49 protein-coding genes, 3 tRNA genes and 2 riboswitches (2 of these 54 only partly in view) are annotated in these 56,995 nt (G+C 66.1%); of the genes, 37 read left to right on the plus strand and 15 right to left on the minus strand.

Annotated elements, in window-relative coordinates; all coding sequences use genetic code 11:
* Positions 1–679: the start of an ATP-binding protein gene (locus KTR40_RS06285; RefSeq protein ID WP_228405632.1), read on the minus strand. 1,067 nt of this gene lie to the left of the window's left edge; only the first 679 of its 1,746 coding nucleotides appear in the window; it begins with the start codon at positions 677–679; its stop codon lies off the left edge, out of view.
* 189 nt (positions 680–868) lie between these two features.
* On the opposite strand from KTR40_RS06285, the gene KTR40_RS06290 reads away from it, so the two are divergent.
* The 5 genes from KTR40_RS06290 (at position 869) to KTR40_RS19005 (ending at position 6,692) form a co-directional block, all read left to right on the plus strand.
* Positions 869–2,344, plus strand: coding sequence for a CitMHS family transporter (locus tag KTR40_RS06290; RefSeq protein ID WP_228405633.1), 1,476 nt, complete (start codon positions 869–871; stop codon positions 2,342–2,344).
* Positions 2,345–2,490: 146 nt separating this feature from the next.
* Positions 2,491–2,787, plus strand: a complete 297-nt coding sequence (gene gatC, locus KTR40_RS06295) for an Asp-tRNA(Asn)/Glu-tRNA(Gln) amidotransferase subunit GatC (RefSeq protein WP_139028615.1) — start codon at positions 2,491–2,493, stop codon at positions 2,785–2,787.
* A gap of 3 nt (positions 2,788–2,790) precedes the next feature.
* Complete coding sequence (gene gatA / locus KTR40_RS06300; protein ID WP_228405634.1) at positions 2,791–4,371, plus strand: Asp-tRNA(Asn)/Glu-tRNA(Gln) amidotransferase subunit GatA; 1,581 nt, start codon at positions 2,791–2,793, stop codon at positions 4,369–4,371.
* Positions 4,371–5,879, plus strand: coding sequence for an Asp-tRNA(Asn)/Glu-tRNA(Gln) amidotransferase subunit GatB (gene gatB, locus KTR40_RS06305; protein WP_139028617.1), 1,509 nt, complete (start codon positions 4,371–4,373; stop codon positions 5,877–5,879). The genes gatA and gatB overlap by 1 nt, the downstream gene beginning before the upstream one ends.
* Positions 5,880–6,353: 474 nt before the next feature.
* Positions 6,354–6,692 carry a hypothetical protein gene (locus KTR40_RS19005; RefSeq protein WP_255708672.1) on the plus strand — a complete coding sequence of 113 codons (339 nt, stop codon included), beginning with the start codon at positions 6,354–6,356 and terminating at the stop codon, positions 6,690–6,692.
* 57 nt (positions 6,693–6,749) lie between these two features.
* Here KTR40_RS19005 and KTR40_RS06315 read toward each other — a convergent pair whose 3' ends face one another.
* Positions 6,750–7,661 (minus strand): LysR family transcriptional regulator, encoded by a 912-nt coding sequence (locus KTR40_RS06315; RefSeq protein WP_228405636.1) that lies wholly within the window; start codon positions 7,659–7,661, stop codon positions 6,750–6,752.
* A gap of 130 nt (positions 7,662–7,791) precedes the next feature.
* On the opposite strand from KTR40_RS06315, the gene tdh reads away from it, so the two are divergent.
* The 6 genes from tdh (at position 7,792) to KTR40_RS06345 (ending at position 14,196) form a co-directional block, all read left to right on the plus strand.
* Positions 7,792–8,838 carry an L-threonine 3-dehydrogenase gene (gene tdh, locus KTR40_RS06320; protein ID WP_139028620.1) on the plus strand — a complete coding sequence of 349 codons (1,047 nt, stop codon included), beginning with the start codon at positions 7,792–7,794 and terminating at the stop codon, positions 8,836–8,838.
* A gap of 8 nt (positions 8,839–8,846) precedes the next feature.
* Entirely contained in the window at positions 8,847–10,043 is a 1,197-nt protein-coding gene (locus KTR40_RS06325; protein ID WP_139028621.1) for a glycine C-acetyltransferase, read from the plus strand.
* Between the two features lie 41 nt (positions 10,044–10,084).
* Positions 10,085–11,215, plus strand: a complete 1,131-nt coding sequence (locus KTR40_RS06330) for an FAD-binding oxidoreductase (protein WP_228405637.1) — start codon at positions 10,085–10,087, stop codon at positions 11,213–11,215.
* An 11-nt stretch (positions 11,216–11,226) separates the two neighbouring features.
* Positions 11,227–12,438, plus strand: coding sequence for an imidazolonepropionase (gene hutI / locus KTR40_RS06335; protein ID WP_228405638.1), 1,212 nt, complete (start codon positions 11,227–11,229; stop codon positions 12,436–12,438).
* 95 nt (positions 12,439–12,533) lie between these two features.
* Positions 12,534–13,322, plus strand: coding sequence for a DeoR/GlpR family DNA-binding transcription regulator (locus KTR40_RS06340; RefSeq protein ID WP_139028627.1), 789 nt, complete (start codon positions 12,534–12,536; stop codon positions 13,320–13,322).
* 97 nt (positions 13,323–13,419) lie between these two features.
* On the plus strand, positions 13,420–14,196 hold the full coding sequence (locus KTR40_RS06345) for a CPBP family intramembrane glutamic endopeptidase (RefSeq protein WP_139028629.1): 777 nt from the start codon (positions 13,420–13,422) through the stop codon (positions 14,194–14,196).
* A gap of 87 nt (positions 14,197–14,283) precedes the next feature.
* Here the strand turns inward: KTR40_RS06345 and KTR40_RS06350 are convergent, their stop codons facing one another.
* Positions 14,284–15,798 carry an HNH endonuclease signature motif containing protein gene (locus KTR40_RS06350; protein ID WP_228405639.1) on the minus strand — a complete coding sequence of 505 codons (1,515 nt, stop codon included), beginning with the start codon at positions 15,796–15,798 and terminating at the stop codon, positions 14,284–14,286.
* 183 nt (positions 15,799–15,981) lie between these two features.
* The gene (locus tag KTR40_RS06355; protein WP_104997321.1) at positions 15,982–16,620 is read right to left on the minus strand and encodes a VOC family protein; all 639 of its coding nucleotides are present in this window, start codon (positions 16,618–16,620) and stop codon (positions 15,982–15,984) included.
* Between the two features lie 164 nt (positions 16,621–16,784).
* Positions 16,785–16,900: riboswitch (SAM riboswitch) on the plus strand.
* A gap of 43 nt (positions 16,901–16,943) precedes the next feature.
* On the opposite strand from KTR40_RS06355, the gene KTR40_RS06360 reads away from it, so the two are divergent.
* From KTR40_RS06360 to KTR40_RS06375, 4 genes are all read left to right on the plus strand, one after another.
* The gene (locus tag KTR40_RS06360; protein ID WP_139028631.1) at positions 16,944–18,269 is read left to right on the plus strand and encodes a bifunctional o-acetylhomoserine/o-acetylserine sulfhydrylase; all 1,326 of its coding nucleotides are present in this window, start codon (positions 16,944–16,946) and stop codon (positions 18,267–18,269) included.
* A 99-nt stretch (positions 18,270–18,368) separates the two neighbouring features.
* Positions 18,369–18,484, plus strand: a riboswitch (SAM riboswitch).
* 12 nt (positions 18,485–18,496) lie between these two features.
* The gene (locus KTR40_RS06365) at positions 18,497–19,612 is read left to right on the plus strand and encodes a homoserine O-acetyltransferase (protein ID WP_139028632.1); all 1,116 of its coding nucleotides are present in this window, start codon (positions 18,497–18,499) and stop codon (positions 19,610–19,612) included.
* Positions 19,613–19,792: 180 nt separating this feature from the next.
* A complete protein-coding gene (locus KTR40_RS06370; RefSeq protein ID WP_139028634.1) occupies positions 19,793–21,175 on the plus strand; it encodes an MFS transporter in 1,383 nt (460 codons plus the stop codon).
* A gap of 101 nt (positions 21,176–21,276) precedes the next feature.
* Positions 21,277–22,395, plus strand: a complete 1,119-nt coding sequence (locus tag KTR40_RS06375; RefSeq protein WP_228405640.1) for an alcohol dehydrogenase catalytic domain-containing protein — start codon at positions 21,277–21,279, stop codon at positions 22,393–22,395.
* Positions 22,396–22,431: 36 nt separating this feature from the next.
* Here KTR40_RS06375 and KTR40_RS06380 read toward each other — a convergent pair whose 3' ends face one another.
* Positions 22,432–23,355, minus strand: coding sequence for a LysR family transcriptional regulator (locus KTR40_RS06380; RefSeq protein ID WP_228405641.1), 924 nt, complete (start codon positions 23,353–23,355; stop codon positions 22,432–22,434).
* Positions 23,356–23,469: 114 nt separating this feature from the next.
* Here KTR40_RS06380 and mmsB point away from each other — a divergent pair, with 114 nt between their 5' ends.
* The gene (gene mmsB, locus KTR40_RS06385; RefSeq protein WP_139028637.1) at positions 23,470–24,372 is read left to right on the plus strand and encodes a 3-hydroxyisobutyrate dehydrogenase; all 903 of its coding nucleotides are present in this window, start codon (positions 23,470–23,472) and stop codon (positions 24,370–24,372) included.
* Between the two features lie 28 nt (positions 24,373–24,400).
* Complete coding sequence (locus tag KTR40_RS06390; RefSeq protein WP_228405642.1) at positions 24,401–25,885, plus strand: CoA-acylating methylmalonate-semialdehyde dehydrogenase; 1,485 nt, start codon at positions 24,401–24,403, stop codon at positions 25,883–25,885.
* Between the two features lie 6 nt (positions 25,886–25,891).
* Here KTR40_RS06390 and KTR40_RS06395 read toward each other — a convergent pair whose 3' ends face one another.
* The 3 genes from KTR40_RS06395 to KTR40_RS06405 form a co-directional block, all read right to left on the minus strand.
* On the minus strand, positions 25,892–26,410 hold the full coding sequence (locus tag KTR40_RS06395) for a hypothetical protein (RefSeq protein WP_228405643.1): 519 nt from the start codon (positions 26,408–26,410) through the stop codon (positions 25,892–25,894).
* A 13-nt stretch (positions 26,411–26,423) separates the two neighbouring features.
* Positions 26,424–27,641 carry a winged helix DNA-binding domain-containing protein gene (locus KTR40_RS06400; protein WP_228405644.1) on the minus strand — a complete coding sequence of 406 codons (1,218 nt, stop codon included), beginning with the start codon at positions 27,639–27,641 and terminating at the stop codon, positions 26,424–26,426.
* 83 nt (positions 27,642–27,724) lie between these two features.
* Positions 27,725–28,594: an SGNH/GDSL hydrolase family protein gene (locus KTR40_RS06405; RefSeq protein WP_139028640.1), complete on the minus strand. Its 870-nt coding sequence runs from the start codon at positions 28,592–28,594 to the stop codon at positions 27,725–27,727.
* Positions 28,595–28,673: 79 nt separating this feature from the next.
* On the opposite strand from KTR40_RS06405, the gene KTR40_RS06410 reads away from it, so the two are divergent.
* Positions 28,674–29,324, plus strand: coding sequence for an alpha/beta hydrolase (locus KTR40_RS06410; RefSeq protein WP_139028642.1), 651 nt, complete (start codon positions 28,674–28,676; stop codon positions 29,322–29,324).
* Between the two features lie 47 nt (positions 29,325–29,371).
* Here KTR40_RS06410 and KTR40_RS06415 read toward each other — a convergent pair whose 3' ends face one another.
* Positions 29,372–29,599: an RNA-binding S4 domain-containing protein gene (locus KTR40_RS06415; RefSeq protein ID WP_139028643.1), complete on the minus strand. Its 228-nt coding sequence runs from the start codon at positions 29,597–29,599 to the stop codon at positions 29,372–29,374.
* Positions 29,600–29,632: 33 nt separating this feature from the next.
* On the opposite strand from KTR40_RS06415, the gene KTR40_RS06420 reads away from it, so the two are divergent.
* The 3 genes from KTR40_RS06420 to KTR40_RS06430 all read left to right on the plus strand — a co-directional run bounded on the left by KTR40_RS06420 (position 29,633) and on the right by KTR40_RS06430 (position 33,302).
* Entirely contained in the window at positions 29,633–30,634 is a 1,002-nt protein-coding gene (locus KTR40_RS06420) for a DMT family transporter (protein WP_228405645.1), read from the plus strand.
* A gap of 251 nt (positions 30,635–30,885) precedes the next feature.
* The gene (locus tag KTR40_RS06425; protein ID WP_139028646.1) at positions 30,886–32,271 is read left to right on the plus strand and encodes a glycine--tRNA ligase; all 1,386 of its coding nucleotides are present in this window, start codon (positions 30,886–30,888) and stop codon (positions 32,269–32,271) included.
* 2 nt (positions 32,272–32,273) lie between these two features.
* Complete coding sequence (locus KTR40_RS06430; protein WP_228405646.1) at positions 32,274–33,302, plus strand: GNAT family N-acetyltransferase; 1,029 nt, start codon at positions 32,274–32,276, stop codon at positions 33,300–33,302.
* Between the two features lie 107 nt (positions 33,303–33,409).
* Here KTR40_RS06430 and KTR40_RS06435 read toward each other — a convergent pair whose 3' ends face one another.
* Positions 33,410–34,165 carry an alpha/beta hydrolase gene (locus tag KTR40_RS06435; RefSeq protein WP_228405647.1) on the minus strand — a complete coding sequence of 252 codons (756 nt, stop codon included), beginning with the start codon at positions 34,163–34,165 and terminating at the stop codon, positions 33,410–33,412.
* Positions 34,166–34,307: 142 nt separating this feature from the next.
* Between KTR40_RS06435 and KTR40_RS06440 the strand changes: the two genes are divergently transcribed.
* The 6 genes from KTR40_RS06440 (at position 34,308) to KTR40_RS06465 (ending at position 40,623) form a co-directional block, all read left to right on the plus strand.
* Entirely contained in the window at positions 34,308–35,771 is a 1,464-nt protein-coding gene (locus KTR40_RS06440; RefSeq protein ID WP_370633189.1) for a YibE/F family protein, read from the plus strand.
* Positions 35,772–35,836: 65 nt separating this feature from the next.
* Positions 35,837–37,015 carry a tRNA dihydrouridine synthase DusB gene (dusB, locus tag KTR40_RS06445; RefSeq protein WP_228405648.1) on the plus strand — a complete coding sequence of 393 codons (1,179 nt, stop codon included), beginning with the start codon at positions 35,837–35,839 and terminating at the stop codon, positions 37,013–37,015.
* Entirely contained in the window at positions 37,008–38,297 is a 1,290-nt protein-coding gene (locus KTR40_RS06450) for a deoxyguanosinetriphosphate triphosphohydrolase (RefSeq protein ID WP_228405649.1), read from the plus strand. The genes dusB and KTR40_RS06450 overlap by 8 nt, the downstream gene beginning before the upstream one ends.
* A 52-nt stretch (positions 38,298–38,349) precedes the next feature.
* On the plus strand, positions 38,350–40,278 hold the full coding sequence (gene dnaG / locus KTR40_RS06455) for a DNA primase (protein ID WP_228405650.1): 1,929 nt from the start codon (positions 38,350–38,352) through the stop codon (positions 40,276–40,278).
* 71 nt (positions 40,279–40,349) lie between these two features.
* A tRNA-Asn gene (locus KTR40_RS06460) sits at positions 40,350–40,422 on the plus strand.
* A 125-nt stretch (positions 40,423–40,547) separates the two neighbouring features.
* Positions 40,548–40,623: transfer RNA gene (locus KTR40_RS06465), tRNA-Asn, on the plus strand.
* A gap of 49 nt (positions 40,624–40,672) precedes the next feature.
* Here KTR40_RS06465 and KTR40_RS06470 read toward each other — a convergent pair.
* The 3 genes from KTR40_RS06470 to KTR40_RS06480 all read right to left on the minus strand — a co-directional run bounded on the left by KTR40_RS06470 (position 40,673) and on the right by KTR40_RS06480 (position 42,598).
* Positions 40,673–41,080, minus strand: coding sequence for a hypothetical protein (locus KTR40_RS06470; protein WP_139028652.1), 408 nt, complete (start codon positions 41,078–41,080; stop codon positions 40,673–40,675).
* A gap of 101 nt (positions 41,081–41,181) precedes the next feature.
* The gene (locus KTR40_RS06475) at positions 41,182–41,370 is read right to left on the minus strand and encodes a hypothetical protein (protein ID WP_139028653.1); all 189 of its coding nucleotides are present in this window, start codon (positions 41,368–41,370) and stop codon (positions 41,182–41,184) included.
* Between the two features lie 4 nt (positions 41,371–41,374).
* Positions 41,375–42,598, minus strand: coding sequence for a multidrug effflux MFS transporter (locus tag KTR40_RS06480; RefSeq protein ID WP_228405652.1), 1,224 nt, complete (start codon positions 42,596–42,598; stop codon positions 41,375–41,377).
* Positions 42,599–42,774: 176 nt separating this feature from the next.
* On the opposite strand from KTR40_RS06480, the gene KTR40_RS06485 reads away from it, so the two are divergent.
* The 7 genes from KTR40_RS06485 (at position 42,775) to KTR40_RS06515 (ending at position 51,246) form a co-directional block, all read left to right on the plus strand.
* Positions 42,775–43,626 (plus strand): phage holin family protein, encoded by an 852-nt coding sequence (locus KTR40_RS06485; RefSeq protein ID WP_139028654.1) that lies wholly within the window; start codon positions 42,775–42,777, stop codon positions 43,624–43,626.
* 95 nt (positions 43,627–43,721) lie between these two features.
* On the plus strand, positions 43,722–44,345 hold the full coding sequence (locus KTR40_RS06490) for a CDP-alcohol phosphatidyltransferase family protein (RefSeq protein ID WP_139028655.1): 624 nt from the start codon (positions 43,722–43,724) through the stop codon (positions 44,343–44,345).
* Positions 44,345–45,253, plus strand: a complete 909-nt coding sequence (locus KTR40_RS06495; protein ID WP_228405653.1) for a DMT family transporter — start codon at positions 44,345–44,347, stop codon at positions 45,251–45,253. Before KTR40_RS06490 ends, KTR40_RS06495 begins: the two co-directional genes overlap by 1 nt.
* Before the next feature lie 148 nt (positions 45,254–45,401).
* On the plus strand, positions 45,402–46,598 hold the full coding sequence (locus KTR40_RS06500) for a glycosyltransferase (RefSeq protein WP_228405654.1): 1,197 nt from the start codon (positions 45,402–45,404) through the stop codon (positions 46,596–46,598).
* A gap of 72 nt (positions 46,599–46,670) precedes the next feature.
* Positions 46,671–46,744 (plus strand) — tRNA-Ile (locus KTR40_RS06505).
* A gap of 315 nt (positions 46,745–47,059) precedes the next feature.
* Positions 47,060–48,901, plus strand: coding sequence for a DUF262 domain-containing protein (locus tag KTR40_RS06510; protein ID WP_228405655.1), 1,842 nt, complete (start codon positions 47,060–47,062; stop codon positions 48,899–48,901).
* Entirely contained in the window at positions 48,898–51,246 is a 2,349-nt protein-coding gene (locus KTR40_RS06515) for a DUF262 domain-containing protein (RefSeq protein ID WP_228405656.1), read from the plus strand. The genes KTR40_RS06510 and KTR40_RS06515 overlap by 4 nt, the downstream gene beginning before the upstream one ends.
* A 145-nt stretch (positions 51,247–51,391) precedes the next feature.
* Here KTR40_RS06515 and KTR40_RS06520 read toward each other — a convergent pair whose 3' ends face one another.
* Positions 51,392–52,234 (minus strand): class I SAM-dependent methyltransferase, encoded by an 843-nt coding sequence (locus KTR40_RS06520; RefSeq protein ID WP_228405657.1) that lies wholly within the window; start codon positions 52,232–52,234, stop codon positions 51,392–51,394.
* Positions 52,235–52,942: 708 nt separating this feature from the next.
* Between KTR40_RS06520 and KTR40_RS06525 the strand changes: the two genes are divergently transcribed.
* A complete protein-coding gene (locus tag KTR40_RS06525) occupies positions 52,943–54,133 on the plus strand; it encodes an acyl-CoA dehydrogenase family protein (protein ID WP_228405658.1) in 1,191 nt (396 codons plus the stop codon).
* A gap of 37 nt (positions 54,134–54,170) precedes the next feature.
* Here the strand turns inward: KTR40_RS06525 and KTR40_RS06530 are convergent, their stop codons facing one another.
* Positions 54,171–54,740: a M23 family metallopeptidase gene (locus KTR40_RS06530; protein ID WP_228405659.1), complete on the minus strand. Its 570-nt coding sequence runs from the start codon at positions 54,738–54,740 to the stop codon at positions 54,171–54,173.
* A gap of 466 nt (positions 54,741–55,206) precedes the next feature.
* On the opposite strand from KTR40_RS06530, the gene rpsB reads away from it, so the two are divergent.
* Together rpsB and tsf are read left to right on the plus strand one after the other, a co-directional pair.
* Positions 55,207–56,076 carry a 30S ribosomal protein S2 gene (gene rpsB, locus KTR40_RS06535; RefSeq protein ID WP_139028661.1) on the plus strand — a complete coding sequence of 290 codons (870 nt, stop codon included), beginning with the start codon at positions 55,207–55,209 and terminating at the stop codon, positions 56,074–56,076.
* 129 nt (positions 56,077–56,205) lie between these two features.
* A protein-coding gene (gene tsf, locus KTR40_RS06540) for a translation elongation factor Ts (RefSeq protein WP_066274704.1) crosses the window boundary here: on the plus strand, positions 56,206–56,995 show its 5' portion. Its footprint extends 47 nt past the window's final position; the window shows 790 of its 837 coding nt (coding positions 1–790); the start codon lies at positions 56,206–56,208; its stop codon lies off the right edge, out of view.

Here is a 56,995-nt window from a genome sequence, read left to right on the forward strand (position 1 = left end):
CCAGCGTGCTGATCTCTTCGGGTTCCAGCCCCAGGGTGAGCCGCTGCAGCCGGCGGCGCAGCAGGAAAGACCCCAGGACGCCGGCGAGCAGTGCGCCGGCCGCCGTGACGGCCACCGGACCGATATCGCGGGCCAGGCTCTGTCCCACGGTTTCCATGGAGTAGCCCACGCTGACCTCGCCCACCACGGTGGTGCCGTCCGGAGCGTAGACGGGAACCTTCGCCCCCGCGGAGGGTCCCAGCGTCCCTGTGTTCCGGGTGGTGACCTCCCGGCCGGCCAAGGCCTCGGACGGATCGGTGCTGACCTTCTCACCGAGCCGCTGCCGGTCCGGGTGGGCCAGCCGGAGGCCGGTCTCGTCGGTAATCACCACGAACAGGGCACCGGTCCGCGCCCGCGCGGCTTCGGCTGCCTCCATGAGGGGGCCGGCGGCCAGCTGGGACGGCGGGGGAGTGCCCGGCTGCTGGCTGATGGCCAGCACGTCCGCCCGCACCGAAGCGTCGGAGGCCACCGTGCGGGCCAGGGTCAGCGCCTGGTTCTCCGCCTCGCTGCCCACGCGGTCGTAGGTCAGCCACGCATGCACCGCAGTGCTGAACAGGACAACCAGCAGCACCACGGACAGTTGCAGCAGGAGGGTCTGGGTGGAGAACCGCAGCGGCGCGCGCCGGCTGGAACGCTGCATGATCCTCCTCGACGGGTGGCGGCGGGCCAGGGTTTCGGCGCCTAAGCGCCGTGAGCACAATGAGCAAAATGCTCCCAATAAGCAGTATGCCAATCAATTGAGCCAAAGGCACCGCCGTGACGGCGGCCACCCTACAGTCTGTAGCACGCGTCACACCGCTGTGCCGCTGTTCACAAGAAGGAGCCGGCCGTGCTGGTATTACTTGGATTCGCCATGATCGCGGTATTCATGGTGCTGATCATGACGAAGAAGTTGACGCCAGTGCTGGCGTTGATCATCGTCCCCACTGTTTTTGGTCTTTTTGCGGGCGCCGGCCTGGGCATCGGAGACATGGTGATGGACTCCATGAAGTCCATGACCTCCACCGCAGCCCTGCTCATGTTCGCCATCATCTACTTCGGCCTGATGATCGACGTCGGGCTCTTTGATCCGCTGGTCCGGTTCATCCTCCGGAAGCTGGGGAACGACCCCGCCAAGGTTGTCCTGGGAACCGCCATCCTCGCCGCCGCCGTATCCCTGGACGGCGACGGCTCCACCACCTTCATCCTCACCACCGCCGCGATGCTGCCGATCTACCTCCGGCTGAAGATGAGCCCCGTGGTCCTCACCTGCGTGGCGGGCCTGGCCAACGGCACCATGAACATCGTGCCGTGGGGCGGCCCCACCGCCCGTGCAGCCACCGCCCTGAAGATCGACGTCAACGACGTCTTCGTCCCCATGATCCCGTCCCTCCTCGCGGGCATCGCCGTCGTCATGGCCTTCGCGTGGGTCCTCGGACTGCAGGAGCGCAACCGCCTCCGCGCCACCCACCCTGAAATCTGGGCCGTACCGGAAACTGCTGAAGGGTTCGACGGCGGCGCGCCGGCGGGCGGCAGCGGCAGCTTGGGCAACGCTTCAGGCCGCGGACGCAAGGCGGGAAACCCCGGCGGAGCAGCCCCCGCCGTCGGCAGCTCTTCCGTTGCAGTCCTGGAACGCGCCGAAGCTCCCGCGGACGCGCAGGACGCCGGGCTGGCGGACACGGCCCTGGACCCCAACCGCGCCACGCTCCGGCCCAGGCTGTTCTGGTTCAACCTGGTCCTCACGGTGGCCGTGATGGGGATGCTCATCGCCGACCTCGTGCCCCTGCCGTACGTCTTTATGGTGGGCTCGGCCATCGCCCTGCTGGTGAACTTCCCCCGTGTCAAGGACCAGGCCACGCAAATCGTGGCCCATGCGCCGTCGATCGTTGCCGTGGTCAGCATGGTCATGGCTGCGGCAGTGCTTACCGGCGTCCTGACCGGTACCGGCATGGTGGAAGCGATGTCCGCGTGGCTGGTGCAGATCATCCCGTCCAGCATGGGCCCGCTGATGGCCGTCATCACCGGCGTCCTCAGCATCCCCATGACGTTCTTCATGAGCAACGACGCCTTCTACTTCGGCGTCCTGCCGGTCCTGAGCGAGACCGCCGGCCACTACGGCATCAGCGCTGCGGAAATGGCCCGGGCATCCATCACGGGCCAGCCCTTCCACATGCAGAGCCCGCTGGTTCCCGCCATCCTGCTCCTGGTCTCGCTGGCGAAGGTGGACCTAGGCGACCACCACAAGAAAGTCCTGTGGCGCAGCGCGGTGGTGTCCCTGGTCATGCTGGGAATTGGCATGCTGACTGGAGCCATCGGAATCGGTTAGTCTGTAGTTGCCGTGTGCTGCCCCTTGTGGCTGGCACCACGGTATGAAGGTGCCCGTCTGACGCCCGCTGGGGGTCGTCAGACGGGCATCTCCGTTTCCCCACTAGAATGGATCGGAAATCAATTCAAACTTTGCAGGGGAGATCCATGGCTGCGATCAACCGTGACGATGTTGCGCACCTCGCGCGCCTCGCTCACATTGAGATGAGTGCTCAAGAGCTGGACAGGATGGCCGGAGAACTCGCCGTCATCGTTGATTCGGTCAAGTCGGTCAGCGAAGCCGCGGGGGACGATGTCCCGGCAACCTCGCACCCGATTCCGCTGGCCAACGTGTTCCGCGAGGACGTGGTGGGCCACACCTTCACGGCGGAACAGGCACTCTCCGGCGCGCCGGACTCCGATGACAACCGTTTCAAGGTCCCGGCAATCCTGGATGAGGCATAACCCATGACTGACACCAACACACTCATCCGCCTCTCCGCCGCCGAGCTGGCCGAAAAGCTCGCAGCCGGCGAGGTCACCTCCGTCGAGGTCACCCAGGCGTACCTGGACCGGATCGCCGAGGTGGACGGCGGCGCACGGGGCGTCAACGCGTTCCTGCACATCAACGCGGAGGAGGCGCTCGCCGTCGCCGCCGAGGTGGACGCCATCCGCGCCGCCGGCGGGGCCGAGGCCGAAGCCCTGCATGTCCTCGCGGGCGTGCCCATCGCCGTGAAGGACCTCATCGTCACGGTGGGCCAGCCCACCACCGCGGGATCGAAGATCCTCGAAGGCTGGCACAGCCCGTACGACGCCACCGTCGTCGAGCGCCTGCGCGCCGCGAAGATGCCCATCCTGGGCAAGACCAACCTCGATGAGTTCGCCATGGGCTCCTCCACGGAGCACTCCGCTTTCGGTCCCACCCGCAACCCGTGGGACCTGGAACGGATTCCCGGCGGTTCCGGTGGCGGCTCCGCTGCCGCGGTCGCTGCCTTCGAGGCCCCGCTGGCCCTTGGCACCGATACCGGCGGGTCCATCCGCCAGCCCGGCGCCGTCACCGGCACCGTGGGCGTGAAGCCCACGTACGGCAGCGTGTCCCGCTACGGGGCCATCGCCATGGCGTCCTCGCTGGACCAGATCGGGCCGGTTTCCCGGACCGTCCTGGACTCCGCGCTCCTGCACCAGGTCATCGGCGGGCACGATCCCCGCGATTCCACCTCGCTGCCGGACCCGCTCGCCGACCTCGTTGCCGCTGCGAAAACGGGCAATGTTGAGGGCCTCCGGATCGGCATCATCAAGGAACTCCACGGCGAGGGCTACCAGGCCGGCGTCGAAAACCGCTTCAACGATGCCCTGGAACTGCTCAAGGAGGCCGGCGCGGAAATCGTTGAGGTGTCCTGCCCCAACTTCCAGTACGCCCTGGGCGCCTACTACCTGATCATGCCTTCCGAGGCGTCCTCCAACCTCGCCAAGTTCGACGGCGTCCGGTACGGCCTGCGCGTCCTCCCCGAGGAGGGCCCCATGACCATTGAACGCGTCATGGCTGCCACCCGCGCCGCCGGTTTCGGTGATGAAGTGAAGCGCCGCATCATCCTGGGCACCTATGCGCTGTCCGCCGGCTACTACGACGCCTACTACGGTTCGGCCCAGAAGGTCCGCACCCTGGTACAGCGCGATTTCGACGCCGCCTTCACCGTGGCAGACGTCCTGATTTCGCCCACGGCCCCCACCACGGCCTTCCGCCTTGGCGAGAAGCTGGACGATCCGCTGGCCATGTACCTGAACGACGTCGCCACCATCCCGGCCAACCTTGCCGGCGTTCCCGGGCTGTCCCTGCCGGGCGGCCTGGCGGACGAGGATGGGTTGCCCGTGGGCATCCAGCTGCTGGCCCCTGCCCGCGAGGACGCCCGCCTGTACCGGGTGGGCGCCGTCCTGGAATCGCTGCTCGAGGCGAAGTGGGGCGGCCCGCTGCTGGCGCAGGCCCCGGCCTTGGCCGCCGCCGTGGCCCGGCCTGTCGAAACCCTTGTTGGAAGCCAGGAGGCAAAATAATGAACACTGACGCAGTCCTGAGCTTCGAAGAGGCCATGGAGAAATACGATCCCGTCCTGGGGTTCGAGGTCCACGTGGAGCTCAACACCAAGACCAAGATGTTCTCCTCCGCCCCGAACGTGTTCGGCGACGAGCCCAACACCAACGTGAACGAAGTGGACCTCGGGATGCCCGGCGTCCTGCCGGTGGTGAACAAGGCCGCGGTGGAGTCCTCCATCAAGATCGGCCTTGCCCTCAACTGCAAGATCGCCGAGTCCTGCCGCTTCGCCCGGAAGAACTACTTCTACCCGGACACCCCCAAGAACTTCCAGACGTCCCAGTACGACGAACCCATCGCGTATGACGGCTACCTGGATGTCGAGCTGTCCGATGGAACCGTGTTCCGGGTGGAGATCGAGCGCGCCCACATGGAGGAGGACGCCGGCAAGCTGACCCACATGGGCGGGGCCACTGGCCGCATCCACGGCGCGGACTTCTCCCTGGTGGACTACAACCGCGCCGGCGTGCCGCTGGTGGAGATCGTCACCAAGCCCATCGAGGGCGCCGGTTCCCGCGCGCCCGAGCTGGCTAAGGCCTACGTGGCGGCAGTCCGCGAGATCGTCAAGAACCTGGGCGTGTCCGACGCGAAGATGGAACGCGGCAACGTGCGCTGCGACGCCAACGTGTCGCTCCGCCCGCACGGCCGTGAAAGGTTCGGCACCCGGTCCGAGACCAAGAACGTGAACTCGCTGCGCGCCGTCGAACACGCCGTCCGCTACGAGATCCAGCGCCATGCCGCCGTCCTGGACGCCGGCGACCCTGTCATTCAGGAGACGCGCCACTGGCACGAGGACACCCGCACCACCACGTCCGGCCGTGCCAAGTCCGACGCCGACGACTACCGCTACTTCCCGGAGCCGGACCTGGTCCCCGTTGTTCCGTCCCGCGAATGGGTCGAGGAGCTCCGGGCCACCCTGCCCGAGCCGCCGGCCGCCCGCCGCAAGCGCCTCCAGGCCGACTGGGGCTACTCGGACCTGGAATTCCGCGACGTCGTGAACGCCGGTGTGATGGACGAGATCGAGGAAACCATCGCCGCCGGCGCTTCGGCATCGGTTGCCCGTAAATGGTGGATGGGCGAGATCGTGGGCCGCGCCAAGAACGCCGACGTCGACCCCGGCCAGCTGGGTGTCCAGCCCGCCACCATAGTGGAGCTCGCCCGCATGGTGGAAGCCGGCAAGATCAACAACAAGATGGCCTCCGAGGTGCTGGACGGCGTCCTCGCCGGCGAGGGCACCCCTGCGGAGATCGTGGAGAAGCGCGGCCTGGCCGTGGTCTCCGACGACGGGCCCCTGCTTGAGGCCATCGACGCCGCACTGGCTGCGCAGCCCGGCGTCGCGGACAAGATCCGCGGCGGCAAGGTCCAGGCGGTCGGCGCGATCGTGGGCGGGGTCATGAAGGCCACCCGTGGCCAGGCTGACGCCGCCCGGGTCCGCGAGCTGATCCTGGAGAAGCTGGGCGTCACCGTCTAGCCCTCCCACCCCAACTGGGTAGCGCTAAGTGTCGTTTTGACCGCCCATAACGACACTTAGCGCTACCCAGTTTTGTTTTAAGTACTCAGGTGCGTGTGCCGCGAAAGTACTTATGTTCTCTGGCCGGCCGTGGTCCTACACTGAAGCGCAGGGCACCGCTCCGGGGACAACCAGGCCCTGCCGGTGCCGTGAAGGATGCTGTGGGAGGAGCAACATGTCCGTCCGGGACCCGTTAAAGATTCGCAAGGCCGTGCTGGCGGGGGCTGTGGCCCTGACCCTGACGGGGGCTGGGGTGGCCATCGCCTGGGCCGCCGACTCGCCCCCACCTTCCCCGTCGCCGTCGCAGTCCGCGCCCGGGCGGTCGGACCGGCCGGCCAAACCGGACAAGTCCCAGCGCCCGCAGCACCTGCACAGCGAGGGGGTGGTCAGAAAGCTGACGGCACCTTCCAGACCGTCCTCGAGCAGCGCGGCACGGTGGACGCTGTCAGTGACAGCTCGATTACCGTCAAGAGTGAGGACGGCTACTCGCAGACTTACGCGGTCAACGCCGAGACGAAGATCAAGCGGGTGCCGGCACCTTCTGCAGACGGCTCTTTGGCAACGCCCGACGGCGGCAAGCGGCTTAAGCCAACCGACGGGACTATCGCGGACATCGCCACCGGGAGCACGGTCCGGATCTCGGGGGTCAAGAACGGGGACCAGGCCACGGCGGAGCGGATTGTTGAGGGTGCCGGTGACCATCCGGGACTCGGGCTGGGCCGGGGCCACGAAAAAGGCCACGGCATGGGGCACGGCAAGGGGCACGCAAAGTAGGTAGCGCCAAGTGTCGTTTTGGGGCCCCAAAACGACACTTAGCGCTACTTAGTTGGGTCAGCCCCGGTCCACGAGCCCGGCCATGATCTCCTGCAGCGCCTCGGACACAACCATGACAGAACGGCGCTTCAGGTTTTCCGGCCGGGCCAACAGGTCGATCCGGCGCCGGGTGCTGATTCCCGCCAGCGGCCGGAGCACGATGTCCGGGTTCAGCACCGGGCCCGCCGTGTACCTCGGAAGCAGGCCCACCACTCCGCCGGCGGCAACCAGTGCCGCCACCGTGGAGTAGTCGTTGATCCGGTGGACGATGTTCAGCTCACGGCTGGAAACCGCGGCGACGGCGGACAGCACGTCGGCGGGGGAGTATCCGGTGTGGCTGGTCACCCAGGCCTCGCCGCCCACGTCCTCTGCCGTCACCGCAGCCTTGGCCGCGAGGGGATGCCCGGCCGGCAAGGCCACATCCAGCGGTTCGTGCGCCAGCGGGATCACGGTGACCCGCTCGGCCGGCCAACGCGGACTGTGGTCCATCCGGTGGGCCAGGACCAGGTCATACCGGGCGGTCAGGGCGGGGAAGTCCTGCTGGGCCACGTCTTCATCTGACAGTTCGATCCGCGGCTGGCCCGGAGCATCAAGGATTCTGGCCAGCGGCGCGAACACCGCCTGCCCCGCGCTGTGGAAGCCGGACAGTGTGACCCTTCCTGCCGCGGTATCGTGATAGCCGCCGATGGCAGCACGCGCCTCGGCCATGGCACTGACGACGGCGGCCCCCGCGTCGGCCAGTACCTGGCCTGCCTCGGTGAGGACCAGGTTGCGGCCCTCCTTGCGCGTCAACGGCACGTCGATGGTCCGCTGGAGCAGCGCCAGTTGCTGGGAGACAGCGGACGGGGTGACCATGAGGGTGTCGGCCACTGCCTTGACGCTTCCCAACGCCCCGAGCTCCCGGAGGATTTCAAGCTGGTGGATCTCCATCACGCTAGTCTACGCATTAGGAAAGCTACATCGTCGATTGAGAATTTCGTTGTTGTGCTAAAGCTTCTGCCTCGCTGTAATGGGGAGGGCAGCACCTGCCGCTGACACAGGAACAAGAGTGAGGAAGCCGATGAAGGCTTTGTACAAGGCCGGCCCACAGGCGGGCTTCGAGCTGGTGGAGCGCCCGGAACCGCAAGCCGGCCCCGCGGACGTGAAGATCCGGGTCATGACCACCGGGATCTGCGGCACCGACCTGCACATCCAGTCCTGGGACTCGTGGGCGCAGGGGATCATCGAAGCACCCCTCATCCCCGGCCACGAGTTCTACGGCGAAGTGGTGGAAGTCGGCGAGGACGTCCGGGACGTCAAAGTGGGCGACCGGGTTTCCGGCGAAGGCCATGTTGTGTGCGGAATCTGCCGCAACTGCCGCGCCGGCAGGCGGCAGATGTGCATCCACACCGTGAGCGTAGGCGTCCAGCGGGACGGTGCGTTCGCCGAGTACGTGGTGATCCCGGAAACGAACGTCTGGGTCCACCACGATCCGTCCGTCACCCCGGAACTCGGTGCCATCTTCGACCCCTTCGGCAACGCCACGCACACTGCGCTGAGCTTCCCGCTGGTGGGCGAGGACGTACTCATCACCGGTGCCGGGCCCATCGGCCTGATGGCCATCGCCGTCGCCCGCCACGCCGGCGCCCGCAAGATCGCCATCACCGACGTGTCCCGGCCCCGGCTGGACCTCGCCCGCCAGCTCGGCGCCGACCTGGCCATCGACGTCTCCACCACCCGCGTCCGCGATGCCCAGCGCAGCCTGGGCATGCGGGAGGGGTTCGACATCGGGATGGAGATGTCCGGCCACCCCGGCGCGCTGCCCGAAATGATCGACAACATGAACCACGGCGGCCGGATCGCCATGCTGGGGCTGCCCAGCCAGGACATCATCATCGACTGGGGCAAGGTGGTCACCCACATGCTCACGCTCAAAGGCATCTACGGCCGCGAAATGTATGAGACCTGGTACGCCATGAGCGCCATGCTCTCCTCCAACCCCGTACTGCACGCCGGAATTTCCGCCGTCGTCACTGACACCCTGCCTGCCGGCCAGTGGGAAAAGGGCTTTGACCTTGCCCGCAGCGGCGCAGGTGGCAAAGTTGTCCTGGACTGGACCCAACTCTAAGGAACGCCATGTATACCTCCATCAAGGACCAGCTCCGCACCGAGCTGGAGGACATCCGCAGCGCGGGCCTCTTCAAGACCGAACGCAGCATCAGTTCCCCGCAGTCCAGCCACATCACCGCCGGACAGATTGGGCAGCAGGGCGCTGATGTCCTCAACTTCTGCGCCAACAACTACCTCGGCCTGGCGGACCATCCGGACATCATCCGCGCGGCCAAGGACGCCATGGATGAGCGCGGCTTCGGCATGGCCAGCGTGCGGTTCATCTGCGGCACCCAGGACCTGCACCTGGAACTCGAAGCCCGCGTTTCCCGGTTCCTGGGCACCGAGGACACCATCCTGTTCTCCAGCTGCTTTGACGCCAACGGCGGGGTCTTCGAATCCCTTTTCGGGCCGGAGGACGCCATCATTTCCGACGCCCTGAACCACGCGTCCATCATCGACGGCATCCGCCTCTGCAAGGCACAGCGCTACCGTTACGCGAACCAGGACATGGCGGACCTGGAGGCGAAGCTTGTTGAGGCGAAGGATGCCCGCCGCAGGATCATCGTCACGGACGGGGTCTTCTCCATGGACGGGTACCTGGCTCCGCTTGAGGCCATCTGCGGCCTCGCCGAGAAGTACGACGCCATGGTGATGGTTGACGACTCGCACGCCGTCGGCTTCATGGGAGCCACCGGTGCCGGCACGCCCGAACACGCAGGGGTATCGGACCGCGTCGACATCTACACCGGCACCTTCGGCAAGGCACTGGGAGGCGCGTCCGGAGGCTATGTATCCGGCCGTGCGGAAGTGGTGGCCATGCTCCGACAGAAGGCCCGCCCCTACCTCTTTTCCAACTCGGTGGCCCCGGCGATCGTCGCTGCCACCATCAAGGCCCTGGACCTGGTGGAGAACTCGGCGGACCTGCGGCGCACGCTCTTCGAGAACGCGGCCCTGTTCCGCCGCCGGATGACGGAGGAGGGCTTTGACCTCCTGCCGGGCGAGCATGCCATTGTTCCGGTCATGTTCGGCGACGCCGTCCTGGCAGCCAAGGTGGCTGACCGGATGCTGCAGCATGGCGTCTTTGTCACCGCGTTCAGCTTCCCGGTGGTTCCGCGGGGTGCCGCGCGGATCCGGGTGCAGCTTTCAGCTGCGCATTCAGCGGACGACGTCGAAGCCTGCGTGCGTGCCTTCGTCGCCAGCCGTGCCGGGGTGGCAGGCTAAAGACACGAAACACCGGGCACCAACTCTGCGAGGATGGAGAAATGGCAGCACATTACGATGTCCTGATTGTGGGCGGCGGCATTGCCGGCCTGTCCCTGGCGTCCGCGCTGGCGGGCAGCTGCAGCGTGGCGCTGGTGGAGGCGGAGCAGGAGCTGGCATACCACACGTCGTCCCGCTCGGCCCGCCAGTTCATCCCCAGCTACGGACCCCCGGTTGTCCAGGAACTGACGGTGCGGACCCTCGAGCTGATTGCCGCCCGTGATGCCGAGCTGCCTGAACCCGTCCTGGCGCCGCGCAGTTTTATGCTGATTGGCTCCGAGGACGCAGTGGCAGCCGAAGCCAGCGGGCACATGCATCGTATTACCCCTGCTGAAGCCCTGGAGCTGTGTCCGGCGCTGGTCCCCGGCACATTCGAAGCGGCAGGACTGGACTCCGGCTCCTTCGGCTGCAACGCGCCGCTGCTCCTGGACGACCACCGGCAGCGAGCTGCGGCTGCCGGGGCGGACATCATCACGGGCGCCAGGGTGCACACCGCGCAGCGCCTCGGCTCCGGCTGGCAGGTGGGGGCCGGGACGGAGGGTTTCCAGGCCGGCGTCCTGGTCAACGCGGCCGGCGCCTGGGCGGACGAACTCGCCGTCATCAGCGGCGTGGAGAAGCTCGGGCTGCAGCCGTACCGGCGCACTGCGGCGATTGCCGCCGTCGGACGTCCCCTGCCTGAGCACAGCCCCATGGTGGCGGCAGCGGACAACACGTTCTATTTCCGCAGGGACGGCGACGACGTCCTCATCTCGCCGTCGGAGTCGGAGCCGAGCGGGCCGGAGGACGCCCGTCCCCGGCCGGGAGACATTGAGCGACTGGTGGAAAGGCTGAACCGGCTAACCACCCTTGGAATCAAGGACATCCGCCGGGCGTGGACAGGGCTGCGGACAGAAGCGGCCGACGGCGTCCCGGTGGCAGGATTCGATGCCGAAGCGCCTGGCTTCTACTGGCTCGCCGGCCAGGGCGGCTACGGTTTCCAGACCTCTTCAGCCATGGCTGAGCTCGCTGCAGCCCAGATCCTGGCCGGCAAGGGCGGGGACGAGGCGGCGGGAGGCGCTGGCGCGGCGGGGACGGGTCCGGCATCCCGGACAGCGCAGGCGCTGGCGGCCACCCGCTGGTCCGTCCGGCGCTGAAGAATGGCTGTATGAGTACGCTGATCACCAATATCGACGAGCTGATGACGCAGGACCTGGAGCACCGGGTCCTCAAAGACGCCGCCGTGGTGATTGAAGGCGAACGGATCTCCTGGATCGGTGGTGCAGCGGATGCTCCCGCCGCGGATGACGCCGTCGACGCCGGCGGCCGGGCCCTCCTTCCCGGCTGGGTGGACTCCCATACCCACCTGCTGTTTGCCGGCGACCGGACGGCAGAGTTCGAGGCCCGGATGGCGGGGGAATCCTACTCGGCAGGGGGGATAGCCGTGACCATGGGCGCCACCCGGGCCACGTCCGATTTCGACCTCACCCGCCTGGCGCTGGGCCGCGTGGCCGAAGCTGTTTCACAGGGGACCACCTACCTCGAGACGAAGACCGGCTACGGCCTGGACGTCGAGCACGAGGCCCGGAGCGCGCGCATCGCGTCCACAGTGGCGGACCAGGCCACCTATCTGGGGGCGCACCTGGTCCCCGCCGGGCAGGACGCTGACGACTACACAGATCTCGTGTGCGGCCCCATGCTCGCCGCCGTCCGGCCATACGTGCAGTGGGCCGATGTGTTTTGCGAGACGGGGGCGTTCACGGCGGAGCAGTCCCGCCGGGTCCTGCTGGCCTGCCGCGATGCAGGGTTGGGACTGCGCGTCCACGGCAACCAGCTCAGCGAAGGACCCGGCGTCCAGCTTGCCGTGGAACTGGACGCCGCCAGCGTGGACCACGTGAACTACCTCGCGGACAAGGACGTGGACGCACTGGCCGGAACCTGGGCCGGCTGGGATGCCGGCAGCGGAGCAGGCCGCCGGGGAACCGTGGCAACGTGCCTGCCCGCCTGCGACCTCTCCACGCGCCAGCCGCTTGCGCCCGCGCGGGAGCTGCTGGATGCGGGCGTGCAGGTGGCCCTCGCCTCCAACTGCAATCCGGGCACGTCCTACACAAGTTCCATGGCGTTCTGCGTCACCACGGCGGTGCTGCAGATGCGGCTCAGTGTCCATGAAGCCGTCCGTGCTGCGACGTACGGCGGCGCCCTCGCCCTGCACAAGGACCAAGGGCACGACGCCGACGGCGAGCGTGCGGTGGGGTCGATTGCCGTCGGCCACCGCGCGGACCTGCACCTGCTGAACGCTCCCTCGGCCACGCACCTTGCCTACCGGCCCGGCATGCCCCTGACGTACGCTGTATGGCGGGCTGGCCGCCGGATACGGTAACCGCACCCCTTAATTGACGTAAGTTGATCATAAGGGTTCTGTTATGATCAGAAAACGTCATCAAAGCCGGTGGCGGGAGCGTTTGGAGGCCTTGCATGACCCGCACCGACCGTCTGACGGCAATCCTTGACCTCCTGGCCAAGACCGGCCAGGTGGAGGTTGAAGAGATCGTCACTACGCTCAATGTATCGCCTGCCACCGCGCGGCGGGACCTGGACAGCCTTGCCAAGCGCCGGCTGCTCACCAGGACCCGGGGCGGCGCCACCACCGGAGCCCTTGCCTACGACCTGCCGGGCCGGTACAACCGTGACGATCACGCTGAAGCCAAGGAACAGATTGCCCAGGCGGCTTCGGCACTGATTTCCCCCGGGGCCGTGATCGGTCTGTGCGGTGGCACCACCAGCACGGCCCTGGCCCAGATCCTGGCCACCCGCGAGGACCTCAACGCGCCGTCCAACCAGCCCACCCTGACAGTGGTGACCAACGCCATCAACATCGCGGGGCAGTTGGCGGTCCGGCCCAACATCAAAGTCATGGTCACCGGCGGCGTCCTCAACCCCCGCTCGTACGAACTGGTGGGGCCATACACGGACATCATCATGCAGAAGGTGGTGCTGGATATCGCCTTCATTGGCGTCAACGGGATCGACCCCGAAGTGGGACCCACGAACACGGGGGAGGGGGAGGCCTCGGTCAACGCCCTGCTCGCCAGCAGGGCGCGCGTGTCCTACGTGCTGGCTGACTCCTCCAAGGTAGGGGTGCGTGCCTTCGCCACCATGGACGGGTACAACTTCACCCGGCTGATCACCGACGCTGGAATTTCCGCCCGGGACAAGGCGGCGTTCGAGGCCAACGGCACTGAAGTGATCGTCGCAGGCGGCTGACGCACGGGGATCGGGCGCGTCCCGGGCCGCACTGAGCGTCCGGGGACACTTGAAGGCCAATCAGCCCGGATCCAGAAACTGCAGGCAAGATGGGAACATGTTTGTTCCCTCCCGCCGTCGCCTCAGGTTCGAAGTCTGGATCGTGTTGGGCTTGTCCCTGGGCCAGTCCGCCGTGTACTCGGTGGTGCAGCTCCTGGACAAGATGACCCGGGCGCCGCTGGCTGAGGGCACCTCCACGCTGAACCGCTCCCAGAGCACCCGCGAGTACTTCGACCTGACCTACCAGTTGCTGGACATCATTTTTGCGCTGGTGCCGGTGCTGCTGGTGATCTACTTCCTGACCGATCACCGGCAGTCCGGCTCCAGCGACGGCCACCCGCGGTCAGCCTTCCAGAAGCTCGGGTTCAACTTCGCGCGCCCCGGCCGGGACCTGGTGCAGGGGCTGGGGCTGGCGGCACTGATCGGCATCCCGTCCCTGGCTCTGTATGCGGCAGGCCGGGCGCTCGGAATCACCACCGCCATCATCCCCAGTGCCCTGGACGCTTACTGGTGGACGGTGCCGGTGCTGATCCTGTCCGCGATGCGCCATGCGGTGGTGGAAGAGGTCATTGTGGTGGGCTATCTGATGGACCGCTTTGGAAAGTTCGGCTGGAGCGTGCCGCTGTCCATCCTGGCGAGTTCGCTGCTGCGCGGCAGCTACCACCTGTACCAGGGGTTTGGGCCCTTCATCGGCAATTTTGTAATGGGCGTCGTCTTCGCATGGCTGTACACCCGGACGCGGCGGGTGATGCCCCTGGTGATCGCCCATGCCCTGCTGGACATCGTGGCGTTCGTTGGCTTCAGCCTCTTTGGCAAGGCCGTGGGCTTGGGCTGAGGCGGGCGCGCCCTGTCGCTGCCACCGAACCTGCATGACTCTTTCGCCCTGCTGGGTGTGCAGGAACTCCGTCTCATTCATAGGCCGTCAGGTGATGTGGGTGTTGGCTTCGCGGTGTGGGGGCAGAAGTTCGGATAGGGCGTCCGGCGGTGGCCAGAGTTCCAGGAGGTCTTCGAAGGCTCGGACGTTTTCAGGTACTGCCTGTTCTGGCCAGTGGGCTGGTTCCCAGTCGTGGTGTTCAGCTTTGTAGTGCCGTCCGGTGGGTGAGGTCCAGCCGGGCGGCTCGGTTTTGGTGGCCGGCGTGGGTCTCCAGCCGGTGTTGTGTTTGAGGCGGTGATGCTTTGGGCAGAGCTGGGCCAGGTTGCTGATTCCGGTTGCGCCGCCGTGCTGCCAGGCCTGCAAGTGATCCGCCTCATTGTCCGGCGAGGGGTTGTTACAGCCGGGGAAGGTGCATCTGCCGTCCCGCAGCTGCACCGCCTTTTTCATGGCTTTGGTGAGGCGGTAGCTGGTCCGGCCGATCTCCAACGGGGCCCCGTCGCGGGGATCCACCAGTACCCTGTAGAACGAAGCAGCCCGGCCTTCGACGAGTTGGCGGGCCATGGACGGCGGGATGGGGCCATACCCATCCAGCATCGCGGGTTCGTCAGTCAGGCCCAGCAGGGAGAACACCGGCACCGTGACCAGGACCTGCGCCCCGATCCCCGAGGAATTGCCCGCACCGGTTCCTGGACCCGTGGCGTCACCCGTTGCTGCGCCTGTGTCACTGGTTCCGGGACGGGTGGCTGTCGCGGCATTGCCGCCGAGGAGCCATCCGGCATACAGGTCCGCCCGCAGTTGGGTGAGGGTCCGGTTCTCCTCCGGTCCCTGTGATTTCCGCACGGTGGCGGTGAGCCTGCTCCAAATCGCCGTGGCCTGGTGGGCGGGCAGGTAGGCGGAGAGCCAGGCCATGCCGTCCTGGTCCGGCCGGTACTCGACCCGCCGGTCAGCCACACTCTTGGTATGGCGTTTCTCAATGCTTTCGGCGTGGTGGCGTTCGCGCCAGGTGCGGGCTTTGGCCTTGAACCGGTACGCCGGGATCTCCCCGATCACCGCGGCAGCAGGCGGCCTCGGCACAGTCTGGTCCAGGAAGTGTGTCTCCAGTGCCGCGGCACCGGCCAGGTCAAGGGTGGCCGTTTCGTCCACCATCACCACGGCGTGCTGCCAGGAAATCGTCCCGGACTGCAGTGCCGATAATGTCAGCGGCAGTTCCTTGACCAGGGAATGTGAGGCGGCCATGAACGCACCTGCCGCGCGGGAACCAAGGGCCAGCAGGGCGCCGATTTCCGCGGCAATGGCCATTTCCTGCGCCTGCACCGGCATACCGGGAGCGGCGAGAGCGTGGGCGGTGTCCGCGTACGTGACTGCAGCGCGGGCTTTCAAACCCGCGAACCCGGCCTCCACTTCCCGCACCCCGGCAAGGATGTCCAGGCACCCATCCGCCAGCCCGGCCAACGGGTCAGCTGCCGAAAACGGCTCCGAACCGCACCCAACCGCCTCCGCCCTGAGCACAGCAACAGCCGCGTTGATGTCCTCAAACGCCTTCGCCACCGCCGCTTTCCCCATACCAATATGATTGCGGGAGGGTACGACATTTAACCGCGGGCCATCGGGTCCAAAGTCGCTGGAACATGGATTCGGCCGCCATCGGCAGGTGACGCCGTTGTCACATGCTGATGGCGGCCGAAGACCAGGGGGCACCGGGCCACACGCCGTGCCGGGCTTACCGGGACGGCAATCAAGGGGGCGTCAGATGGTGACTGCTCCGTTGCCGGTTTCGAAGGTCACCGAGAGGATCCCGGGGGTTCCGTGCGGCGCCACCCACTCCACAGCAACGTCCTCCAAGGGCTTCTCGACGGGTTCGCCCAGCCATTCCGTCACCCGGGCCGCGGAACCGGCAATGGTAAGGCAGCTCATCTTGACGTTGCTCTCGTAGGCGTTGGAGGGGTGCAGGGACGGGTCCCCTTCCCACTTGAGCATGTAGGGAACCTGGGGGTCGGCAATCAGGCCCAATATGCCGATCTGCTTCCAGACCAGCTCACGGCCGTCAGGGAACTTGCGGTTTCCGTTGACCGCGGAGCGTCCCAGCCGCTCCTCAAAGGGGGCGAGGTCGTCCACTTCGACGCACCAGCCCATCCAGCCGCCGCCCGCGGCAGACCGTGCACGCACAGCCTGCCCGAAGGGTGCCTTGTCAGAAGCGGGGTGGTCCAGGACCTCCACTACCTCGAGGTATTTGTGCCCCGCGAGGGGGATGATCATATTCCGGGTTCCGAACCGCGGGTGTACCCCGCCCTTCACTGCCTCAACGCCGAGGGCAGAGGAAATACGTTCGGTGGTGGCAGCCAGGCCATCGTGTTCACAGGCGTAAGAGACGTGATCCATGCGCATGCCAACATCTTGGCACTTTGTGATCGGCCTCTCAGCTAAGGGTACCCTTACTCGGAATTTCCATCGGCGGCACCTGATTTCAGCCGCTTCCGGCGCGGAAATCCGGGGACCATGTTCGTCATAATCCTGTCCGGCGCGGCGTGCGCGTTCCTACACTGGGTTCAGGTTATGAGTGCCAGCTCCAAGCCCCGGCTCGCTGGCCGGCAACCCTCCATCCGCGGTGGGGTGCCCCGGGTGAGGACCTGGCTGTCCGGCAACGGCCGGGTGGCAAGCGCGGCCCGCGGTGCTTCAAGCATGACGGGCCCATGTCAAAGGAGCCTTAGTTGTCCAACGGATGGTCTTTCGAAACCCGCCAGATCCATGCAGGACAGGAGCCGGACAGCGCCACCGGTGCCCGTGCCCTCCCTATCTACCAGACAACATCCTTTGTGTTCCCCAGCGCGGAGAGCGCCGCCAACCGCTTTGCGCTCGCCGAACTGGCCCCGATCTACACCCGCATCGGCAACCCCACCCAGGACGCCGTGGAACAACGGATCGCCAGCCTCGAAGGCGGCCTGGGAGCACTGCTGCTCAGCTCGGGACAGGCCGCGGAAACCTTCGCCGTCCTGAATATCGCCGAGGCGGGGGACCACATTGTTGCCAGCCCCAGCCTGTACGGGGGGACCTACAACCTGTTCGCCCACACCCTGAAGAAGTTCGGCATCTCCGTCACCTTCGTGGCGGACCCGGACAACCTGGACCAGTGGCGGGATGCGGTCCAGCCCAATACCAAGCTCTTCTTCGCCGAAGTGGTGTCCAACCCCCGCCAGGACGTCCTGGACATCGAGGGCGTGTCCGGCGTTGCCCACGCGGCCGGTGTGCCCCTCATCGTGGACAACACCCTGTCCACGCCCTACCTCATCCGGCCATTGGAATGGGGTGCAGACATCGTGGTGCACTCCGCCACCAAGTACCTGGGCGGCCACGGCTCCGCGATCGCCGGCGTGATTGTGGACTCAGGCAACTTCGATTTCGGCAAGGACCCGGCCAGGTTCCCAGGTTTCAATACCCCGGATCCCACCTACAACGGGCTGGTGTACGCCAGGGACCTCGGCAAGGACGGTGCCCTGGGCGCCAACCTGTCCTACATCCTCAAGGCCCGCGTCCAGTTGCTCCGGGACCTGGGCTCCGCCGTCTCCCCGTTCAATGCCTTCCTGATCGCACAGGGCCTTGAGACCTTGAGCCTGCGCGTGGAACGGCACGTTGCCAACGCCACGGAAGTGGCGCGCTGGCTGGAAGGAAGGGACGACGTCGAATCGGTCGCCTATGCCGGCCTGCCCTCCAGCCCCTGGTACGAGCGCGGGCGCAAGTACGGTCCCAAGGGGACCGGCGCGATCGTCTCGTTCAACCTCGCCGGGGGAGCCGAAGCCGGCAAGCGTTTCGTGGATGCACTGGAGCTGCACTCCCACGTGGCAAACATCGGCGACGTCCGCTCCCTTGTCATCCACCCGGCGTCGACCACCCACAGCCAGCTCTCCCCTGAACAGCAGGCGGTAGCCGGCGTCACCCCGGGCCTGGTGCGGCTGTCGGTGGGGATCGAGCACATCGACGACATCCTGGCGGACCTGGAAGCCGGTTTCCGTGCCGCCAAGGAGGCAATCGGAGCCTAGCCGGAGGCAGAGGGGCGCAATACACGGAGGCGGGCCGGGGAAGTCACAACCAGTCACACTCTTGGCAGCAGGCAGGGGCTGTTTCGTACACTCGAACCAGGTCATGAGTGCCAGTGACAGCCCCGGCTTGCTGGCCGGCAACCCTCCTTCCGCGGTGGGGTGCCCCGGGTGAAGACCTGGCCTGCCGGTCATTCGACGGCGGGCAAGCGCGTAGAAGAGGTCTTGCCATGACGGTTACCGTCACCCGTACCACCGCTCCCGAACATGGGATTGTCCGTTATGCCCCCATCGGGGGGCTGCAGCTCGAGGCCGGCGGCTACCTCCCGGACGTCGTCCTCGCCTATGAAACGTGGGGCACCCTGAATGAGGACGGCAGCAACGCCGTCCTGATCGAACACGCCCTGACCGGAAGCACCCACGTGACCCGCGGCGACACCGATGAAGAAGGCTGGTGGGAGCAGCTTGCCGGCCCCGGCGCGCCGGTGGATACGGACCGGTTCTTCGTGGTGTCCGTCAACATTGTGGGCGGCTGCTACGGGTCCACCGGTCCGTCCTCGCCCGCGCCGGACGGCAAGCCCTGGGGTTCGCGCTTTCCGCTCGTCACCCTGCGCGACAGCACTGTGGCTGAAGCGCGGCTGGCCGACCAGCTGGGGATCAAGAGCTGGTTTGCCGTGCTGGGAGGCTCCATGGGCGGGGCACGCGCCCTGGAATGGGCCGTCACTTTCCCGGAACGCGTCCAGCGCTGTGCGGTTATCTCGGTGGGGGCAGCCAGCACCGCCGAGCAGATCGCCTTCGCCCAGGCACAGACCCTCGCGATCCGCCAGGACGCGAACTTCAAGGGTGGCGACTACTACGGTGGCCCTTTCCCGGAGGACGGCCTGGCCCTGGCACGGCGCATCGCCCACATCACGTACCGCTCCCCGGGGGAGCTGGATGGGCGGTTCGGCCGCGCGCCGCAGGCCCCCGAGTCTCCCTTCCAGGCTGCACAACTCGCTGCCCGCGGGCGTTACCAGGTGGAGAGCTACCTGGACCATCAGGGCACCAAGCTCGTCCAGCGGTTTGATGCCAACAGCTACATTGCCATCACCGAGGCCCTCATGAGCCATGACGTCTGCCGGGGGCGCGGACCCCTCGAGCAGGCCCTGGCCCGCTCCGAGGCGCGCTTCTTTGTGGCGGCCGTGGATTCGGACCGGCTCTATTTCCCGTCCCAGTCCCGTGAGCTGGCGCGGGCACTCCCGGGGGAGGTGGACGTCCACCTCATTGAGGCGCCCATCGGGCACGACGGTTTCCTCACCGAAATCGGCCAGCTGGGGAGCCAGTTGCGGGAGCACCTTTCGGCATAGGACCGGCCCTCGCGGGCAGCCAGATGTGCATTATTGCAGATGGCCTCTGCATGATTCGCCGTTGAGCTCAGCGTTCAGGCGGACCATACTCGTTGGGACCCGGCGGTTCGTGGCCAAAATCACACGTATCCGCCACAGCCTGTCCCAGTGGTGTCGAAGAAGACGCCGAAGGAGTCATCAATGAGTACGGAAAAGTCCGCCGCACGGCGGCCCGAGGAAACCGACGTCAAGGCCTCGGGCCTGAGGAAAGTTGTTACGGCCTCCATGGCCGGCACCGTGGTTGAGTGGTATGAGTTCTTCCTCTACGCCTCCGCCGCCACCCTGGTGTTCGGCAAGATGTTCTTCCCTAATTCCGGAACCGAGCTGGACGGCATCATCGCAGCCTTCGTCACCTACGCCGTCGGCTTCGTCGCCCGCCCCATCGGTGGCATCGTCTTCGGCCACTTCGGTGACAAGTTCGGCCGCAAGCAGCTGCTGCAGCTGAGCATCATCCTGGTGGGTGTTGCCACCTTCCTCATGGGCTGCCTGCCGACATTCGCCCAGATCGGTTACTGGGCACCCGCCCTGCTGGTCTTCCTCCGCTTCGTCCAGGGCTTCGCCGTCGGCGGCGAGTGGGGCGGCGCCGTCCTGCTGGTCGCCGAACACAGCCCGAGCAAGTCCCGCGGCTTCTGGTCCAGCTGGCCGCAGTCCGCGGTGCCCATGGGCAACCTGCTCGCCACCGGCGTGCTGTTCACCCTTTCCTCAACCCTCTCCCAGGAAGCCTTCCTTGGCTGGGGCTGGCGCGTTGCCTTCTGGCTCTCCGCAGTGATCGTCATCATTGGCTACTACATTCGCACCAAGGTCCAGGACGCGCCCATCTTCATCGAGGCCCGCAAGGAAGTCACCGTTGAGCACAAGGGCTATGGCGTCGCAGAAGTTTTCCGCCGCTACCCGCGCGGCGTCTTCACCGCGATGGGCCTGCGTTTCGCGGAGAACATCCTGTACTACCTGGTGGTGACGTTCTCCATCACCTACCTGAAGGTCGTGGTCCAGACGGACACGTCCCGGATCCTGCTTCTCCTGCTGGTGGCTCACTTCATCCACTTCTGCGCGGTACCCCTCGTGGGCAAGATGTCCGATTCATTCGGCCGCCGCCCCGTGTACATGGCCGGTGCCGTCCTTGCCGGAACCTGGGGCTTCTTCGCCTTCCCGATGATGGATACCGCCAACGAGCTGATCATCCTCGCAGCCATCACCATCGGCCTGCTGTTCCACGCACTGATGTACGCCGGGCAGCCGTCCATCATGGCTGAGATGTTCCCCACCCGGATGCGCTACTCGGGTGTTTCCCTCGGCTACCAGGTGACCTCGATCGTGGCCGGCTCGCTCGCGCCGATCATCGCCAGCTCGCTGCTGGGGTCCTTCAAGTCCTCCACTCCGGTGGCGCTGTACCTGCTGGCCGCCTGCATCGTGACCGCCATCTCTGTGTTCTTCCTCAAGGAAACCCGCGGCATCTCGCTCCACGATGTGGACGCGGCCGACGCCCAGGGCACGGCAGACCTGCTCGCCGCCGCCAAGAAGTAGGCAGCCCCCATACGGCCAGGCATCACCCCAACTGCCCGGACCTGCCGCAACGCAGGCCCGGGCAGTTGGGCGTCAGCACCACACCTGAAGTGAGGATCCCCATGAAAGCAGCCGTCCTTTACGCCACCGTCCCGTCTGAAACCAGCTACACCGAAGCGCATCCCCTCCGGGTCGAGGAACTTGACCGGCCCGAACCGCGGGCCGGCGAACTGGGCATCACCATCACCTACTCGAGCCTGTGCCACTCAGACCTGTCAGTGGTGGACGGCTCACGCGTTCGGCCCCTTCCCATGGCGTTGGGGCATGAGGCTGTGGGGCGGGTTGCCACGGTGGGTGAGGGTGTCACGGACGTTTCCCCCGGAGACCACGTGGTCCTCGTGTTCGTCCCCAGCTGCGGTGCCTGCCGGGCCTGCCGGGCTGGGCGTCCCGCACTCTGCCACCGCGCGGCGGAGGTCAACGGGTCTGGCGACCTCCTGCATGGCGAAGCCCTGCTGCGGACGCCTGCGGGGGAGCGGATCAACCACCATCTGGGGGTTTCGGCCTTCGCCGACTACGCCGTGGTGGCCCGGGAATCAGTGGTGGTCATCGACGACGACGTCCCGGACACTGTCGCGGCAATGTTCGGTTGCGCCGTGCTCACCGGGATGGGCGCTGTCCTGAACACCGCTGCTGTCCAGCCAGGCCAGTCGGTGGCCGTCTTCGGACTCGGCGCCGTCGGGCTTTCGGCCGTAATGGCCGCAGCGCTCGCCGGTGCCTCCTCCGTGATCGCCATCGATCCCAACGAGGGCAAGCACGGGCTCGCCCTGAAGTGCGGCGCAACCGCCGTCGGAACTCCCGACGACGCCCCGCGGCTGATTGCCGAGGCCGCCGGTGACGGAGTGGACACCGCCGTCGAGGCCGTGGGATCAGCGCGGGTCATCGCGTCGTGCCTCGAGCACGTGACGCGCGGCGGCGCCGTCGTCTCGGTGGGACTGCCGCACCCCACCGCGGAACTCACGGTGCCCGCCCTCCAGTTCGCAGGGGCGGGCAAGCGGCTGCTCGGTTCCTACATGGGCGATGCCGTGCCGGACCGGGACATTCCCCTGTACCTGCAGTATTGGCGCGAGGGCAGGCTTCCCGTTGAGCTGCTGCACACGGACACCCGGCCGCTTGACGAAATCAACGAAGGCCTCGACGCGCTCGCCGCCGGGCAGGTGGTCAGGCGGCTTTTCCGGGCCTAAGCCGGCTCCCGGGCCTAGGTTCGGGGTGCCCGGGCCTTAGGCTGCCAGCACGTCCTGGCGTCCCGCCACTTCCTCCTTGAGGGCGGCAATTACGGCCTGCACGCGGGCGGACCGCAGCGATTCCGGCCTTGCCACCGCCCAGATGGGCACCTGGCGTTCGAAGGCGTCCGGGAGCACCGGAACGAACTCCGGGTTCCCCGCCACCATAAAGTTCGGAAGCAGCCCGATGCCGGCGCCGCGGCGCACTGCCTCCACCTGGGCAAAGATGCTGGTTGCCTGGAAGCTGGACTTCGGCATGGGCAGCTGCGAGGACCGGTGGCCCAGCTCGGCAACCTGGAGGGCCGACTCAACGTAAGAGACGAAGCCGTGCTGCCCCACGCCGTCGGGCGTTTCCGGCAAGCCACGCTCTGCAGCGTAGGCGGGGCTGGCGTAGAGCCTGAGGAAGTAGTTGGTCAGGAAGATGGCCTGGGCGTTGCTCACGTCGGTGCGGCCCACCACCACCTCCAGGTCCACCCCGGAGCGGTTCTGGCTGACTTTGCGTGTGGCGCTGAGCATCTCCACGTTCAGCATCGGGTGCCGATGCTGGAGGCTGACCAGGGCAGGCGTCACGAATTCGGCGCCGAAGCCGTCCGAGGTGCTGATGCGCACCATGCCGGACAGGGCGTCCCGGTCCTGCCCCGTTACCGCGGCCAGGGACCCGAGCGTTTCCTCGATCGCCTCCGCCGCGGCGACGGCCGAGGCCCCGAGTTCCGTCAACTCCCAGCCGTGCGGGCTGCGCTCGAGAGTGCGGCCGCCCAGTTGCTTGTCCAGGGCGAGGATCCGCCGCGAGATGGTGGTGTGCGTGGTGCCCATCGTCTCGGCGACGGCGTTGAAACGTCCCAGCCGGGCCACGGTCAACAAAATCAGCAGGTCGTCCGGACTGGGAAGCCGTGCCACCGCAAGCCTTTCATTCGTGTGCATCAGTGCACATACTGTCTGTGATTTTTCCCCTTGATTGCACTGTAGCAGGGTGTGATGGTGGACACAGACCTCCCGGCCGCCCTCGGCCGGATGCACAGCAAAGGAGCTAATGCCATGGCAGTCATCGGTTGGATCGGTTTGGGAAACATGGGCGGTTCCATGTCCGGGAACCTCGCAAAGGCGGGGCACGACGTACGGGGGTTTGACCTCAACCCCGCCGCGCTCGCCGCAGCGGAGGCCGGAGGGGTGAAGCCGGTGGGAAGCATCGCCGAGGCGGTGGCGGGAGCGGACGTTGTGTTCACCATGCTTCCAAAGGGCGAGCACGCCAAGGCCGTCTACCTGGGTGCCGACGGGGTGCTGGCGCATGCCGATACGCGCACGCTGCTGGTGGATTCCTCCACCATCGATATCGCCGCAGCAAAGGAACTGCACGACGCCGCTGCTGCCGCCGGCTTCCGCTTCGTCGACGCACCTGTCTCGGGCGGGATGAGCGGTGCCAAGGCAGGCACGCTGACGTTCATGGTGGGCGGTGAAGCAGGCGCCGTTGCCGACGCAACCGAATACATCGGGCCGATGGCCGCCAACATCATCCCTACCGGCGGAGCCACCACCGGCCAGGCGGCCAAGATCTGCAACAACCTGATGCTCCTGATCAACCTGGCCTCCACGGCGGAGGGTGCAGTGCTGGCGGACCGGCTGGGCCTGGACAAGAAGGTGTTCTGGGACATCGCCTCCGTGTCCTCCGGGGACAGCTGGGCCCTGCGCACCTGGTACCCCGTTCCCGGCGTGGTCCCCACCGCGGCCTCCAACAACGATTTCGCCCCCACGTTTACCGCCGAGCTGGCGAACAAGGACATCGGCCTGGCCATCAGCGCTGCGGAGGACACCGGAACGCCGCTCGAGATCGGGAAGCACGTGCAGCAGCTCTACCAGCGCCTCATCGACGCGGGCGAGTCCGGCAAGGACTGCTCCATGATCATCAAGCTGGTCGACGGTTCCCTCGACCCGGCCAACTAGAAGCCAGCCAAGTAGAAGAGAGACAACCATGCAGACCATTCCGCATTACATCAACGGCAGCCGCGTTGCCGATGCCGAGCGCTTCGGCCCCGTCTTCAACCCTGCCACCGGAGAGCAGGATAAGCAGGTGGCGCTGGCTTCCGCGGCCCGGGTAGAGGAAGCCATCGCTGCGGCCAAGGCAGCGCTGCCGGCCTGGCGGGCAACGAGCCTGGCGAAGCGGACCAACATCTTCTTCCGCGTCCGCGAAATCCTGACCCAGCGCAAGTCCGAACTTGCCGCCATCCTCACCAGCGAACACGGCAAGGTGCTCTCCGACGCGGAGGGGGAAATCTCCCGCGGCCTCGAGAACATTGAGTTCGCCACCGGCCTGTCCCACATGCTCAAGGGGGAGCGCTCGGAGCAGGTCTCAAGCGGCGTGGACGTCCACTCCGTCCGGCAGCCTGTGGGCGTCGTTGCCTGCATCACGCCGTTCAACTTTCCGGCCATGGTGCCGCTCTGGATGATCGGCAGCGCCCTGGCCTGCGGCAATACCGTGCTCCTGAAGCCCAGCGAAAAGGATCCGTCGTCAGCCGTGTTCATCGCGGAAGTCTTTGCGGAAGCGGGCCTGCCTGCCGGCGTGCTGAACGTGGTCCAGGGCGACAAGGAGGCGGTGGACGTCCTGCTTGAACACCGGGACGTCAAAGCCGTCAGCTTCGTCGGCTCGACGCCCATCGCGCAGTCGATCTACAAGCGCGCAGCGGACCACGGCAAGCGCGTCCAGGCCCTGGGCGGTGCCAAGAACCACATGGTGGTCCTGCCGGACGCGGACCTGGATATGGCTGCGGACGCTGCCATCTCGGCAGCCTACGGTTCGGCGGGCGAGCGCTGCATGGCGGTCAGCGTGCTCGTCGCCGTCGGGAACATCGCCGACGACCTCATTGCGGCCATCAAGAGCCGGATGGCCACCCTGAAGATCGGCCCGGGCACGGACCCGGCGTCGCAGATGGGTCCGCTGATCACCGCCGAACACCGCGAAAAAGTTGCGTCGTATGTGGCGGGCGCCGAAAACGAGGGCGCCACGGTGGTTGTTGACGGGCGTGCGCAGCAGTTCGATTCAAACGGGTTCTTCATCGGCGTCAGCCTGGTGGACCACGTGAAGCCGGGCATGAAGGTGTACGACGACGAAATCTTCGGCCCCGTCCTGTCCGTGGTCCGCGTGGACACTTACAGTGACGCGGTCCGCCTGGTCAACGACAACGAGTTCGGCAACGGGGTTGCCATCTTCACCCGCGACGGCGGCGCCGCGCGGCAGTTCGAGTTCGACGTCGAGGCAGGCATGGTGGGCGTCAACGTGCCCATCCCGGTTCCCGTTGGCACGTTCTCCTTCGGCGGCTGGAAGAACTCGCTGTTCGGGGACACGCACATGTACGGGCCGGAGAGCATCCGGTTCTACACCAGGGGCAAGGTGGTCACCACGCGGTGGCCGGACCCCGCAACGTCCGTGATCGACCTGGGCTTCCCGCAGGTGGACTGACGGAGGCTAGCCGTTCATGATCTCGCCGCGGCGGGTCATGTACTCCTCCACGGAAAGTTCCCCGTTGCTGTACTTCTCATCGAGTTCGGCAAGCTTGCGTGCGCGGTAGCCCTGGGGGGCCGACGGCGGCGGGGGACTTGCAGGTGCTGCGGGCTGCTGCGGGGCTTCTTCGCGGGGCCCTTGCTGGGTGTTGCCCGGGTGGGGCTGCCCGTACGGCGGAAACTGCTGGTCCATCGGCGGGACCGGCTGTACGGGCGGCAGGGGCTGGCCTGGCTGGAGCGGCGCGGGGCGGTCAAGCTGGCGGAATCCGCCGCTGAAGTAGTCCTGCTGGGTGAAGCCGTCCCGGGGCTGCTTGTTCTGCGGGCCGTTGGAGCCGGGGAAGATTCCGCCGCCCGGGAACTGTTCGGGGTACCGTCCGGTGAAGCTTTGCTCCTGGTCCCGGCGGGCTACGGACTTCCGGTACATCCGCATGGCCATCGGGATCAGGAATGACAAAATGATGATCCAGAAAAACAAGTTGCTCACGGTGCCGTGCCTCTCATGTGTGTCCTTCCAGCTTAGCCCCGTACTGCACACGGACGGCCGGAAGCCCGATGAAGGCGCCGTACCGGTCCACGGCTTCCTGGACCGCCGCCGCCAAGGGTGAACCCGGAGCGTCAGCGGAACCGTGGAGCCGGATATCCAGCTCGCACCTGCCGGGGAGCAGGGTATGGCGCCAGGACCCAGCCAGGCGCCCGTCCAGCAAGACCACGTGCATCGGTTGGCCTTGGAAAGGGAACGCCGGGGCGCCGCCGCCTATGTAGTGCCTGGTGGCGGAGTAGCCCATGATGTATTCGTCGTAGCACTGGACCAGGTCCACCCGCGGGCCGGCTTCCGATGCAGTGCCGCCGGCCGGGCGGGCAGCGGCGCCGGCACCGGGATCCCCGGCACTGGAATCGCCAGCACCGTAATAGTGCACGACGCCGTCAATCGCCATTTCGGCGAGGGTGGCCGGCTCTGCCGCCAAGGTGAGTTTCAGGCCTTGCCGGACGTCCGCCATGGTCATTCCCGACCAGTCCGCGCAGTCCTTAACGGTGGCGGGGCCGCGGCTGGCGAAGTAGCGGCGGACAAGTTCAGCCAACGCTTCCGCGCGGGTCGGCCCCGTCCGCGGTCCGGCCGGAACCCGTTCGTCAAAGAGTGCGTACGTCTGCTTTAGGGCACCGCCCGCGCTGCGCACCGGCGTGCCGCTCACCAGGACGCCGCTGATTTCAGCGTGCATCACCAGGTAGGCAAGCTCCAGGCCCTTCGCCGCGAACCCGGCCTCCCGCAGTTTTTCCGCGAGGGCTTCCCGTGGAAGGTGGTGACCGTCCGCGACGGCCCTGGCCAGGACCTGCGCGCTCCGGGCGGCTGGTGCCGCGTCAATGCCGGTGCGCCGGTACGTTAAGGAATTGGCCTGCTCAAGCCGGGGCGCCGCAAGCGCCATGAGCCAGCGGAGATCGTCCCGGTGCACAAAGTGCCAGGTGGGCCTCAGGATGTGGGTCCGCAGTATCCGGCCGTCGGCCACTGCCTCCTCAATGTCCGCGGCGGTAACTGCCGGCGCAATGGAACGGGACACACGCTGTGCCAGGCTCCACCTCGCGTAGGGAAACTCCTGCGCCTGCACGGCCAGCAGGCGCCGCAGCGCTGCCTCCGCCGAGGCGGCGGCGGGTTCCCGGAGCATTTGCGCGTGAAGCCGCAGCCGCACTGCCGCATCCCGTCCCATACGCTCCGGTTCCATACGCTCCGGTTCCCTACCCATGGCCAGTCAGTCCGTTCACCGCTTGCGCTGCACGCTGTCCTGTCCCGGAAGCCGGACCAGCGCTAGCGGCGGGCAGCCTCGGCGGTGCCCAGCGGACCCTCGCCAGATCCCAACGGAACACCCGGCCCGAAGACGGGACCCGGCGTCGGCCGTTTGGCCGTGATGCCGTCACCGGAGGACTGGTTGCGCAGCCGCCGCAGCACCCACGGCACAAAGTACTGCCGGGCCCACACCAGGTCGCCCGAGCGCGCCTCCCGCCACGTCCGGGGCGGAAACGGCTTGGGTTGCAGGGGTTCCAGCGTGTGCTCAACGTTCAGTGAGTCCAGCACCATGGCGGCGATCGTGTGGTGGCCCAGGGGGGAGAAATGCAGCCGGTCCTGGTCCCACATCTGGGGATCGCCGAGCTGGCGCAGGGACCACATGTCAGCGATCACGGCGTCGTGCCGGGCCGCGACGGTCCGCAGGTTTTCGTTGTAGATGGCCACCTTGCTGCGGATCCTGCCGAGCACGGAAGTGCCGGTGTCCGGGCCGTTAAACAGCACCACGGTTGCACCGCCCATGGCCAGGATCTGGACTACGGAGTCGAGCTTCTCAGCGAGGACGTCAGGGTCCCCGCCAGGACGCAGGAGATCGTTGCCGCCGGCGGAGAGGGTGACAAGATCCGGTTTCAACGCAAGGCACGGTGCCAGCTGCTGGTCCACGATCTGCTGCAGCAGCCTGCCGCGTACTGCGAGATTGGCATAGGCGAAGTCCGGCTGGGTCCTGCCCAGTTCCTCCGCCACCCGGTCAGCCCAGCCGCGGAACCCGCCCGGGCTTGAGGGTTCGGGGTCGCCGATGCCCTCGGTGAAGGAATCGCCCATCGCCACGTAGCGGGTCCAGGGGTGGGATCCGGAATGCGCGGGCGGGGTCTGGATGGCACTTGCTTCAGTCACGGTCCCTATCCTGCCTTTCGCCTCTCTGGCTACGCGAACGTAGGTTGTTACCTCGAAGTAACTGGTAAGAATGGAAACCATGACTGAAGCTGAAGTATTTCCTGCCCCTGTTGTTTTGTGGTCCCATCCAGAGGACCAGCGCGACGGCAAGCCGCTGCTGGTGCTGCTGCACGGTTACGGGGCCAACGAGCAGGACCTGCTCAGCCTGGCTGACCTGCTGCCGGGGGACTTCGCCGTCGCCTCCGTCCGGGCGCCGATCGCCATGGGCCCGGGGTTCACCTGGTTCCCGCTCACAGCGTCCATCGACTACTCACTGGAACGGGTCAAGGCGGCCTCGTCCTATGTGCTGGACTGGATCGACGCCATCCGGGTGGGTCACCCCTCCGTGACGCTGCTCGGCTTCTCCATGGGCATGGCCATGGCCACCACGCTCCTGCGGCAGCGGCCCACGGACTTCGCCGCCGTCGTCGGACTCTCAGGCTTTGTGGTGGATGCCGGCGACGATCCCAGCTTCAGGGATGCCGAGCTGGACGGGACCATTCCCATGTTCTGGGGCCGCGACCAGCAGGATCCAGTGATCACCCCGGACAAGATCGAATACACCATGGGCTGGGTCCGGAAGCACGTCAAGCTCACCAAGGTGCTGTACACGGGTATGTGGCACGGGATCAACCAGCAGGAGATCGGGCACGTGGGCGAATTCCTCACCCACGAGGTCCTCAAGAAGTAGGACGTACGACGGCGGGCGGCGGCCTGGGTGGCCGGGCCGCTGCGGCGTCAGGCTGCGGGCGCCACCACGCGCACAGTCTGCCCGTTCACCGTCACGGTGTCCCCGTTGTGCAGCTGTCGGCCGCGGCGGTCGTCGATCTCGCCGTTGACCTTCACGAGCCCGTTCTTGATGAGCTCAGCCGCTTCCACTCCGTCCTCCACGAGGTTGGCGAGCTTCAGGAGCTGGCCGAGGCGGATCATGCTGTCGCGGATGGTGATCTCTTCAACATTGCTCATAGAAGCAATGATGCCTGACGTAAAGTGGATTCAATGACCCCCAGCCCCCGCCTGCCGCTGCTCGCAGGCCTTCCACCGGCGGTGGGCGCGGGCCTCGCCATTCCTGTGCAGGGCCGCATCAACGGGGCCCTCGGAACACGCCTCAACGACGGCATCGCCGCCGCGGTGGTGAGTTTCAGCACGGGCCTCGCCCTCATGATCCTTATCTCGCTGGTCCTTCCCCGGGGTCGGGCCGGCCTGGCCCGGATCCTGCCCGCAGTCCGCAGCAGGGCTTTTCCGCCGGTGTATGTCCTTGCCGGCGGCATCGGTGCGCTCTTTGTCTTCGCCCAGTCCTTCACGGTGGGCATCCTTGGCGTTGCGCTGTTTACCGTCGCCACGGTCACCGGGCAGACAGTCAGCGGGCTGCTGGTGGACCGGCTGGGCATCGGACCGGCCGGCCGGAAGCCCGTCACCGGCATCCGCGTCATCGGCTGCCTGCTGACCATCGCCGCCGTCGCCTGGGCCGTGTCTCCCCGGTTCGCGGGGTCGGCGGCGGTGGCTTCCGACGGCGGCGCAGGGCCGGGCGGCGGGGCAGCGTCGCTGCTGGTCCCGCTCCTGCTGCCCGTTGCCGCAGGATTCCTGATGAGCTTCCAGCAGGCAATGAATGGCACAGCCACCGTCCACTACGGCACGCCGATCGCCGCGACCCTGGTCAACTTCGTGGCCGGTTCCGCCGTGCTGTGGATCGCCTACGCCATCAAAGTCTCGGTGGCCGGATGGGGTAACCCGCTGCCGGGGGAGTGGTGGTACTACGTGGGCGGTCCCATGGGCTGCGTCTTCATAGGCCTGGGCGCACTGCTGGTCCGCAGCCTGGGCGTCCTGGTGACCGGGCTGGGCATGATCGCCGGGCAATTGCTGGGCTCGCTCGCCCTGGATGTGGTGCTGCCGGCCCCGGGAACCGTGGTGGCGCCGGCCACGGTGCTGGGCACCATCCTTACCCTTGCCGCCATCATCCTTGCCACCCTGCCATGGCCTCGGGGCGCGCTGCGCCGGTAACATCCGGGTGTTACCGCGGCAACATCCGGCTGCCTGTCCCGGTAACGTCCGGGCAGGCTGCGGCAAACATCCGGCCGCCTGCCCGGGTAACACCCGGCCAGGCAGCGGCCGGTAGGCTAGGACACGCAGCTTTTCGCATTTTTCCTTCATCCGCCCCGCCTGTAAGCCACCGGCACCCCGCCGCTGGCTCGGGCAGGGCCTGAAACCCGCGGACCGCACCCAGCGGCCCTGTAGAAATTGGAGTTACCCCCATGGCAGCAAAGTCCGTTCTCGACCAGGTCATTTCCCTCTCCAAGCGCAGGGGATTCGTGTTCCAGGCCGGTGAGATCTACGGAGGTTCGCGCTCTGCCTGGGACTACGGGCCCCTCGGCGCCGAGCTGAAGGAAAACATCAAGCGCCAGTGGTGGCAGTCCATGGTCCGCGGCCGCGAGGACGTGGTGGGCCTGGATTCCTCGGTCATCCTGCCCCGGCAGGTCTGGGAAGCCTCCGGACATGTTGAGGTCTTCTCCGACCCCCTGGTGGAGTGCCTCTCCTGCCACAAGCGCTACCGCGCCGACCACCTCGAGGAAGAGTACGAGGAAAAGAAGGGCCGCCCGGCAGAGAACGGCCTGAAGGACATCGCCTGCGCCAACTGCGGAACCCGCGGTGAATGGACGGAGCCGCAGGAGTTCTCCGGCCTGCTGAAGACCTACCTGGGTCCGGTTGCCAGCGAAGAGGGCCTGCACTACCTGCGCCCCGAGACGGCACAGGGCATCTTCGTGAACTTCAACAACGTCCTCACCACCTCGCGGAAGAAGCCGCCGTTCGGCATCGGCCAGATCGGCAAGTCCTTCCGCAACGAGATCACGCCGGGCAACTTCATCTTCCGCACCCGCGAGTTCGAGCAGATGGAGATGGAATTCTTCGTGGAGCCCGGCACGGATGAGGAATGGCACAAGTACTGGATGAACGAGCGCATGGCCTGGTACACCGGCCTGGGCATCCGCGAGGAGAACCTGCGCTTCTTCGAGCACCCACTGGAGAAGCTGAGCCACTACTCCAAGGGCACCACGGACATCGAGTACCGCTTCGGCTTCCAGGGCTCAGAGTGGGGCGAGCTGGAAGGCATCGCCAACCGCACCGACTTCGACCTCTCCACCCACTCGAAGGCTTCAGGCCAGGACCTGAGCTACTTCAACCAGGCCACCAACGAGCGCTACACCCCGTACGTGATCGAGCCCGCCGCAGGCCTGACCCGCTCCTTCATGGCCTTCCTGGTGGACGCCTACACCGAGGACGAGGCCCCCAACGCCAAGGGTGGCGTCGATGTCCGTACCGTCCTGAAGCTGGATCCGCGCCTGGCCCCGGTCAAGGCCGCCGTGCTTCCGCTGAGCCGGAACGAGGACCTGTCTCCGAAGGCCAAGGACCTGGGCGCGCAGCTGCGCAAGAACTGGAACATCGACTTTGACGACGCCGGCGCCATTGGCCGCCGCTACCGCCGCCAGGACGAAATCGGCACCCCGTTCTGCATCACCGTGGACTTCGACACCCTTGAGGACCAGGCCGTGACCATCCGGGAGCGGGACACCATGAGCCAGGAACGCGTTTCCCTGGACAAGGTGGAGGGCTACCTGGCCGCACGCCTGATCGGCGCCTAGCCATGGCCATCGAATACCGCGAGTGGCGCGAAGGCGACGACCTCGCCCTGCTGGAGATCTGGGGCGACCCGGAGACCCAGCAGGACCGGCAGTTCCGGGGCGCGTTGACGCTCTCCTCTGACGGGGGCGGGGGCACGCCCTGGCGCCGCTGCATCGTGGCCGAGGACGTGATCGACGGCGTCGGCATCCCCGTGGCGGCGGGCGTGGTGTACGAGGCCTCGCTGCACCCCGAACGGCTCTGGGCCTACATCGAGGTGGCACGGGACCACCGGCGCTCCGGCATCGGTGCCACCCTCCTGACCATGCTGCGCCGCGAAGCCGGCCAGTCGCCGTCGGGCGTGTCCAGGCTCCGCGCCAAAGTGGAGCCGGGCACCCCGGGTGCCGCTTTCGCGGAGGCATTCGAGCTTGGGCCCATCCAGCGTTCGCGGCTGGTGGTCATAGAGCCGGGAGCCCTGCGGCTGCCGGTGTTTCCTGCCGGGGACGACGGCGGCAGGCCGGCCAACGATGAGAACGCCGGCTCCGACGTGGTGATGGACCTGGCAACCGGGTCCGTTGAGCTGACGGACGTTGTGGGCAGGTACTACACCTCCATCCACGGCTGGGACTCGCCCGGCGTGCTGTCCATGGGGCAGGTGCAGAAGCTGTTCCTGGACGACCTCACCGGGGCCCACGGCGCCATCGTGCTGCGCGCACGGCCCGAGTCGGCCTTCGGTGCCGGCGTTGCGCCAACCAAAAAAGGCCGGATCCGTGCCTTCGCGGTTAGCTACGCGGCGCCGGCACACCCGGACGCGGCACCAGGTGCGGAGGGCGCAGAGGCTCCCACCGACGTGTTCGTCGGCCACGAACCCGCCCTCGCCGCGGATGATGCTGCCGAGGCGGTCCGCGACATGCTCGCGCTGATCGCCTACCAGCACCCGGTGATGCTCGAACTGGACGACTCCATGACGGCCCTCCGTGCCGCCGTCGAACCCCTGCTGGAAAGCGGCAAGGCGCGGCTGGCCGGCCCGGAAACCCTCATCGTCTCGGACTAGCCCCGCCAATCCCAACCAGGTAGCGCCAAGTGTCGTTTTGGGGCCCCAAAACGACACTTGGCGCTACCTGGTTGGGGAGGTTGGTGCGGGTATTTAGGACCGGGGGATTACAGGGTCACTTGGACGGCTGATTCCGGGAGCAGCCGGGTGAAGCCCTCGGGCAGGGCGACGTCGGCGCCGGTGCTTTCGGCGAAAGCCTTCATCACGAACCCCGTAGTGAGCGTCTGCCACAGCCCGATCTTGCGGAGCATGAAGTGGCCTGCCCCCTTGAGCGCAACGTACTGCATGCTGGCGGCGTTGGCCGAAGCGCGCCGGGCGAACAACAGCGACGCGGAGGGGCTGGTCCACCTGTCCTTGGTCCCATGCACGATCAGCACCTTGCGGCCTGAAACGGCGGAGACGGGAGTTCCCGGGTTGAGCCAGGGAGCAAGCGCGACGACGGCTTCCACCCCGGGCTGGTCCGCGGCGCAGACGGCGGTGAGCCCGCCCATGGAATGGCCCACCAGGAAGACCGGCAGGCCCGGGTGCTGCTCCTGGATTTGGCCAAGTGCCCAGCGGGCGTCCTGCAGCGGGGTCATCTCCGATCCGTTCCAGCCGCGGACGCTGTTGCGCAGGGACCACACAGCCAGGCCGTGCTTCCGGCCGGCCCGGTGCAGGTGCCGTGCGAAGGGCACCATCCTCGCCGGACTCAGGTGCCTGGCCTCCACAGGCTCGCGGCTCTGCGACTTGCCGCCGTGCAGCACCAGGGCAATACCACGGGTGGGAGCCGCCGGCTGAAGGACGCTGAGCACTGCCTGCCGGGCAGCCGCGGGTGCACCCGCGTGGCGGGATCCGCCGTTTTCCTCAGTACTGCTGCTAACCATGCCCGGTACCTCCCAGTCCCCAAAGATCCATTTATCAACCCTACGGTGCCGGACGTAGAGTTCAATGTATGAGGTTCTACTGCTGATGGGGTCCGGTCACTCCCACGCTTCCACAGGCCATTCGGAACCGACGCCGGAAGCGATGGCCGCCCGTCGAAAAGCCAACCGCATCCTGGCGGCGGTGCTCATCCCCCTGACGCTGCTCACCCTCGCGGGAATGGCGATGCTTTGGCCCTCGGGCAGCAAGGAAGGCATCTCCCTGGCCAACCCCTACTCCGCGGCCCCCGGCGTCACCTTCGACACAGGCACCATCCAAAGCGTGGTGGTGGAAAACTGCATGCAGGGCGCGTCGCAGCAGGGTCAGAGCCAACAGGGTCAAAGCCAGCAGGGCTCGGGCGGGCAGGCCCAAGGCCAGCAGTCCCAGCAGGGATCGGACTGCACCTTCGCCTTCACCGAGCCGGACAAGGGCGGAAGCCCGGTCAAAGTGGTCATCAACCCGGACGTCGCAAAGTCCCATGGGGTGAAGCCCGGCGACCAGATCCGGTACCTGAACCTGTCCAACGCCCAGGGCGCCTCGGCCTCCCAGGGTTCGCCGGCCTTCATCTTCGTGGACTTCGTCCGCACCCTGCCGATCGTCCTGCTCGCACTGCTGTATGCGGCGGTGGTGATCGCGGTGGCCCGCTGGCGGGGCCTGCGCGCCCTGATCGGTCTGGTGGGCGCCTACTTCGTGCTGGCCAGCTTTATGCTTCCGGGGCTGGTGGAGGGGAAGCCGCCGCTGCTGCTGGCCCTGGTGGGATCCACGGTGATCATGATCGGGGTCCTGTACTTCGCCCACGGCTTCTCGGCGCGAACCTCCACCGCGCTGCTGGGCACCATGTTCGGGCTGGGGATCACGGCGCTCCTGGCCGCCTGGGCCACGGGCGCGGCGAACCTCGCCGGGGTGGGCAACCACGACGCCACCACCCTGGTGAACACCTCTGCCAACATTTCCATCTCCGGCGTCATCCTGTGCGGGCTCATCATCTCCGGGCTGGGCGTCCTCAACGATGTGACCATCACGCAGTCCTCCGCCGTCTGGGAACTCTACGAGCTGGCACCGGGCAGCAGTGCCCGGAAGCTGTTTACCTCGGCCATGCGGATCGGCCGCGACCACATCGCCTCCACCGTGTACACCATCGCCTTCGCGTACGCCGGCGCAGCCCTGCCCATCCTGATCATCGTGATGCTGTACGACCGCCCGCTCGCTGACACGCTCACCAGCGCGGAACTGTCAGAGGAAGTCATCCGTACCCTGGTGGGCTCCATCGGCCTGGTGCTGGCCATCCCCGTCACCACGCTGATCGCGGTCCTGGTGGTCAAAGCCACCGGCGTCCAGGCGGGAGCCGGTCAACCGGCCGTGCCTGCCGCCCCTGCCGTGGCAGCGGACGGGCCAGGCTGGACGCCGGCAGGCGCAGCCACCGGCAGCACGGGACACAACATCGTGGATGACGTCGACGACACCGGCGCCCTCGCAGCCGCCGCGCTGGAGGGGCGCTCCCGGCGGTCGGCTGCAGGGGAGGACAGCGGGCTGCCCACGCGGCGGGGCCGCCGGGCGGACCGGGGCTGACCGGGGCAGACCGGTTCCGCACCAGCGCGGATTCCCGATTTGCCCGGCTTTGCAACAATAGACAGGTGACTGTTGCAGCAACTACTCCCGCCCCCAAGCTGGAACTCCCGCCCCTGAAGCTGGGTCCCATCACCGTGGACACGCCGGTGATCCTGGCACCCATGGCCGGGATCACCAACTCGGCGTTCCGCCGTTTGTGCCGGGAGTACGGCGGCGGCATGTACGTGGCAGAGATGGTCACCTCCCGCGCGCTGGTGGAGCGGACCCCTGAGTCCCTGCGGATCATTTCCCACGACGACGACGAAAAAGTCCGGTCCGTCCAGCTGTACGGCGTGGACCCGGTGACAGTAGGCGCCGCTGTGCGCATGCTCGTCGAGGAGGACCGCGCGGACCATATCGACCTCAACTTCGGCTGCCCCGTTCCCAAAGTCACCCGCCGCGGCGGCGGCTCGGCCCTGCCCTGGAAGATCGACCTCTTTACCTCGATCGTCCAGACCGCCGTCAAGGAAGCTTCCAAGGGCAATGTCCCGCTGACCATCAAGATGCGCAAGGGCATCGACGACGACCACCTCACGTACCTCGACGCCGGCCGCATTGCGCGCGATGCCGGCGTTGCCGCCGTCGCCCTCCACGGCAGGACGGCCGCGCAGTTCTACTCGGGACAGGCCGACTGGTCCGCCATCGCCCGCCTCCGCGAGGCGCTGCCGGATATCCCGGTGCTGGGCAACGGCGATATCTGGTCCGCGGAGGACGCGGTCCGGATGGTCCGCGAAACCGGCGTTGACGGGGTGGTGGTGGGCCGCGGCTGCCAGGGCAGGCCGTGGCTTTTCGGTGACCTGCAGGCAGCGTTCGAGGGAAGCGACACCCGGCACAGGCCCAACCTGGGCCAGGTTGCCCAGGGCGTCTACCGGCACGCGGAGCTGATGGTGGAGACCTTCGGCGATGAAGGCAAGGCGCTGCGGGAAATCCGCAAGCACATTGCCTGGTACTTCAAGGGTTACGTGGTGGGCGGCGAACTCCGCACGCGGATGGCGCTGGTGAACAGCCTCGAGGAACTGAGCGCCGCCCTGGCCGAGCTCGACGTCGACTCGCCCTACCCGGGCGGTGACGCGGAAGGTCCCCGCGGCCGCGCCGGGTCACCGAAGAAGCCCGCGCTGCCGAAGGACTGGCTGGAATCCCGGGCCCTTAATGCTGACCAGTCGCGGGACATTTCCGCGGCGGAACTGGACGTTTCCGGTGGCTGAGACCCGCACTGCCGCCCCGGTCCTGCCGGGGTATGACACGCACGATTCCGCCCGCTTGGTGGAGGAGCCGCCCAAGAACGTCTACCGCTCCGATTTTGAGCGGGACCGCGCCCGGGTGCTGCACTCCTCCGCGCTCCGCCGCCTTGGTGCCAAGACCCAGGTGGTGGCGCCGGACACGGACGACTTTGTCCGCACCCGCCTGACCCACAGCCTTGAGGTCGCGCAGGTGGGCCGGGAACTGGGACGGTCCCTGGGCTGCGACCCGGATGTCGTGGACACCGCCTGCCTCAGCCACGACCTCGGGCACCCGCCGTTCGGGCACAACGGCGAATCGGCCCTCAATGAGGTGGCCCACGCCATCGGCGGATTCGAGGGCAATGCCCAGACCCTGCGGCTGCTGACCCGGCTGGAACCCAAGGTGCTGACCCCGGACGGGCAGCCGGCGGGGTTGAACCTCACCCGCGCCAGCCTGGACGCGGCGGCAAAATACCCGTGGTCCGCGCTTGAAGCTCCGGTGATCCACGGCCAGCGGACCAGCAAGTTCGGAGCGTACGAGGACGACCTCCCCATCTTCAACTGGCTCCGGGAGGGCGCCCCCGAACGCCGGTCCTGCCTGGAAGCCCAGGTCATGGACCTGGCCGATGACATCTCCTACTCGGTGCACGACGTCGAGGACGCGATCGTGGCCGGGCATTTCCAGCTGCGCTGGATGGACAACCCGGACCACCGTGCCCGCGTGGTGGGGTACGCCAAGCAGTGGTACCTCCCGCACAATGATCCCGCCGCCATCGATGCCGCCCTGGCCCGGCTCGAGGCCACGGACGTCTGGGTCCGCGAGGCGGACGGCAGCCGCAAATCCATGGCTGCCCTGAAGAACATGACGAGCCAGCTGATCGGCCGGTTTTGCCAAAGTGCCCTGGAAACCACCCGCGCGGTTTACGGCCCGGAAAACCTCACCCGGTACAACGCCGAGCTGATGGTTCCGGACGAGACCGTCATGGAAATCGCCGTCATGAAGGGCCTGGCCACCACCTTCGTTATGACCACCGAGCACCGCCAGCCCATCTACGAGCGGCAGCGCGAGGTGCTCCACGCCCTGGTCACGGCGCTCAGCGCTACGGGTGACCGGCACCTGGAGCCGATGTTTGCCGCCGACTGGCGGGACGCGCCCGACGACGGCGCACGCCTCCGAGTGGTGATCGACCAGGTGGCCTCGCTGACCGACGGCTCCGCCCTGGCCATGTACGAACGCCTGGTGGGGAGCCTTCCGTCCCTGTGGTGACCCCGGTAACGTCCCCAACTTCAATGTCGTATCCGGGCACTAGGATGGCTCTGTGCCCGGGCTGATCAAACGCGAAGATATCGACGAAGTACGCCAGCGCACGGACATCAAGGAAGTGGTTGACGGCTACGTCACGCTCAAGGGCGCCGGGCTTGGCACCTTCAAGGGCCTGTGCCCCTTCCACGACGAACGTTCCCCCTCCTTCACCGTCCGGCCGCAGGTGGGCCGCTACCACTGCTTCGGCTGCGGCGAGGACGGCGACGTCATCGCGTTCGTGCAGAAACAGGACCGCAGCTCCTTCCAGGAAGCCGTCGAAAAGCTGGCAGCCCGGATCGGCTACGAGCTGCGGTACGAGGACGGCGGCACGGGCCCCAACCGTGAGGAAGTGGGCCGGCGGCAGCGGCTGCTGGATGCCCACAAGATCGCCGACGAGTTCTTCCGCGCCCAGCTCCTGACGCCGGGAGCCGCCGAGGGAAGGACTTTCCTGCACGGCCGTGGCTTCGACCGGGCTGCAGCCGAGCATTTCGGGGTTGGCTATGCCCCGCAGGGCTGGGATGCCCTGCTCAAGCACCTCCGGGGCCGCGGCTTCACGGACGCCGAGCTCAAACTGACGGGCATGTTCTCCGAAGGCAACCGGGGCATCTACGACCGGTTCCGCGGCCGCCTCATCTGGCCCATCAAGGACATCGCCGGGGACACCATCGGCTTCGGCGCACGCAAGCTCTACGAGGACGACCAAGGCCCCAAGTACCTCAATACGCCCGAAACCACCCTGTACAAGAAGTCCCAGGTGCTTTACGGGATCGACCTCGCCAAACGCAGCATCGCCAAGGACCGCCAGCTGGTGGTGGTGGAGGGCTATACCGACGTGATGGCGTGCCACCTTGCGGGAATTACGACGGCGGTGGCCACCTGCGGCACCGCGTTCGGTACCGAGCACATCAAGATCGCCCGCCGCCTGCTGTCCGACGACGGCACCGGGGGAGAGGTCGTCTTCACCTTCGACGGCGACGCCGCAGGGCAGAAGGCCGCACTGCGCGCCTTCGAGGAGGACCAGCGGTTCACCGCCCAGACGTACGTGGCCGTGGAGCCCTCCGGCGCCGATCCCTGCGACCTGCGCCAAAGCAGGGGCGACGAAGCCGTGCACGCCCTGGTCCAGTCCCGCCGGCCGCTGTTCGAGTTTGCCATCCGCACCACCCTGAAGCAGTTCAACCTGGACACGGTGGAGGGCCGGGTACAGGGGCTGAAGGCCTCCGTCCCAGTGGTGGCGGCCATCCGCGACGCGTCCACCCGGACAGGCTACTGCCAGGCGCTGACCGGCTGGCTGGGCATGCCCGACCCCAACGAGGTGCTGCGGCTGGTCAACGCCGAAGTGAAAAACGCCGCGAAGCGCGGCGACCCGGGCGGGGCTCCCGGCCCCGCTGCGCGGACTGCCGCAAGCACCGCCCCACCCGGCGGACCCGGTGTTGCTGCAGGGCCGCCGTCGGGCGCCGTTCCTTCCTACCACCGGCCGGACCCCCGGGACCCGGTGGCGTCCATGGAGCGGCAGGCGCTCGAGGTGGCACTGCAGGAACCGTCGCTTCTTGCCGGCGGGATCTGGGAGCGTTTCTCGGCCGCCCGGTTCGTCACGCCTGCCTTCCAGGCCGTCCACGACGCCATGCGTGCCACGGACCCTGCCCTGACCGGGGACCCCGTCCGGTGGGTGGAGCAGGTGATGCACGAGGTCCCCGAACCGCTGCGGCCCCTGGTGTCCGAACTGGCCGTGGTGCCGTTGCCCGCGAGCACAGAGGAAGCCGTCCGGAAGTATTGCCGCGACATCCTGTCACGGCTGTTCGAGCTTCAGATCACGCGCGTCAAGGCGGACAAGATGGGCCAGCTTCAGCGGCTTGACCCTGCAGCGGACCCCGAAACGTACCAGCGACTCAACCGGGAACTGATGATGCTGGAAATGGAACGCCGCTCGCTTCGGGCGGAAACGTAGCCCTGGCACCCCGGCCGTTTGCTCGATTTCGTTTCCAGCGCGGGTCTTTGCTAGGCTAATACCCGCTTCATTCCTCCTTAGCTCAATTGGCAGAGCATTCGACTGTTAATCGAAGGGTTGCTGGTTCAAGTCCAGCAGGAGGAGCGCACAATCCCCGTTCCGGGCCTCCGGAACGGGGATTTTTTATGCCCCGGGACGCGGTCCCGGGCGGGCGGCAACGCCGATTTCGCATTGGCCGGAAACCTTTGCTAATGTCATACCTGCTTCATTCCTCCTTAGCTCAATTGGCAGAGCATTCGACTGTTAATCGAAGGGTTGCTGGTTCAAGTCCAGCAGGAGGAGCCAGCCGAAAAATCCCCGTTCCTCCTGTGGAGGGACGGGGATTTTTGTCGTCCTAGACGAAGTCCATTTCCACCTGCAGGAAGCGTTCCGCTTCGGCAATGGCGGCAATGAACGCCTCCTGCTCGGTAGGTGACTTCCGTGGCTGCCGCGGGTTCCACTCATGGGGTGCCGAGTGGATCCGGACGAAGCCGGTGTCCGGCGGGGCGTAAAAGATCCCGAAGCGCTGCACGGGCCATTCGGGGGAGGTTTCCGGGGCCACCAACAGCGCCGCCTTGAAGGCCGGGTTGTACCACTGGGCGATGGGACGGCGGCGGTCCTCAGTGAACAGGCCCGCGGCGTAGAGGGCCGCCGACTGGCTGCCGCTCTGGGCGCACAACCGGTCCCACCACAGTGGCAGTATCCGGTTATCGCACCGTTGCCACGTGGCCGGAAGCGGGGGTTGATCCTGCCAGTTGGGCACGGACAACATTTTATCGCGGCAGCGGGGTTCGGCGGCAGATGCCGGGCCCCGGCGAATCCCCCGGATTCGGCGCACAGGCGGTGGCTCCGGGTGCGGAAAGGCTACGGACGGTTCCAGGGCCCGGGGTTGACGCGGTACAGCAGGGCGGACCCGGCCACCATCCCCAGCACAATGCCCATGGCGGGATTCCCCAGCGCGCGGCCGGCGAAATAGCCTGCGACGGCGCCAAGCACCGCCCCGAGGAACAGTCCCCGGGGGTTGCGGTGCGGCTTTCGTCCGGCGTTCTTCATGGCGTCAGTGGATCGATGGAACGGTGCGCGGCCGCACCACCAGCCATAGCGCCGCGATGGCCAGCAGGATGCACACCGCCTGCACCGCGCCCATGGGAGCGGCACTGGTGATGCCCAGCCAGCCAACCACGGGGGAGATGAGGCCGGCCATCATGAAGGTCGAGAACCCCAGCAGGGAGGCAGCAGTGCCCGCCTGGGCAGCATGGCCGGCCAGGGCGAGCACCTGCACGCAGGGGAACATAAAGCCCGTGCCCATGATGTAGAACCACAGCGGAACCATGACTCCCCAGAGGCCAAACCCCAGCTGGTCGAACACCACGATCAGCATGGCCATCACGAACATCCAGGCGGTGGCACCGGCGAGGATCCACTGCGGCGGCACCCGCCGGATGAGGCGGGAACTCGTTTGGATTCCGGCCACGATGCCCAGTGAATTGATGCCAAAGAGCAGGCCGTACTGCTGGGGCGAGAAGCCAAAGATGTCCTGGAACAGGAACGGCGAGGCCGAAAGATACGTGAACAGCCCGCCGAAGTTCAGGCCGGCCACCAGCAGCAGCCCAACAAAGACGCGGTCTCCGAAAAGGATCCGGTAACGCTGGCGGACAGTCATGCCGCCCTGCCGGCGGTTTTCCGGCGGAAGAGTCTCGCGCACCAGGAACAGCGAGGCGATGATCACCAGGGTGCCGTAGGCGGCAAGGAATACGAAGATCCCGGGCCACGGCATCACCAGGAGCAGTTGCGAGCCGATCACGGGTGCCAGGATCGGCGCCAGGCCGTTGACCAAGGACATGCGGGAAAACATCTTGACCATCGCGTAGCCGGAGAACAGATCCCGGACCATGGCCATGGCCACCACACCGCCGCCGGCAGCCCCGACGCCCATGAGGACCCGGAAAATGCCGAGGGCGGTGATGTCCGCGGACAGGGCGGCCCCCAAGGACGCCGCGATGTGCAGCGCCGTGGCCAGGATGAGGGGCGTCCTGCGGCCGAACTTGTCGCTGAACGGGCCCACCACGAGCTGGCCGATCGCAAAGCCCACGGTGGTCCCCGCCAGGGTCAGCTGGACCTGCGCCTCGGTCACCCCCAGGCTCGCCTCCAGGGCGGGGAACGCAGGCAGGTAGAGGTCGATCGTGAACGGGCCCAGTGCCGTCAGGGCGCCGAGGAGGAGGATGTACAGGAGTTTCCGGCGACGGCTTAGCAGGTCGCCCGGATTGCTGGGGATGGTCACGGAGATCAATCCTAGGCCCGCAGAGACTAACTTTGCAGCGTTGTAGGTACTGCCGCCCGGCAAGCCCCGAAGTTCGTCCTTAACCTGAATGATAGTTTTGGTGCGGGGACTGTGCGGCTGCACTTTCCCGCAGCACACGGAAGCCGATTCGACCCATAACCAGTAAGGCGGAACCGATGAGCGGACGTCACAGCGGGCGTACCAGCCAGGGATTGCGCATCACTGCGCTTCCCAGGACGCTAAAACTCCTTTTCCGGTTGGCGCCGCGCCAGCTCAATGACGAAATCGCCTTCGCGAAGATCGAGCTCAAGCGCAAGGGAATCCAGGTTGGAGTAGCCGCTGCGTTCTTTGCCGTAGCCCTGGTGTTCCTGATGTTCCTGGTGGTGGGCCTCATCGTGGCGGCCATCATGGGGCTTGCAACCATCATGCCCGCCTGGCTGGCCGCGCTCCTGGTGTCGGCGGCCTTCCTGCTGATCGCACTTATCGGCGGCCTGATCGGCGCGCGGAAGTTCAAGAAGGCCATGCCGCTCATGCCGGAGGAGACCATCCGCGGCATCAAGCACGATATCGGTGTTGCCAAGGAAGGTTCAGCCTTCAACGCCGCAGTCCTGGACCCCCAGAGTCCGGAAGCCAAGGCCGCCAAAGCCGCGAAGGATGAAGCCGCCGCAAAGGCCAAGGCTGAGAAGGCGGCGAAGGCGGCCGAGCACGACAAGGAATTTCCGCACGCATCCGAGCCGGAGCTGGTCCGCCGCCTTGGCCAGCGCCGCCACCACCTCACCGAAGTGCGCGACGAACTCGGCACGGAGCTCGACGTCAAGACCCAGGCCCGCTACCTGCTGGCCTCCGCCCAGGACAAACTGCGCGAAGGGCAGGCCCTGGCCAGCCACGGCCGGGACGTTGCGGGGCAGAAGTTCGCAGCCCTGTCCGGATCCGCTGACCTCGACAAGCGCTGGAAGCCGCTGGCGGCCTTCATCGCCGCAGGGACGGTCTTCCTGGTGCTGGTCCGTAAGCTCCTGCGAACGTATTAGGGCAGGGTGCCGGGCCCGTCCCGGAAACCAACAGAAGGTCCACGGCTGGAACGGCAAGGCGCCCGCAGGGGCGGCAGGAAGGAAAGGGGCACGGGGTGAAGTTCATTGGTGCCGGCGCCCGACCTGGACGCCCCCAGGTGGACCATGACCTGGTGTTCACCATTCCCAACCTGCTCACCGTGGTGCGCTTCATGGGGGTCCCGCTCTTCATCTGGCTTGTCCTGGCGCAGAAGGAATACGGTGCGGGGGTAGTGGTCCTGGCGGTCATGGCCGGCACCGACTGGATCGATGGCTACATCGCCCGCCGCTTCGACCAGGCCTCCAGGCTGGGCCGGGTCCTGGACCCGATCGCGGACCGCCTCGCCATGATTGCCGTTGCTGTCACGCTGGTGATCGCCGGCGTCGTCCACTGGCTCTACCTGGCCGCGCTGGTGGTCCCGGACGCGGTCCTGCTGGCCCTGACGCTGTCCTTCTTCCGGGGCCACCCGGACCTCCCGGTCAGCGTGGTGGGCAAGGTGCGCACCGGACTGCTGCTGCTGGGGACGCCGATGCTGGTCCTTTCACGGCTGGACACAGGATTCTCGGCCGAGCTGTTCGTGGCCGCCTGGATAGTGCTCGGGCTTGGCCTGGTTGGTCATTGGGTTGCTGCCTACAACTATTTCTGGGCCATCCTGCGTAAGGGCCGGCTGCAGGCACAACACGACGACGGGACCACCTGATGGTGTGGCTGGCAGTTGTGCTTGCACTGCTTGGCGCCTTCTGCCTGGCCCTCGGTGCCCAACGCCAGGGGAGCGCCGTCAAAGCGGACACCGGCGGCCTCGCCCTGAGCTCCAACGGCTTCCTGCGCCTGCTGCGGAACCCCCGCTGGGTGTTCGGCCTCCTGCTGCTGTGCACCGGCATGGCCATGAACGCGGTGGCGCTCGTGTCCGCCCCGCTCACGGTTGTGCAGCCCATCGGTGCCATCGCGCTGGTCATCACCACCATCATCAATGCAAAGGACCAGGACCTCACCATCAATCGGGCAACGGTGGTGGCCATTGGTGCCTGCGTGACCGGCTCTGCGCTCTTCGTCCTGCTGGCAGTCAACGTCACACAGGAAAACCACCACGTGAGCCTGGAAGACGAGCTCACCATCGTGCTGCTGCTGGCCCTTGCCGTGGGGCTCTTCGGCACCCTCGCCGCCATGTTCAGGCACCGGATGAATGCGTTCGTCTACATCCTGGGTGCCGGGGTCCTCTTTGGGTTCGTGGCAGTCCTCACCCGGATCATCGGCAAGCACCTGCTGGATCCCAACGGGCTGTTCCTGCTGAATGTGCAGTGGTACACCGTCGTGGCCCTCCTCGCAGCGGGGGGACTGGGGTCCTGGTTCGTCCAAAACGCCTACTCCACCGGTCCGCCGGACCTGGTGATCGCAGGGCTGACGGTGATCGACCCCATCGTGGGCATTGCCATCGGCATTGTGATCCTCGGGGAACTGCGTCCGGATGTCCACGCCGTGATGGCCATTGCCATGGGAACTGCGGCCTCCCTTGCTATCGTTGGGGTAATCGCCCTGTCCAGGCACCACCCCGAGGTCACGAAGCGCAAGAAGGACGCGCGGAAGGCCGTGGGCCGGGCGGCACGCTAGCCCCGCTGTCCACCGAATACTGTCCAGCACACTCCATCCAAGATCCCGTCAAGCCAAAATTCACCACGAGGCCAGGCGCCACCGGCGCAGCGGCCAGCCGTGCTGCCAGTTCATGCTGTCTGCACCGTGACCATCAGGAGCTCTCCACGTGACCACGCCCGCCGACCAGCGTCCCCTGACCATCCTGATCGCCGCGGACACATATCCGCCCCACATCAACGGAGCAGCCCAGTTCGGCTACCGCCTGGCCAAGGGAATGACCGGCCGGGGACACAACGTGCACGTCCTGGCCTGTCGCGCGGACAACGGGAAGAGCTTCACCGAGTTCCGCCCGGAAGGAACGGTCCACAGGCTCCGCTCCCATGGCGTTCCCACCCACGAATACTTCCGGATCTGCTTTCCTTGGGAAATCAAGAAGGAAATCAGCCTTCTTTTCGACCGCGTGCAGCCGGACGTGGTGCACATCCAGAGCCACTACATGATCGGCGAGCACGTCCTGTACGAGGCAGTGAAGCGCGGCGTACGGATCGTTGCCACCAACCACTTCATGCCGGAAAACCTGAACCCGTTCCTGCCGTTTCCGCAGTGGTTCAAGGACATCATCGGACGTATTTCGTGGAAGGACATGGGCAAGGTCATGGGCAAGGCGGATGTGGTCACCACACCCACGCCCCTTGCAGCCAAGGCTATGCACCAGCACGCCTTCCTTCGCAAGGTGTTGCCGCTGTCCAACGGCATCGACTCCGCCGCGTATGAGTTGCAGCCCGGGGAGCAGATCGACCCGCATCCGTACCCGACGGTGATGTTCGCCGGCCGGCTGGCCGAGGAGAAGCACGTGGATGTGCTGATCGAGGCCATCAGCAAGACCCCGCCGGAGCTGAACGTGCACCTGGAAATTGTTGGCGGCGGCGAGGTGCGCTCCGAACTGGAGCAGCTTGTCCATCGGCTGGACCTGGGTGACCGGGTCAAGTTCCTCGGGCTTGCCACCGACGAGGAGCTGCGGAAGGCCTATATCCAGGCCGACCTGTTCTGCATGCCGGGAACAGCCGAGCTGCAGTCGCTGGTCACGCTGGAGGCGATGTCCGCGTCCACTCCGGTGGTGCTGGCGGATGCCATGGCACTGCCGCACCTGGTGCGCGACGGCGAGAACGGGTACCTCTTTACCCCCAATGACAGCGATGACCTCGCCAAGAAGATCACGCGGATCCTGGAGTTGCCTGCCGCTGAGCGCGCCGCCATGGGCCAAGCCAGCCGGCAGATGGTGGAGCCACACAGCATCCAGGGAACGCTGCAGACCTTTGAGGACCTGTACCGGGGCGCGCGGTTCGAGGACAAAGTGGTCTGAACGCTTTCCGGGGTTTGCTAGAGTGTTTTTGCCCTGCCACCGTGCGCGTATCACGGGAGGTCCGGGGCGCTAGGGGCTATAGCTCAGCTGGTTAGAGCGCGGGACTCATAATCCTAAGGTCCTCGGTTCAAGTCCGAGTAGCCCTACCCGGAAAGAGCCCCTGAACTGCGGAAACGCAGATCAGGGGCTCTTTGCTTTTGAAGTTCTGAGGTAGGCATCCACCGGAAACCCACCGGATTCACTCCATGCGCTGGCCGAACGCCTCCAGCAGAGTCGTGTTGTCCGGTGCCTCGTGGGTCTTCTGGACGTAGTGCTTAGACGTTGCATTGGGGTCGCTTGCCGATCTTATGCAACAGATGTGCGCGGGGTTCAGTCATGACGCATGCGCTGCGCCCCGCCATCGGCACCCACGTCATCGCAATCTACCAATCTGTTGGAGCATCCCACTACAGTCTTATCTCATGGGGAAACACGCTGACCAACCAGCTCGATCAGAGGCGACGATTGAGCCCCGGCTCGTGATGAAGGGCGACGGCGCCAAGCCGTTCATCCAGGGCGAGTTTTTCGTCGCCGCGTACCAGCGCGGCTACCGGTGGGGACGCGAGGAAGTGCGCCAACTTCTGGAGGACATCAAGGCCCACAAGGGCAAAGCCGGCAGGGGAGAGCCCACCGATTACTACCTCCAGCCGATCGTCGTGTTGAAGCGCGATGGTGGGAGCTGGGAGCTCGTCGACGGCCAGCAGCGCCTAACAACTCTGTTCCTGATCACGAAGTATGTCGCCAAGAAGATCGCCGCCTCCAAGTTGGACTACCTGCTCACCTATGAAACCCGACCAGGTAGTCGCGACTTCCTGGAGACTCTCGACTTCTCGCGCCGTGACGAGAACATCGATTTCTACCACATCGCCCAGGCGTACGAGGTTATCGGAGAGTGGTTCGACGAACAGCCGGACGCCAGACAGGCCGCCATCGATCTTCACACGGCGCTTGTTAACTGGGTGTACGTCATCTGGTACGAGGCGCCGCCGGGCACCGACGCCTCCGCACTCTTTACGCGCCTGAACCGTGATCATATCCCGCTCACGGACTCCGAGTTGATCAAGGCTTTGGTGCTATCAAATAGCGGCGCAGCCGGCGGCAAGTCGGGGCGGCAACAGGAGATCGCTGCCCAATGGGACAGGTTCGAGAGGGATCTCCGTGATCCGCAGTTCTGGGCCTTCCTCACGCGCTCATCCACCGAAAGGTCGACCCACATCGACTTCCTCTTCGAGTCCATGACGCCAAAGGCGGGCCTCCGTGAACGGCCCCGCTACTGGACCTTCAGCAAAGTCCAAGAGGACATTGAGCGAGTCTCGAAGGACATTGCGCGGCGCACTGCCGAGATGAGGAATGGTCGGTCGACAGCGACGGCCGCCTTCTGGCGCGACGTCGTCGAGCGCCACGGACTGCTGACTGGGTGGTTCCAAGACCGATGTCTCTACCACCGGATCGGCTACCTCATCCAGATTGGCGACTCGATCCAGGACCTCATCGACTTGTCGAGGTCTCAGACCCACTCGACCTTCCGCGAGGCGTTGGTGGACCGCACCCGCCAGCGCCTTGATCTCACTGCTAACAAGGTCTCGCTCCTGCGCTACGGCAAGGACAACAGCAAGTGCACCCACGTCCTGCTCCTCATGAATGTCGAGACCGTGCTCGGCAGCAGCGTTATCGGGAGCCGCTTCTCGTTCCACGCCTACGTCGATAACTGGTCGCTGGAACACATCCACGCTCAGAACTCGGAAGCGTTCGAGAAGGAGGCCGAGCGACGAGACTGGCTCCGGACACACAAGAAGAAGATCGAAGAGTCTGACTGGCCGCCGGATCAGCGGGCCGACGTGGAGGAGATCATCGACAAGATCAACGCCCATCTGGCCATGGCCGACGGTAAGACCGATGAGCGGAGTTTCGACTGGATCTTCCGCCGTGTCCTAGCACTATTCAGTGCTCCGGGCACTGACACCACAGATGAAGACATGCACGGACTAGGCAACCTGGCACTGCTGCAAAGGGACCTCAACAGCAAGTTGAACAACGCGGTCTTCGCATTGAAACGTGAACAAGTCATAGCTTTGGACCAGGACGGGGCCTACATCCTGCCCTGCACACGAAACGTCTTCCTGAAGTACTACACGGCGGCAGCCGACCAGCAGATCTCCTTGTGGGGTCCCCAAGACTTAGACAATTACCGCACTGCATTGATCGCTAAGGTCGAGCCGTTCTTGCTTGCCAACAGCTCTCCCACCGACAAGGTTCACGCATGAAGGGTTACCCCACCACGTTCCTCGGCCTATTCGACGAACCCGCCGGAGACCGTCCCCGCATCACTGAGATCGAGATCCCGATCATCCAGCGTGACTTCGCGCAGGGCCGAGCTGAGGAAGAGGTCAGCCTACTCCGGGACCGCTTCCTCGACAAGGTCATCGAAGCCGCCACGACTGACAGGCACATGGGTCTCGACTTCGTGTACGGCGACGTTCGAGACGGAGTCCTGCAGCCACTCGACGGTCAACAACGCCTCACTACCCTGTTCTTGTTGCATTGGTACGTCGCTTCGCGCGCAGACAAACTCCACCCGGCCGCCCCTTGGCTGTGCTTCTCCTACGCGACGCGGCCGACAGCCCGGGACTTCACCGAGACGATCGCCAAGAACCCGTATCCAGGCGGGCCGGCCTCTCCATCGGACTGGATCAGCGACCAGCCGTGGTACGTCTACCCGTGGCGCCACGACCCGACCATCGCGTCGATGCTCGTCGTCCTCGACGGGATCCATCGACGGCTCGACCCGCACGCCGACGAAATCGACGCCGTGTGGGACCGGCTCGCAGCTCTCCCCGCAGACGTCCAAAACAGTGCCATCTGGTTCCTGTTCCTCCCCGTCGTCGATATCGCCCACGGGGAAGACCTCTATATCAAGATGAACTCGCGCGGGAAGCCACTGACGACGTTTGAGGTCTTCAAGGCGGACTTCGAAAGCATCATCAAGTCAGCCGAGCCCGACCGGCACCAGCACCTCGTCGAGAGCATCGACGGAGTGTGGGCCGACCTGCTCTGGGAGTACGAGAAGCGAGCGGCGAGCGACTACAAGATCGACGACGAGTTTGAGCGGTACCTCACCTTCATCATCGAAATCTGCGAGTGGCGCGACGGGAAGTCCGACCGAAAGTGGCACGACAAGCAGGCACGAAGGCTTTGGCCGATCGAGGAACGAGCCCGACTCGCCCTCGCCGACCCCGACAACGAACATGCCGATCGGAATCGAGACTTCTTCTTCCACGCGTTCGACACGTGGGTTGGTGCGGATCCCGTCACCCATATCAGAGTTCCTCTCGACCCGAGCGCCGAGTTCAGCAGGCTGTTCACCGCCGGCGGCGCCGGGGAAGGATCGATTCCGCTCTTCTCCACAACTCCTGACCTGTTCGGTGGCTGCATAGTCCGGTACGGGTCCGACTTCACGGCACAAGAGACGCTGCTCCTCTTCGGAGTCCTGCTCGCGCGACAGGCCGGCGACACGATCAGTCAGGACGAGATCGCCAAGCGCCTGCGTTCTCTACGCAATGTCACTGCCGCCTTCCTCGACTCCAAGCGCATGCCTGCCTACGTCGCACAGACCGAGAAGCTGATCGTTCACGGCGAACTGGAGGATTCAGGGGCCTTCCGAAGCGACTGGGTCGCTGATGAGGTCCTCAAGTGGTCCTTTCTGGACGAGCACCCAGAAGCCATTGACGCCGTGCATCAACTCGAAGACCACCCACTGGTTCGGGGACGCATCATGGCGTTCGTGCTCGATGCAGCCACGCTGGAAGCACGGGCTGAAGCATTCGCAGACGTGAGCCGACCGGAACTGCGCGACCTGCTCGGCGCCGCGCTGCTCACGAAAGGGGACTACTCACGCGATGTTGGCTGGAAGGGAACGCGTCGCCAGCTCGGAAATTCCCAGAAGGACGACTCCTGGACTGACATGCTCACCACGGGGTCTCGGGCGAATCTCGCGAACATCCGCGAGCCGCTGATGGCTCTGTTGGACAACGTCGCCACGCGGGCGGCGACCGGCAGGAACCAGCCGGGCGACGCCCTCGATGCGATCCGCGCCCAGTGGCTCGCTGAACGCGAGTCCCGCAACTTCTACGACTGGCGCTACTACCTCGTCCGCTACTCCGGCGCCCGCAGCTCAAAGGGTGATGGCTACTACCACGGCACCTACGACACGACGATCGGCGGGTTCGCTTATCAGCGCCTCCGGATGCTTCACGGCAGCGACTACACCGCCTATTTCAGCGACGCACTGCTACATGCGGCCTGGATAGACGGCTCGCTTGGTTCTTATGCCGAGAAACCAAGTTGGTGGCGCCGCGACGACCCAGGCCTCACGCTCAAGAAGTCCCGCATCGAGATTCGCTGTGATGACGACTCCTTCGAACTCGTCCTTCCAGACGACCGTGAGACCGTCGAGACCAAGGTCGCCAAGGCCTTGACGGCGTTCGATTCTAATGACCAGTTGCGGGTTCTGGTCCAGCAGAATCCCCAAGGCGGCCGGCTAGCGGATAGCGAGGACCGAATACAGCTCTGCGTGCGACTGGTGCGCGCCTTAGCAGATGAGGGCCTCTGACGGTCATTGCAGGACGCCCCAGCCGAGCGTTTGCGTCCTTCGCTCCAAAATGGCGCACCGTGACGGAGATACCGGCGGCGGGAGATGGGTGTAACCCCAACCGTAAGCCCTAGGGTCTACGGCGATGAGGGCTCCGATGTCCGGTTCATGGCGCGGCCCTCATCGAGTTGGACTCCGCGCGGATGCGCTCCGCAGAGTTCTCTCTCACATTACGAAGAGTCCACTCGTGCCCGTCGACAATGATCATCGCGAGTCGGGCGATGCGCTCTACTTGGGCGCGCTGCTCGGCCGTCATCTCGACCGCAGTGTCGAGGAAGACCCAGTCGAACTGGCCCGCGGAGAACGTGTTGGCGGTGAGTGCATCGCGGAAATCGACCGGGTAGATTGCTGCGGCCTCCGGGTGCTTGCGGATCAGGAGGTTAAGCATCGCCTGACTGGAGTCAATGCCCGCGTAGCGGTCAGCACTTGCGAGCCCAAGATCGAGCACTCGACCGGTGCCGCAGCCGATGTCGAGAACGTGGGGCGGGTGCTTTCCCCGAACACCATCGAGGAGCCGCTTGACACGGTTCGACTCCCCGGAGCCGATGGGGTGCTCGGCGTCCCAGATAGTGGCGACCGCGTCGTACGGCGACTCGATGTCGCTGACCGTGGAGGGTGCGTTCTGGATTCCGTAGAACAGCCGAGTGGTTGCGCGGTTGACCAGCGTGGTGTCGGTGAAGTGGTTGTCCTCGGTCCACCAGCGGTACTTCCCGTCGGGGCTTAGGAGATAGATCTTGGTCAGCGAGTAGTACTTGCCCGGCTGCCCGAAGGTGTGGATCACGCGCGCCGCGCGAACCATGTCCTCGTGGGTCACGCCCGAGGTGCGCCCTTCGATGATGTAGTGGTGGGGTGCCGTCTCGGCATAGGTCTTAGCGAACGTCCACTCCCGGGAGGCTGCAAACTCCAGCCACCAATCCAGGTCCTGCTGGGTAATCCGGCCCTCAGCCATCTGTCTTCTCCTAGTTACGTGCGTCCGGTCTCGTAAGATCAGGATGCACGGCACCTCTGACAAAACCGCTGCTCAACGTCGTTGGAGGGTGTGGCGACGTTGGCGCGCTGGTGACTGAGGCACCGATAGATGACAGCCTGAGCTGTCTTGCTTGTAGGCGGGCCGGAGGGACGCAGCAGATGCCCGTAGACCGCCACCCATCCACCGCAGAAGGCGAACTCAGATGGTCGTCGCTTGCGGCAACTCTCGGACCGCCGGTACAGGGTCGCCCTGGACCTTCCGAGGTCACGGGCGACCTGGGTGCCAGGCTCCCCGGCCGTGTGACGCCGCCCACCGAGATCCTTGCCGACAGCCCTCCATCGAATGGGCTGCGGGTAGACACATTCGGTGGCTCGTCCACCGCTAACCCACCGGAAACAACGAGCAGGATCAAAAGGTAATGATCAGTTGGAATCGCTCGAGGGGCGATATTGCCTGGGGTCTCCGGGGTACTGGAATCCACCGGAAACTGACGAAAGGCAGGAATTGCTAATCCTAAGGTCCCCGGTTCAAGTCCGAGTAGCCCTACGCCGGGAAGACCGCGGCCGACGATCATGTCGGCCGCGGTCTTCTTCCTTAAGCGCCGAAACTGCGGTATGTTACTCATCAGTAACTTACCGTGCTTCCTTCATGGAACGCCGGTCACCGCTGACCACCTGTGAGGTAGATATGTCCACCACTCATACCGGCCTGAACGACCTTCCCTACGCCGACGGCGACTTTTTCGCCTTCGAGCAACTGCTCACCGGAAAGGAACAGGACCGGCTGGCGGAGGTCCGGGAGTTCCTGGCGCGGGAGGTTAAGCCCATCGCCGTGGACTGCTGGAACCGCGGTGAGTTCCCCATGGACCTCATTCCGAAACTTGCGGAGATCGACCTTGTCAGTCCGGTAAGGCGGCAGGGGCACTCCAACCTTTTTGCCGGCCTGATGCACGCCGAAGTGACTCGGGCCGACACCTCCATTTCGACGTTCATGGGCGTCCACGACGGCCTCTTCACCGGTTCCATTGAGGCGCTGGCTTCACAGGAGCAGAAGGACGCCTGGCTTCCGGACGTCTATGCCCTGAAGAAGATTGGCGCCTTCGGGCTGACCGAACCCCTGGGCGGCAGCGACGTGGCCGGCGGCACCCGCACCACCGCCCGCCGGGAGGGCGGCAACTGGATCCTCAATGGAGCAAAGCGCTGGATCGGCAACGCGACGTTCTCCGACTGGGTGGTCATCTACGCAAGGGACGTTGACGACAACCAGGTCAAGGGCTTCCTGGTGGACACCACGCTGGAGGGCTTCAGTGCCGCCAAAATCGAGAACAAGATCTCCCTGCGCACCGTCCAGAATGCCGACATCACCCTGGATGGCGTTGTGGTCCCGGACTTCTTCAAGCTCGCCCACGCCAACAGCTTCCGCGACACCAACAAGGTACTCAAAGTGACCCGCCTCGGCGTCGCCTGGCAGGCGGTGGGCCAGCAGCTGGCAACCTTCGACGTTGCCCGGCGCTATGCCGTGGAACGCCACCAGTTCGGCAGGCCGCTCGCGTCCTTCCAGCTGATCCAAAGCCAGTTGGTGCAGATCCTGGGCAACGCCGTCAGTTCCATGGGCATGATGGTGAGGCTGTCGCAGCTGGAGGACGCAGGCTTGGCAAAGGACGAACAGTCGGCCCTGGCCAAGGCGTTCACCACTGCGCGGATGCGCGAAAGCGTAGCCATCGGCAGGAGCCTCCTGGGCGGCAACGGCATTGTGACGGACTTCGAGATGGCGAAGATCTTCGCCGACGCCGAAGCTATCTACTCCTATGAAGGCACCCACGAGATCAACACCCTGGTCACGGGCCGCGCCATCACCGGCATCTCTGCGATCGTTTAGCCAGTCCGGCCGACCTGGCGCCCGCGGACCGGGGGGGCTAACGCGGCGCTCCGAGCGGCAGCAGGATGGACGGCCGGAGGTCCATGACGAACTGCAGCGGATTGACGTAGTCATCACCGCGGCGCACGCCCCAGTGGACACAGGATTCGGCAGGGCAATGCCCAGGGATGACGGAGCCGATGAACTGCCCGGCTGCTACCCTGCTGCCGGCAGCGAGGGTACTCTCAACGGGTTCAAAGCTGCTCCGCAGGCCATTGCCGTGGTCGATGGTGATGACGGGCCGGTCCACCACCACCCCGACGAAGCTGACGGTGCCCGCGGCCGGCGAGGCGACGTGTGCGCCGTCGGACGCTGTCCCAAGGTCCACGCCCCGGTGGCCACTCAGCCAGGGCTTGGGTGGCGGATCAAAATCCCGCAACACCCGGGGGCGGGGCGCGAGGGGCCATTGCCAGGAGGGTTGGGCCACACCTGGCGTGGCGGCCGGCGTTGCGCCGCCCACGGTTGCCAGGGGCGCAGCCTGGGCAGGCGCCGGGGCGAGGGGTTCCCCGGCCGGGGCCAGCGAGGCGGGCATCAGGAGGAACGCCGCGAGCAGCAAGGATGGTCTCATGCCACCAGCGTGCGCCCGCCCCAAATGGTGCGGCGAGTGCCAGGCGCGGCTATGTGGATAAGGCGCGTGGCGGCGTCGTTCCTGTCCTGGTCAGTGTCCTCTGGCCGAGGTCGCCTGTAGTACACTTGATGGAGCAGTTTGCTGCGCCCTCAACGCTTTCCGTCCAGCGACTATCCAATGGTTCTTCCAAGGGTTACATGGTCCTGTCCGGGCGGCGTCGGCACATCTCATTCAGGAGTGTGGGGGAGCGGCGGCTGACTACGCGCATCCAGCCCTCCAGAAGCGACGCCCAGGCCTCGCTGGCGGAGGATCAGGCCTCTTGCGGTCAGGACCCCGGTCCTGATGGGAAGCCTGATGGATGCCAGGAGCACGGCCCGTCCGGGCCACGCTAATCAACCGTCAACTAGTGGCAGGGTAAGAAGCCTCCGGGCTCTCTCATGAATGACCTGCCGGAAGGAGCGTCGGCATGCCCGTCGTAACTATGCGCCAGCTGCTTGACAGCGGCGTCCACTTTGGACACCAGACCCGCCGTTGGAACCCGAAGATGAAGCGCTTCATCTTCACGGAGCGCAACGGCATCTACATCATCGACCTTCAGCAGTCGCTGTCCTACATCGACCGCGCCTACGAGTTCGTGAAGGCCACCGTTGCACACGGCGGCACCGTCCTCTTCGTCGGCACCAAGAAGCAGGCCCAGGAAGCGATTGCCGAGCAGGCTACCCGCGTTGGCCAGCCCTACGTCAACCAGCGTTGGCTCGGCGGTATGCTGACCAACTTCCAGACGGTCGCCAAGCGCATCCAGCGCATGAAGGAACTCGAAGAGATCGACTTCGACGACGTCGCCGGTTCCGCCTACACCAAGAAGGAGCTGCTGCTCCTCAAGCGCGAACTCACCAAGCTGGAGTCCAACCTCGGCGGTATCCGCAACCTGACCAAGGCACCGTCCGTGCTCTGGATCGTGGACACCAAGAAGGAACACCTCGCCGTTGACGAGGCCAAGAAGCTGAACATCCCGGTTGTCGCCATCCTGGACACCAACTGCGATCCGGACGAGGTCGACTTCCCGATTCCGGGTAACGACGACGCCATCCGCTCCGTCAACCTCCTCACCCGCGTTGTTGCAGACGCCGTTGCCGAAGGCCTCATCGCGCGCAACAACCGTGGCACGGGCGCTACCGAAGCTCCGGAAGAGCCGCTGGCCGAGTGGGAGCGCGAGCTCCTTGAAGGCAGCAAGGCTGAAGCTGCTGCTCCGGCAGAAGAAGCTGCTGCTGCTCCCGCAGAAGAAGCTGCTGCTCCGGCGGAGGAAGCTGCTGCTCCTTCCGAAGAAGCCAAGTAACACAAGTAAATGCGGATTCTCCGGCGCCGTCCTGCGGTTGCCGGAGCTGCTGACAGGATGGCGGCCCACCACGGGCTGCCGTCCTGTCGGTCCGTACACCACAACAAATTTCTAGACAGAGGGGTTCACATGGCGAACTACACTGCCGCGGACATCAAGGCCCTGCGCGAGCGCACCGGCGCCGGCATGATGGACGTCAAGAAGGCTCTTGACGAGGCCAACGGCGACGCCGAGAAGGCCATCGAGATCATCCGCATCAAGGGCCTCAAGGGCGCTACCAAGCGTGAGGGCCGCTCCACCGCTGAAGGCCTGGTGGCCGCAAAGGTCAGCAACGGCGTCGGCGTCATGATCGAGGTCAACTGCGAGACCGACTTCGTCGCCAAGGCTGACAAGTTCATCCAGCTGGCCGACAAGGTCCTGGCCGTTGCCGTCGAGTCCGGCGCAGCCGACCTCGAGACCCTGCTCGCCACCGATGTTGACGGCAAGCCCCTCTCCGAGGTCGTCGTCGAAGAAGGCGCTGTCCTGGGCGAGAAGGTTGTTGTCCGCCGCATCTCCCGCATCGAGGGTGCAACGGTCGACGCTTACCTGCACAAGACCTCCAAGGACCTGCCGGCCCAGGTTGGCGTGCTGTTCGCTGTTGACGGTGAAGGCGAAGCTGCTGCCACCGCCGCCCACGATGTCGCAGTCCACATCGCTGCCATGGCCCCGAACTACCTGACCCGCGAGGACGTTCCGTCCGACCTGGTTGAGTCCGAGCGCCGCATCGCCGAAGAGACCGCCAAGGCCGAGGGCAAGCCCGAAGCCGCCCTCACCAAGATCGTGGAAGGCCGCGTTACCGGCTTCTACAAGGGTGAGGTCCTGGTTGACCAGGCATTCGCCAAGGACGCCAAGAAGTCCGTGGCACAGGTCCTCACCGAGG

Origin of the sequence: Pseudarthrobacter sp. L1SW (assembly GCF_020809045.1) — a bacterium.
Taxonomy (GTDB): domain Bacteria; phylum Actinomycetota; class Actinomycetes; order Actinomycetales; family Micrococcaceae; genus Arthrobacter.

Excerpts from the sequence above, each read along its gene's own strand:
- gatC (WP_139028615.1), top strand. The coding sequence starts at position 2,491 with ATGGCTGCGATCAACCGTGACGATGTTGCGCACCTCGCGCGCCTCGCT.
- gatA (WP_228405634.1), top strand. The coding sequence starts at position 2,791 with ATGACTGACACCAACACACTCATCCGCCTCTCCGCCGCCGAGCTGGCC.
- gatB (WP_139028617.1), top strand. The coding sequence starts at position 4,371 with ATGAACACTGACGCAGTCCTGAGCTTCGAAGAGGCCATGGAGAAATAC.
- KTR40_RS06315 (WP_228405636.1), bottom strand. The coding sequence starts at position 7,661 with ATGGAGATCCACCAGCTTGAAATCCTCCGGGAGCTCGGGGCGTTGGGA.
- tdh (WP_139028620.1), top strand. The coding sequence starts at position 7,792 with ATGAAGGCTTTGTACAAGGCCGGCCCACAGGCGGGCTTCGAGCTGGTG.
- KTR40_RS06325 (WP_139028621.1), top strand. The coding sequence starts at position 8,847 with ATGTATACCTCCATCAAGGACCAGCTCCGCACCGAGCTGGAGGACATC.
- KTR40_RS06330 (WP_228405637.1), top strand. The coding sequence starts at position 10,085 with ATGGCAGCACATTACGATGTCCTGATTGTGGGCGGCGGCATTGCCGGC.
- hutI (WP_228405638.1), top strand. The coding sequence starts at position 11,227 with ATGAGTACGCTGATCACCAATATCGACGAGCTGATGACGCAGGACCTG.
- KTR40_RS06340 (WP_139028627.1), top strand. The coding sequence starts at position 12,534 with ATGACCCGCACCGACCGTCTGACGGCAATCCTTGACCTCCTGGCCAAG.
- KTR40_RS06345 (WP_139028629.1), top strand. The coding sequence starts at position 13,420 with ATGTTTGTTCCCTCCCGCCGTCGCCTCAGGTTCGAAGTCTGGATCGTG.
- KTR40_RS06350 (WP_228405639.1), bottom strand. The coding sequence starts at position 15,798 with ATGGGGAAAGCGGCGGTGGCGAAGGCGTTTGAGGACATCAACGCGGCT.
- KTR40_RS06355 (WP_104997321.1), bottom strand. The coding sequence starts at position 16,620 with ATGCGCATGGATCACGTCTCTTACGCCTGTGAACACGATGGCCTGGCT.
- KTR40_RS06365 (WP_139028632.1), top strand. The coding sequence starts at position 18,497 with ATGACGGTTACCGTCACCCGTACCACCGCTCCCGAACATGGGATTGTC.
- KTR40_RS06370 (WP_139028634.1), top strand. The coding sequence starts at position 19,793 with ATGAGTACGGAAAAGTCCGCCGCACGGCGGCCCGAGGAAACCGACGTC.
- KTR40_RS06375 (WP_228405640.1), top strand. The coding sequence starts at position 21,277 with ATGAAAGCAGCCGTCCTTTACGCCACCGTCCCGTCTGAAACCAGCTAC.
- KTR40_RS06380 (WP_228405641.1), bottom strand. The coding sequence starts at position 23,355 with ATGCACACGAATGAAAGGCTTGCGGTGGCACGGCTTCCCAGTCCGGAC.
- mmsB (WP_139028637.1), top strand. The coding sequence starts at position 23,470 with ATGGCAGTCATCGGTTGGATCGGTTTGGGAAACATGGGCGGTTCCATG.
- KTR40_RS06390 (WP_228405642.1), top strand. The coding sequence starts at position 24,401 with ATGCAGACCATTCCGCATTACATCAACGGCAGCCGCGTTGCCGATGCC.
- KTR40_RS06400 (WP_228405644.1), bottom strand. The coding sequence starts at position 27,641 with ATGGAACCGGAGCGTATGGGACGGGATGCGGCAGTGCGGCTGCGGCTT.
- KTR40_RS06410 (WP_139028642.1), top strand. The coding sequence starts at position 28,674 with ATGACTGAAGCTGAAGTATTTCCTGCCCCTGTTGTTTTGTGGTCCCAT.
- KTR40_RS06415 (WP_139028643.1), bottom strand. The coding sequence starts at position 29,599 with ATGAGCAATGTTGAAGAGATCACCATCCGCGACAGCATGATCCGCCTC.
- KTR40_RS06420 (WP_228405645.1), top strand. The coding sequence starts at position 29,633 with ATGACCCCCAGCCCCCGCCTGCCGCTGCTCGCAGGCCTTCCACCGGCG.
- KTR40_RS06425 (WP_139028646.1), top strand. The coding sequence starts at position 30,886 with ATGGCAGCAAAGTCCGTTCTCGACCAGGTCATTTCCCTCTCCAAGCGC.
- KTR40_RS06430 (WP_228405646.1), top strand. The coding sequence starts at position 32,274 with ATGGCCATCGAATACCGCGAGTGGCGCGAAGGCGACGACCTCGCCCTG.
- KTR40_RS06435 (WP_228405647.1), bottom strand. The coding sequence starts at position 34,165 with ATGGTTAGCAGCAGTACTGAGGAAAACGGCGGATCCCGCCACGCGGGT.
- KTR40_RS06440 (WP_370633189.1), top strand. The coding sequence starts at position 34,308 with ATGGCCGCCCGTCGAAAAGCCAACCGCATCCTGGCGGCGGTGCTCATC.
- KTR40_RS06475 (WP_139028653.1), bottom strand. The coding sequence starts at position 41,370 with ATGAAGAACGCCGGACGAAAGCCGCACCGCAACCCCCGGGGACTGTTC.
- KTR40_RS06485 (WP_139028654.1), top strand. The coding sequence starts at position 42,775 with ATGAGCGGACGTCACAGCGGGCGTACCAGCCAGGGATTGCGCATCACT.
- KTR40_RS06495 (WP_228405653.1), top strand. The coding sequence starts at position 44,345 with ATGGTGTGGCTGGCAGTTGTGCTTGCACTGCTTGGCGCCTTCTGCCTG.
- KTR40_RS06510 (WP_228405655.1), top strand. The coding sequence starts at position 47,060 with ATGGGGAAACACGCTGACCAACCAGCTCGATCAGAGGCGACGATTGAG.
- KTR40_RS06515 (WP_228405656.1), top strand. The coding sequence starts at position 48,898 with ATGAAGGGTTACCCCACCACGTTCCTCGGCCTATTCGACGAACCCGCC.
- KTR40_RS06520 (WP_228405657.1), bottom strand. The coding sequence starts at position 52,234 with ATGGCTGAGGGCCGGATTACCCAGCAGGACCTGGATTGGTGGCTGGAG.
- KTR40_RS06525 (WP_228405658.1), top strand. The coding sequence starts at position 52,943 with ATGTCCACCACTCATACCGGCCTGAACGACCTTCCCTACGCCGACGGC.
- KTR40_RS06530 (WP_228405659.1), bottom strand. The coding sequence starts at position 54,740 with ATGAGACCATCCTTGCTGCTCGCGGCGTTCCTCCTGATGCCCGCCTCG.
- rpsB (WP_139028661.1), top strand. The coding sequence starts at position 55,207 with ATGCCCGTCGTAACTATGCGCCAGCTGCTTGACAGCGGCGTCCACTTT.